Genomic DNA, 40,534 nt, shown 5'->3' on the forward strand with positions numbered 1-40,534 from the left:
GTTTTTAGCTCTACTGTAAGCAAGAAAATAAACCCCGAAAATCGGGGTTTTGGCGGCTATCACTTAGATATTATATTTATTATTTGGCCTGTCTTAATATCTACATTTGCTGAGATGGTTTGTTTTACGATCCCACCATAGGCATTACTACCTTTAAAAGTCGTTTCTATTACTGCATGAGGATTTTTATCTAATATCAAGCGATAGGTTGTTTCTACGTGCTTATATGTGGATTCATCATGCATATTTTCTTTAATAATTTTTTCGAGTGGGCGATATGAGCCATCCCATCCGCTAAATTTAGACATAAATTCATCAAAGTTAATGCGATTTGTAAGTGATTTGGGATCTTGAGTATAGTCGGCATAACACCATCCAAGTACATCTCCCAGTTTAAGATCACCTGATTTCGTATACGATATCTGGCTTAAGCAACTGTAGAAATCATCTGTTTCGGTTTCAGGGATATCTTTGTATGACACATAGTTTTCAACAATTTCTTTTCTTTCGTATTGAGGTTCGTTTCTATACTCTTTGAGTGTTTTTGAGGCATATTTGAATTTTTTGTCACTATGTTTTTCTTTTCTTTCTTCCTGGGGTTCCTGATTGGTTTTTTCTGTTGACTTTAATGTGGTTGAATTATGAGTTGGGTAGAGTTGAGAACCTATAGTGATTGATGCAAAAAACGCGAGTAAGTAGATAAATGAAGATTTTTTTCTATTCGGCATTAAAACTAGACTTGGCTTTATAAGTCCAACAACAAAGGCAATGAATGTAATCACCGCTACGGTTGCAAATATGTTTTCCATGAGACCCTCTTTGGCACAAATGAGATTAATTCATATTATAGAACCTACTGTAATTCGATTGCACCATCAAGGTAAAATAAAGCCCCGATTACCAAGGCTAATCATGGCGTTTATATGTCCCCGCCACAATGCTGTAGCAAAAACCCGCAAAATTTATTTTTTTACCCATTATGTTGGCTTGATTTTTGGCGCAAAAGTGGTACTGGTTATATAACCAGTGCCGCCAATCTGTCGCCATTCTGCCGCCACTTTTCAATTTTCATCTCATCGCAGAAAGCAAAAAAGCCACCTTGCGGTGGCCTTTTCTTTTCCCTAACTCACTGTTTTATAGTAAGTTTTCATTTGGTGCCCAGGGCGGGACTTGAACCCGCACAGCCTTAAGGCCGAGGGATTTTAAATCCCTTGTGTCTACCGATTTCACCACCTGGGCTGATTTTGGAGGCGCGTCCCGGAGTCGAACCGAGGTTGACGGATTTGCAATCCGCTGCATGGCCACTCTGCCAACGCGCCTTTCTATATTCAATGAATAATTATTCAACGAATAATTCAGCTACTAAACCTTTATTCGCTAAGTTACTATCCAACTTCTGAACAGTAACTTGGAGCGGGAAACGAGACTCGAACTCGCGACCCCAACCTTGGCAAGGTTGTGCTCTACCAACTGAGCTATTCCCGCACCGCTTTGAACTGGCTGATTTACTTATTTGTTTTCGTAAATCTCATGTGCCGTTCGATGCGTTGCATTCTACTTACTTCACGTATCGAGTCAACACAATTATTGTTACGCTGTGTTTGTTCGATGGTTTTTACGTCATTTCGATCAAGCTTCACGCAAGTCAGACCAAGCCGCGTTGACATATTGAAACATTGACCAAAATGTCATCACTGTAGCAACATAAAGTAATATGAATCCACCCAATTCGAATTCAAAATTAGGGCGCCATAATAAAGCAACTAACGCCGCCATCTGTGCTGTCGTTTTTACCTTACCCATCCAGGAAACGGCAACACTACTGCGTTTGCCTAATTCAGCCATCCATTCTCTGAGAGAAGAGATGATAATTTCACGCGCTATCATGGTTGCTGCGGGGAGGGTTATCCACCATGTATGATAGTGTTCGGAAACTAAGACTAGTGCGGCAGCAACCATGATTTTGTCCGCGACAGGATCAAGAAATGCGCCAAAGCGAGTTGTCTGTTTCCAAAGGCGGGCGAGGAAACCGTCAAACCAGTCTGTCGCCGCAGCGACAACAAAAATTATGGCACAAACCATCGGCGCCCATGTGAATGGCAAATAGAATGCCAGGACAAAAAATGGGATCAGGACGATACGAAATAGAGTGAGCCATGTTGGTATATTTAATTGCATAGTGCTTCTTAACTATCTGGCTATAGTGGAATTTATAAGTATGGTGCATCAATGTACTTAGTGTTTCAATGCATTATAAATTTTTTCTGCTAATGCATAGGAAATAGTCGGTACTTTTGCGATCTCTTCGACACTTGCATTACGTAAAGGCTGCAAACCTCCCATGTATTTCAGTAACATTTGTCGGCGTTTTGGCCCAACGCCTTCAATAGATTCCAGCGTACTGGTGTTTCTAACTTTAGATCTACGTTGACGGTGCCCGGTTATTGCATGATTATGTGATTCGTCACGAATATGCTGAATCACATGCAGGGCAGGAGAGTCCGGCGGTAATGCGATACCTTTATCCTCCGTCGCGAAAAATAGTGTTTCAAGCCCGGCTTTGCGATCACTGCCTTTGGCAATGCCTATTAATTGAGGTCGCGTTTTATCCCATTCAACATCAAGAGACTGAAAGACATCTATTGCTTGAGCTAATTGCCCTTTACCGCCATCGATGAAAATAATGTCGGGAATTTTTGACTCATCTAATGCTTTCCCGTATCGACGGCGTAGTACTTGATTCATGGCAGCGTAATCATCACCGGGAGTAATACCACTGATATTATAGCGCCGGTATTCAGAACGTAGTGGGCCATTGCTATCAAAGACGACACAGGATGCAACAGTTTGTTCCCCCATAGTGTGACTAATGTCAAAACATTCCATTCTCTGAATTTTTGCTAACTTAACTAATTTGGTGAGAGCGTCTAATCTTTGATGAATAGTTGATTGTTGTGATAAGCGGGTCGCTAGGGCGATTGTTGCATTTGTGCGGGCAAGTTTCAGATAACGGGCTTTATCTCCGCGGGGTCGGGTTTGAATATGAATTTTTCGCCCAGATATTTCAGATAAAGAATCAGACAAAATGTCTTTTTCTGGCAGAGTAAAATCCAGCAAAATTTCTGAGGGCAAAGTCCGATTTTGGCTGCCCTGTAAATAAAATTGACCAAGGAATGTTTGTACAATCTCATCAAGCTTTGTCCCAGTCGGGACTTTAGGATAGTAACTTCGGCTACCCAGTACTTTGCCCTGACGTATAAACAGCACATGCAGGCAAGCTATGCCCGCTTCAAAGGCAATACTGATAACATCAAGGTCATCGTCTGTTCCTGAAACAAATTGTCTTTCAGTAACTTGACGAACGGCCTGGATTTGATCTCGGTATCTTGCTGCATCTTCAAATTTCAGTTTCTGGCTGGCTTGTTCCATTCGGTCAATTAATCTGGTTAAAACTTGCTGATCTTTGCCTGAAAGGAACAGACGAATATAATCAACTTGCTGCTGATATTCTTCTTCACTTACCAGCCCTTTAACGCAAGGCCCAAGGCAGCGGCCAATTTGATATTGCAGGCATGGCCGCGAGCGATTGCGGTAGACGCTATCTTCACATTGTCGGATAGGAAAAAGTTTTTGCAGTAAAATTAATGATTCTCGTACCGCATGAGCGTTTGGAAATGGGCCGAAATATTCACCTTTGAAATGTTTAGCTCCCCGATGCATTGCCAGTCGTGGGTGTTTATCTGCGCTGAGAAAAATGTAAGGGTAGGATTTGTCATCTCGCAGTAAAACGTTATATCGGGGTTGATAGAGCTTAATGTAATTATGCTCCAGCAGCAGTGCTTCGGTTTCGGTATGCGTAACCGTAACATCTATTTGAACAATATTTTTAACCAGAGATTCGGTTTTACGACTGGCGATCTGTGCGCGAAAGTAGCTGGCAAGCCGTTTTTTTAAATCCTTGGCTTTACCGACATAAATAACCGTGCCTGAGGTGTCATACATACGATAAACGCCAGGCTGACTGGTTACTGTTTTTAAAAATGTTTTTGAATCAAATTGTTCCGTCACTATTTAATAGACTCTCTGTGTCGAATAGCCCATAACGTATTGCCATATGTGTTAATTCTACATCACCACTGATATTTAGTTTACTAAACATTCGGTAGCGATAGCTATTAACGGTTTTTGGGCTGAGATTAAGTTGTTCAGAGATATTGCTCACCTTTTGTCCTTTCGTGATCATCAGCATAATCTGTAATTCACGATCAGATAGACAACTTAATGGATTGTCTTGCTGTGGGCTAATTTGGCTAAGGGCCATCTGTTGAGCGATATCGGGAGCGATATAGCGCTGGCCGGCATTAACTGCACGAATTGCATTAACCATGTCTTGAGAGGTAGAGGCTTTACTGAGATATCCTCTGGCGCCAGCCTGCATCACCTTCATTGGTAAAGGATTTTCAGTATAGACAGTCAACATGATGACACGGACATCGGGACAATAACGTAGGATTCTTTTTGTCGCCTCCAGGCCACCAATGCCTGGCATGTTCATATCCATTAACACGATATTTACTTTATTAGCTCGGCACCATTTTATCGCATCTTCACCACAATTAACTTCTCCTACTACGGTTATTCCTTTTACGTCATCAAGAATACGTTTTACACCAACTCTGATCAGCTCATGATCATCGACTAACAAAATATTTATCAAAAAAGTGTCTCCAACTGGCTCTATGCTCATACATGAGCTTCATTGATATACCTGTTATCTTTCAAATTGCCTCTTTGTTGGCTGCACTCACTCACCCCGGTCACATCGTTACCTATGCTCCCGGGGATTCGCTCCCTTGCCGTCGCGATGCATCTTGAAATCCATAGGGTATATTGCTTGTGTATTGAATTTGTTTCAGAAGAGTTAACTTCAATTGTCTGTTTTTTAACTTTTAGTAAAGATTATATAAAACAATAAAATAGATAAATTATCCTAAAAGTTCATCAAGAATGCGAATATTATACTTATCTCCTCCAAAGACAAAAGAGAATTATTTTATATGATAACAAGTGTCATTTATTTGAAATCAGAATGTCCTATATATTCTGATTATGATAAAATTAATAACTAAATAAATATTTATAAAACAAATGGGTTTAACAATAATTTAACGTTTTTTGGCGTAGATCTATTTGGAAAATGTATAAAAATAGGGGGTGAATTATGTGGTATAATTATTATTTTCATAACGCAATTAATACGTAAACAGGTAACGACTATGAATAAAATCGATTTAATTCCTTCATCTGATACTGAAACCTTAGCAACAGAGGTGACATGTTTGAAAGTTCTGTTGGCTTCTATTCTTAAAACTATGGGGCAAGCTCATGCAGGGAAAGTTGTACTGAATTTGGAACATGTTATTGCAGAAATGGGCAATGAAAAACAGGCTAAGATATTTGAAAATACCGTTCAGCAAATAAAAGCATTATATCGGCAGTGAGGTAGGGTCTCAGGGGTTAATGTTATTGCCCCTGTACATATCCCACTTTTGCTACGTATTTAACGATCATAACTATATGAAACTAAAGGTGTAAGGTAAATAAATTAAAAACGATATTAATTATCTGGTTATAGAGAAAGGTGTGGGAAGAGGAAAATAGCTCATAGTAATTAACAGGATATAGCGTATACTAAATGTAGTAGTCTGGTTTGGTATGTAAATATAGGAGCGTGCGTATGTACAAAACTATTTTAGTACCGGTAGATATTTCAGAAGATGAACTAACGAGTAAAGCGGTTAAGCATGCACTGTCTTTAGCAAAAGAAACAGGTGCGAAGCTCCATATTCTTCATGTACTGCCAATTTCATCCGCGATTGTTAACGCATATTCGTTGGGATATGATGAAATTAAGGATAAAGCGACAATTAAAGCCGAAGATGATTTGAAAACGCTGCTTGATACCATCGATTTTCCTGCTAACAGGTTATCCTATTCCATTGCATTTGGGTCGCCAAGAGATGAAATAACAGCAGCAGCGACAGAAATTAATGCTGATCTTATCGTTATTGGCTCTAGAAGGCCCAATATTACAACGCACTTATTAGGATCTAATGCATCAGGTGTTGTCAAATATTCGACAACATCTGTTTTGGTTATCAGGTAAGGTGATTAAAACGTAATGAGAGAGATTGATTAGCCATCTTCGGATGGCTTGCTATATATGTCTTAGCTAACGCTGTGTTGCTATATTTTTATTAAATTTTCTCTGATTTCATTTTCATTGAGATTGCATAAGGTTTCGTAGAATTGTTGAGGATGCAATAATTGTGGAAAAATTTACTGATAAACTGATTCGTTTGGACCATTTTTTATGGCGGGTGGTGCGTTTTTACCTTATTGCTGCAACCTTTTTCTTTATTGGAATAATTCCGGGTGTCCTGGGGTTTTACCTGATAGAGGGGCATACATTTTGTGAATCTTTGCTTAACGCTTTATCTATGCTGGGATCGCAGGGTTTAGATCCCGTCCCTGTTAGTTTACCCGGTAAATATTTTATTGCCATATATGGGGTATTTTTGGAAAGTGTGTTCTTTATTACTTTGGGGCTTGTTGTAACACCTTTCATTCATCGAATATTACATAAGTGGCATCTTGATTCTGAGTGATTGAAAATAGAGCTATACGGTAATTTATTTGATTTAGTTAAACAACTCACAACAAATAATGTAATAGTTTATACCCTATGGATTTCAAGTTGCATCGCGACGGCAAGGGAATGAATCCCCGGGAGCATAGATAACTATGTGACCGGGGTGAGTGAGTGCAGCCGACAAAGAGGCAGCTTGAAAGATGACGGGTATACATCTTTTCCATGCCGTTCCTGACATATCAAGGTTTTCAATTAGTTATAGTTACCATTATGACTTGCTCAACTCTTTTGCCAAGAAATCTATTGCAAGATCAGAAGAGGAATTGGCAAAAGTGGCTGAGAAAATAGACTTGCCAAAAGAGCGAGTCTCTTTCTCCGTAGCCTTTGGATCACCGAGGGATAAAGTATTATCGACAGCAGATGAAATTAAAGCAGATTTAATTGTTATTGGTTCCCGGCGGCCTAATATTTCCACCCATTTATTAGGTTCAAACGCTTCAGGGATTATCGGATATGCAAATATTTCAGTTTTAGTAGTCAGATGAATGACCTATACCCTATGGATTTCAAGATGCATTGAGACGGCAAGGGAGTGAATCCTCGCCGTTTTTTACGGCGGGGAGCAGTCACAACAGAATATTGAACTTATTTTGGTGATAATTGATTTTAAGCTATCCATTTTTTACCAAAAAGTTGATCTGCACAGGATAGATGTTGCATAAAATCCCGGATTAAAGTGAATATCAGGCAAAGATGCCACAAGAATCAGCAACTTATACGGCTATAGTAAAAATAAGCATGATTTTAATTTATTGGCTATAGTTAATTTCAGCAAGGTGACTCGTTTTGATAACTGGATGAGGACAAAACATGTTAAGAAAATTGGCGGCTGAATTACTTGGAACTTTTGTTCTGGTTTTTGGGGGATGTGGTAGTGTTGTATTCGCTGCGGCATTTCCTGAATTAGGGATTGGCTTTGTCGGTGTATCTTTGGCATTTGGTTTAACAGTATTGACGATGATATATGCTGTTGGGCATATTTCTGGCGGGCATTTTAATCCCGCTGTAACAATTGGTCTTTGGGCTGGTGGTCGTTTCAAGGCAGTGGAGGTTATTCCTTATATTATTTCTCAAGTTATAGGTGGTATTCTTGCTGCCGCGGTATTATATGTTATTGCCAGTGGGCAGGCGGGTTTTGATGCGACCACGAGTGGTTTTGCAGCAAATGGTTTTGGTGAACATTCACCAGGTGGATTCTCGCTTCAATCGGCTATTGTGGCTGAAATTGTTTTAACGGCTATTTTCTTAATTGTTATTATTGGTGCGACAGATAGACGAGCACCTCCGGGCTTTGCGCCATTAGCAATAGGTTTGGCGCTGGTTTTAATTAATTTGATTAGCATTCCTATTACTAACACGTCAGTCAATCCGGCACGAAGCACGGCTGTTGCGATATTCCAGAATACCTGGGCTTTAGAGCAGTTATGGTTTTTCTGGGTGATGCCAATTATTGGTGGGATTGTTGGAGGGGGAATTTACAGGTTATTGTTTGCTGAAAAACAATGATTTTTACTGGTGAGTTACCTTGCTTAAGGCCACGCTGTAGTGTGGTCTTTTTACTTTTCAATGAAAGAACTTTTTGTCACTATTATTTTTTCATTTGTTTTAATAAAGGTAGGAAATATTATCATGAAGATTTATTGCAATGTATTGGGTGGTTTATTACCGTCAATTATACAAAAATAATTAACCCTATAAGTTATAAAATAAATTTCATTATTCCTTTCCTGAACTAGACTATAATTATCGCCAATTGAGAGAGGCTATCTGTACGACTATTTAATATATTGATTACTGAATGATATTATTGAATTTAAGAGGAGTATATGAGCCAAAGAAATGATTTTAAAGCCTTTTCTATTAGTGAGAATGCTAATATAGTGAGTCAAGAAAAATATGAAGAAAGCCAGAATTTAAAGATGGGATTTCCACCTGAGAATGTTTCTACTCATATATTAAATAAGGTATTACGCCAATCCTCAACAATATCATCTGTTGTGGCTAATTTTATTGCGACACAATCTGGTGAAGATGTACTGGATGATGGTGATATAGCTAAACTGACCGAGCTATTTAATAGCGCTTTAGATAAAGCTTTAGAGCAAAAAGCTTCAAATATTTCCGGCACCCCTGTTGGCTCTCCTATTCCGTGGCCGTTACCCCATCCACCTTCCGGTTATTTTACTTGTAATGGTTCCGTTTTTAGTAGATCACAGTATCCTAAATTAGCAGAAGCTTATCCTGACGGTAGATTACCTGATCTAAGAGGCGAGTTTATTCGTGGTTGGGATGATGGTCGTGGTGTTGATAGTGGCCGTGGAATCTTAACTCATCAAGGGGATGCGATTAGGAATATTACTGGTAGTGTAAGTGGACGAACTGTATCCACCTCATCCCGTATGTTTAGTTATGCTGGTGGTGCTTTTTATACTTCTGTAACTAACCCCGGAAGTCATTTTAATGCTGGTGCTACATATAATTCTGTAGCCCAGGATCGATTTAGTCTACTAGAAATTGATGCTTCTCGCATTGTACCTACTGCGAATGAAAATCGCCCCCGCAATATCGCATTTAACTATATCGTAAAAGCAGAATAATATCGTAAAGGTAGAATAATAATGACACAAGAAAATATTTTAGATACTGAAACCGCTGTATTAGGTGAAGACGGATTAGCAACTCAAGCTGGCTGGATAAAAGTTTATCATGCTAATCCCTATTCGAGAGAATTCTCTGGCTCTGATTTCGAATATGTTGCGGAAGGCGTCGGTTTGTCAGCGCATTCTTATTTAGATGCGCCAGATTTGCCAGGTTCTGATGATATGGCTGTGCGTCGCAGTGAGGATGGGAGTTATTGGGAAATTGTCCCTGACCACCGTGGAAAAATAGCTTACAACACGCAAGTGGGTGCGCAGGAAGAAGTGGCTGCGCTGGGTGAATTACCGGAAACATTAACATTCGAACAACCGTCCACCGATTTTGATCAATGGGATGGTGAAAAATGGGTAACGGACTTTGAAGCTCAAAAAATCAGTCAAGTTGAACAGGCAGAACAACAGCGTGCTATTTTTCGTCGGCAAGCAGATGAAGCCATCACGGTATTGCAGTATGCGGTTGAAACTGAAATGGCATCAGAAGCGGAAAAAACTTTATTGCTAGATTGGAAAAAGTATTTGGTATTACTGCGTCGGGTTGATGTTTCATCGGCACCAGATATTAATTGGCCTGAAAAGCCGAAAGAATAATACCATTAAAGTTTTATAATTCTTAAATATTAACGAAGCACTGGTTTTTAATCAGTGCTTTGATTGGAAAAAATTCGTATAAAAGTCCATATAAAAATGAACTCTGATTCGTAAAGTTGATTTGGTTATCGACTTTAAATTTATTTTTGCTAAAAGCGGAGGGCGGTCAGTAAGGATATTTTTATTGTTTTTCGGAATTAGACTATACCCTATGGATTTCAAGATGCATTGCGACGGCAAGGGAGCGAATCCCCGGGAGCATAGATAACTATGTGACCGGGGTGAGTGAGTGCAGCCAACAAAGAGGCAACTTGAAAGATAACGGGTATATAACTGATGTAAATTATGGGGAATTATTTCTAATAATTCGACTTATTGACTGTAAATGAACATTATTTAATTTGGGGAAGGTATATGAGTAAAAATGATTTTAAAGCTTTTGCTATTGATAGTAACGCTAATGTGCCCAGTCAGCAAGACTATGAAACAGATCTGAATTTGTCGCGTGGGTTTCCAGACAGGCAGTATATTGATAATTACATATTAAATAAGATATTTCGTCAAACATCAACAATAACATCGGTTATAGCTGATTTTATTGCGACACAAATCGGTGAGGATGTTTTAGATGATGGTAATGTCACTAAACTCACTGCACAGTTAAATAAAGCTTTAGAACAGAAAGCGATAACAGGAATTCCCAATGCTTCATTAACACAAAAAGGTATTGTGCAACTTACCGATGTGATGGGTGATAGTGATACATTGGCAGTGACGCAACAGTTGATTAAGGAAATAGTTAATTCATTACTTGGAAATATTAATACTAGAGTACCTGATAGCCGGAAAATAAACGGTAAGGCGTTGACTGGGGATATCAATCTGACTGCGGGGGATGTGGGTGCAGTATCAACTAATAATGCAATGCTTTCAATGGGTTTTGCTCGTTTGAATGGATTGGAAAATTTATACGATGGTTGTGCCGGATATGGGCCCAACGCGCCATTCGTCACTAAATATGGATTGCCACTTGGTGGGTATGGCGTTCAGTTAAGATTTAGTAATGTAAATGGCTTATCAAGTGAAGGCGTGTATGGTGTATGGAGCCATAGGCTGGTTTTCGAGCATGAAGGCAATACATATCGTACCGATAGCATAAATAGCGATAGCAACAGACAAGCTACCCGTAAGTTTTGGGACGATAAGAACGCTAAACCAGACACCAACGGATACCTCAAGAAAGCCTCTCCGATAATAGAAATCTACCCTGATGGCACATTCTTGACTAATGACGAATCCGAAGGTGCAGAAGTGATAAAACAGGGAACCGGCATATATCGTATATCAAATATCCTGGGCTATAACGCTGATGGTGGTTGGGGGGTGCATGGAGGTATTTCCGTTCCCCGCGACAACAATAATCTCGAACTGATTTTTGTTGATGATCACGTTCAACCTGACGGCTCTATTATTATTGAGACTTTCCATCGCCAACACGCACATTTACCGGAGAGATTTCAAAATTGGCGGCTCAAATCTATTGATGACAATGGCAACAAGATATTCTATCAAGATGGGGAACCCTGTGATATTCCCGATTCTTGCTGTTTAGATATTAGGGTCCAAATGCCAGAAGATTCACTCTGGAACTTGAATCGAAAGAAGTTACAGAAAGAAATGGAGAGTAGCAGCGCTTTTGGTCATAAATTGTAGTAAGACGGGGCCGTATATCGGCCCTGTATCTTATTTGGTTTTTTTGGCGCTTCAATATTAGGATGTTGACGTTGAGCGTCATTCTCTATTTTTTCATATTAATGGTGAGTGATATAACCGCTCGTTTTTAAAGCATATAGTCCATATGTTGATTTCATAATACCCAATTAATCATTCCGCTATAATAGGATAACCACCATCTTGTGATATCTCAACCTGTCTATTGAATAGTCTTTCTTTTTAAAAGAGATGCTAAGAAGAAATGCAAAGAAACAATGTTTGTCTTATAGGTCGATTATGAGGCAACATAAAAGGTTAAAATCAGAATGATATTTTTATATAAGTAGGGGTTATCATTGAAACGTAAAGTTATTTTTTGGGCAATTCACATTGGGTGTTTCAGTTTAATTGCTCCTTTGCCTTCTTTTGCCGCACCGGCTGCCTTTGAACAAGCTAAAGTTGAATTACGTAAACGCATTTATCATGATCAATTTAAGTCAGAGACCGGGACACTTTATTGTGGTTGTCATTGGCAATGGACAGGTAAGAGCGGTGGACGCACAATCCTTTCTTCGTGTGGTTATCAAGTCAGGTCACAACAGAATCGTGCTGAACGAATTGAATGGGAACATATTGTTACTGCCTGGGTTTTTGGTCATCAGCGGCAATGTTGGCGAAATGGAGGGAGGAAGAATTGTGTCTCTTCCGATCCTGTTTTCAGGGCAATGGAATCTGATATGCATAATTTGGTCCCATCAATTGGTGAGGTTAATGGAGATCGTAGTAATTTCAGTTATGGAATGTTACCGAAAAGTATGCCGAATAATTATGGTCGTTGTACCAGTAAAGTCGATTTTAAATCTCGAACGTTCGAACCGAGAGATGAGGTAAAAGGGCAGGTCGCTCGGATTAATTTTTATATGCACGATCGTTACAATCTTTCCATGTCCCGCCAACAACAGCAATTATTTATCGCTTGGGATCGTCAATATCCACCGAGTAAATGGGAGCAGGAGAGAGATAATCGAATTGCCGGTATTATGGGGCATCACAATCCTTTTGTTACCGGTGAACAGAAATGGCAATTATGGCATAAAAACTCCGCCGCTGGCATTCCAAAAAGCGAGCAGAGAAAAGGGCAGAGAAATAGTCAAACAGATACCCAGAGACAACGGGTGTTATCTGATGCATCCTCTACAGGATTAATTAAAGGGAATAACAAGAGCAAAATCTATCATTTTTCTCATTGTTCAGGTTATAAGATGATTCAGGAGAAGAACGCGGTCTATTTTAAAACAGAAACTGAAGCAAAAAATGCGGGTTTTCGATTGGCTGGAAACTGTAAGGGGACTTAACAAAACAGATAATTAACTATTTGCTCTGTTGTCATCAATAATAATATTGTTGCCATCCGTTGAAGAAGAGTGCTTGCAGATAGTGACTTCTTTGCCGGATGGTAACGGAATGTATCAATACCATAGTAGCTAAATCAATAATGGCTACTATGATGTTAAGTCATTAGTGGTGTTAAGTCATTAATGAATACTTATCATTGTAAATATTAAGTCATATTATTCAATGAATTAAATTTCTCGCAAAACTAAATAAAGGATACTGTCGATTATTTTTAATCAAGAGTTCTTGGCTTGTTTGCCATAACTTAGGAATTGTCATTATACTGTCATAATGATTCGTTAGTTTTCATTAGATAGAAATAATGGTGAGTAACATTAATGATTGATATTCCGATAATATGCGAACCTGTGGGAAGCTCAGAGTCATTAAATAACGTAGTTATTGTATCGGTGATATGACACCGGATGGGTGAAAACAACGATAAGGTGATACTGCTATGAGTAGACAGAAAGCAGTGATTAAATCACGTCGAGAGGCAAAACGGATGATGAAAAGGGATTTGCGTCATCATCAATGTTATCAGGATGATAATGTAACCTCTCTGGTGCGACTCGGTGGCGTAGAAGCCATTGGTATGGCACGTGATAACCGGGATACTTCGGAAATTTTGCCACGGACTGAAACGCAACGGCGTTATATGCGCGCAATAAACTATAAGAAACTGATTATTGCCAGTGGGGAGGCGGGCTGCGGTAAAACGTTTATCAGTGCGGCAATGGCCGCGGATGCATTGATTAATAAGGAAATTGATAGGATCATCGTCACCCGTCCTGTATTACAGGCAGATGAGGATCTCGGTTTTTTGCCCGGAGATATGGCTGAAAAATTTGCTCCTTATTTCCGGCCGGTTTATGACGTTTTATTAAAACGCATGGGTGCCTCATTTTTGCAATATTGCTTACGGCCTGAAATTGGCAAAGTAGAAATTGCGCCTTTTGCCTATATGCGAGGCAGAACATTTGAAAATGCATTTGTAATTCTGGATGAAGCTCAGAATGTAACGGTTAATCAGATGAAAATGTTTCTGACTCGGCTTGGAGAAAATGTTACTGTGATTGTCAATGGTGATATAAGTCAATGTGATTTGCCGGTTGGCGTCGTATCAGGATTGCGTGATGCACTGGAAAGATTTTCAGATGATGAAATCGTCAGTGTTATCCATTTTAATCAAGAGGATTGTGTTCGTTCTCAACTGTGCCAGAAAACGTTGTTGGCTTATTGTAAATAACCGATGGAAATATGCCGTGGGGGCTTTTGCAAGAGCGCCTCACGGCGTGATCCTTAGCATATTCTCTGATTATTCGGTAGATTTTAGAGCTCTTATCCTCATTGTTTTATTCTGGATAAACTTATTTGTGATTAATTATTATATTGAAAGCGTATTTAATATAATGATATTTTATTATCTTTTTAAATCGATTTTATTTTTATATTGATTTTGAAAATTATAGATTAGGTAAAGTCTTGTCGAATAAATATCAATAGTGGTTCATTTATTTTCCAGACTACTCTAATAGCTGACGGCCAATGATTTTTACTGGAAACTCTGATAGAACTACTTTATTTTCCAGTAATCAATAGAATCTCTATTTAAATCAATTCTGCCATCAGGATATTCAACTCTTGAGGGTTCTTTACCTGGTGGGATAATAATTTTAGGCATCTTGGTTTCATCTAATTTAGGTTTATCGCCAAATGCCCAGTAAATAAAATAGAAAAACAATAATGACAACGTTATTTTTAATATTTTCATACGGACAATTCCTTCTTATCACAGTAATGTTGTAAGGCCAGTGTTCCTTGTTCTTCTTGCTGGCTCACGGTCAGTGATTTTACTAACTGCTTATCCATATCCAGAAAATAGAGATTTCGGTAGTAAATATTGTCAGGGATAAGCATCTTGTAATTATCCATTTTCGCCTTAAATTGACGTTGACTGTCCTGATAGGCCGTAATCTTATCCGGTTCGCATAACTCTCTGAGGCGCTGGTCAATATACCCCGCATATTTATACGCGCTATGGTTAGAAAACCCAAATCCTCCTTTCAAATCAGCACTTCTGTTTTCAACAAACAGTTTGTCTTTTTCTTGTTGGCTGAGCTGATTAAACAACGCATTTTGCTGTTCACCGGCCAGAGAAAAATCCTTTTCTGTTTCCTGGTTCAATTCAGGAATTAAATAGAGCTTTGTAGTATTGCTCAATATTTCTTCGGCAATACCCGTTATAAGAGAGACATTCCGGGCGGAAATCAGCCATTCCGGGCAACTGTTGGCTTGAAAAAAATGAACCACTTTACCATGATGCAGATAAATTTCTTTACTGGCTGTCGCCTGCTTAATTGCCTGAATAATCGGTGAGGGTGATAATAATTTCATGATTTCCCAGTCATACCCCGCCAGCGTCCAGTAATTGAAAAACCTATTATCCATATCCTGCTCAAATGGCACGGTAGGAATTACATCATCTTCATTAACATGACGATAGTGGATAATGGAAGATAATTCCTCTACCGCACTACGAGTTAGTGTTCGCGGCATCCCGTAACTATAGAGACAAGGGTTATACTCTTTCAATTGTGCGCTGTGTAGTAATGCTAACGCTCCTCCCAGACTATGACCACAAATAAATAACTTTCTTTTTTCAACTAATTTAAAGATATCACTGAATACTTCTTTCTTTTTATCTCTGGGGACTGTTAACTCTCTAACCAAATTAAATGCTTCCCAGAACCCTTTATGCACTTTGCCGTGATGAATAAACCCACTGCACAGAGCTTTGTCATCATCGCAGCTTAAAGCCAATGGCTGGAAGGTGGCATCAGTCAGGTAATTTTCCAGGCTAGCCGTTCCTCGCCAACTAACAATCACATCGTTCTTACTGGCAGCATAAAACAGTTTGGTATCACCCTGCTTGTTGTTCCCCGCTTGTGAATCAATAAACTCCACCCGGGCATAACGTTCACTAAATGGCACATCGTAAACTACAGGGGTCGCCGATGCCTTTTCTATCTGATAAGGCAACTTCGAAACATCGACCATTTGCCGGTTAAAAAAGTGAAGTACAGAGCCTTCAATATCAACATCCCCGCCAGCATAGGCCAGCACGCTCATCAAACACTGGTTATAGGCATTCACAATGGAATACTCTTTTTGATGATGTAGTTGCAAAACCCAAGCTCGGAATGGACATACTTCCAGCACATACCGTCGATTTACCGGATGAACTTTATAGCCTTCTGGCTCCGGGTCCGGGAAATGATAGGGAGGAGGAATGTCTTTAGGATCTTTCCAATCATCTAGCGCCGGCAACCCATCACTGATCTGTCCGATAGTCACATAGCGATATTGATGGCCTTCCGCTTCTGCTTTTGGCTTCACCACTGAAAATTCTTCTCCCCGTTTTTCCCGTAACGGACGTTGTTCCATTTCATCGGCCAGCGGTTGGGCGCCGATATACAGGGTTACCGGATGGGGCGGCATATCTTCTTCCCTTAATAATCCATTACCATCGGTAACCCCTTTACGTCCTAGCCGAGGATTTCCACGGATTTTCAAACGATAAGGCATATTGACCAAGGGTTTCCCTTGTTCATCTACCAACTGAAATTCCAGCCAGTTTTTCAGCATGTTTTTACAGTCAAGACAATCGAGTGGGCTTAATTTGCTCATTGATACTCTTTCCTTACAATTAACGTTACAGATAGGCACGCAGCCCAAACATCATGTGTTGAAAGTCTCACAAGATTTTCCAGATCAGCTATCAATCACCTTCATCAGCATAAATATCCCGCCAGGAATAGCCGTGATTGATTGCGTCACCAAAGAAACAAGATAGTAAAAATCCTATTACCACAGATAAGAAACACCGCTTATGCCGTGAGTAATAGTGAGTTGAACGACAGGAAGACAGAGATGTATTCCCATCGATTAATCCTTTTGAATAAAGGGAACAGGAGTTGTAATTTCCTTCATACTGTCCATATGATGGAACTCAAGTTATGATTATTAAATCATCAGTAAATAGCAAGAGAAAATTTTCATTTTTTAAATCTATGAAAAAATAGATTTGTAAGAAAGTGTTACAAACTCAATAGGGATTGAGTTATCGTCAATCGCATTTCTTCGATTTTAAAAATCTCGTTTTAAGTAATCTTGCTGATAATATCAGTATCGCTGATTCCCTCATCCTCTGATTTTAGCAAGCGAGGGGATCAAGCGAGTATAAATATACCCGTCATCTTTCAAGCTGCCTCTTTGTTGGCTGCACTCACTCACCCCGGTCACATAGTTTGCTATGCTCCCGGGGATTCACTCCTTTGCCGTCGCGATACATCTTGAAATCCATAGGGTATATACAAGGTTCTTAATCGTCGCTATCCATCACTTCATGACGCAGGACATGATAACCTTCCTCATCAAAGCCGTGCCTCCAGTAGGGAATAGCATATAGCTGGTGACGTTCATAGCCTTTTTCTCGGCGAATATAGCGACGAAGTTCTTTTACCAGCTTATCTTCACCGGCAAGCCAGAAAGTGACATCTTCTGTTGGTAATGACCAGGATTTGAATTCAGATACGATTGTGTCAGTTATTTCAACATCACCGGTGATCCAGTGAACCGCTATTCCAGTCGGTTTTTTTAATTCCTGAATATCTTGTTCACTTTCGATACGAATAATAATTTGTCCAGTCGCATCTGGTTTTACTGTTTCCAGTAACGCGGCAATAGCTGGTAGGGAACTTGAGTCACCGGCCATATAATAATTGCTGACTTTTGGCAGTAATGGATCTGGGCCACCGGGGTTAGTGATACCGATCCAGTCACCAATTTGGGCTCTATAAGCAAATTCTACTGCCGGGCCGCCATTGTGGTGTAGTGCAAATTCAATATCGATCTCTTTTTGTTCGGTACGGATAGCCCGAACCGAGTAAGTGCGCGTTATTGGGCGCAGTTCACTCGGCGGCCATATTGGGCCTTCTGGAGATAAAGTCGGTAATACCGGTTTGGTCTGCCCCGGAAGCGGTAAGAATATCTTTAGGTGCCCACCTTCACATTCAGTGGGATAACTATCCAGACACTCGCTGGTGAAAGTAATGCTGCGCATATTCGGTGTCACATCGAAAATATTTTTTACCTGAACAAGTCTCGGTGGTGCAGGCCGGTAAATGTTTTTTTCTTCAATTGTTCTATTGGTCACGTAAAATTCCTCTGGAAAATTTACCGAAGGTTATTATCTGATAAAGCCGAAGTTAGTGTAACAGTAATTAACGCAAATGCTAATTATTATCATTCAACAAATTGCGTTGCCGTCAATAATGGGATTTATCTGCCTTTTTCAATCCACTGAAAATTGAATTTCTACTTCTGTACCACCATGTTTACGGTTTTTTATCTGTAATTGTCCACCCAGGATAGAAACTCTGTCTTGCATAATAGCCATGCCAAATTTGTTCTTATTAACGGAGTTCAGATTGATACCTTGGCCGTTATCACTGACAACTGTAATAATTTTGTCATCAATCGGATAAATACGGACACTGATCCAATTGGCATCGGCATGCTTATAACAGTTATTCAAACATTCCCTAATGATTTGTATCAAATGTTTGCTGTAACTGTCAGGAATGTGCTGATGTGTCAGGCGGTAATTGAATTCAATATTGAAGCCTAGACGGTGGTTAAATTCATTAATCAAGTCCTGTAAAGATTCTTGTAGATTACATTGAGGTTGTTCGTTCCTGAACGTTGCCAGTAATTCTCTTAGCTGGCGATAGGCAATATTCAACTCATCTTTAATCATATTCAGTGAGGTTAAACTTTGCTTGGGTAAATTATCACTGCCGATATATAGGCAATTAACTTGAATCTTAAGGAAAGAGAGGGATTGAGCAATGGAATCGTGCAGTTCACGGGAAATAGCGGATCTCTCTGCGGCCAACATACTCTGGTGTTGGCATTGGATCTGATTTTCCCGTAATAGTTTATTTGTCATTAAAGTCACCACATCCTGGACCAAGCTTTTTTCATCGGGAGTAAGATCACTATTTCTGTGTGTTTTTATCCAGAGTATTCCATAGTTATCAATATTGTCATCTAGATTCCATCTCGTAATAAGCGGCATATCGAAATAGGGACATTGGTGGGGATTACGGAAGGAATATTCTTGTTGTGATGGATAAAAGATGATTTTGGCTTCACAGAAAGGGATCAGGCGATTGAGGTGAGAAAAAATCTCCTGAAGCTTTTCAGGTAGCAGTTTACAATTTTGGAGTTTGAAATGGCTTTGACAGAGGAAATCCAAATAGCCATTTTTTTGTTTCAGTGCGTTAATTTCTGCTTTGTATCTTGCATGTTGCCATTCTTTAACAGGAGCAGAGTTATGTACCACTTTTATCAGAAAGTAGACATTTGTAATACTTAACATTATCAATAACGGTAAAATTAAATCTGGAATCGACGGTTTATCAATCAACAACAGTATAAAAAGTAAAAATAAATTTATAATAGAGTTGATTACAAACAGTTTTTGATTTTTGAAGATGGTGTTATTTGAACTTGTTTTCATCAGGTTAAGATTCCGTTCTGCAATACTGATGAAAACTTTAGCTCAATTTATTAAATAGTGTTAACAATTACTTCAATTTCATACCTGCTGCTGTCATTAGAAGGCGAAATAGCGTGGAAACAGCAAAAAGAGCCATCACACTGCATAACCAGATCGTTGCCATCCAGCCTATCCGTTTCCATACAGAAGGGCGTGGGATGTTTTGATTAGTGATAGCTTGATTAGTGGTAGCCTTGTTCATGGTTAACTTTCCCCCGAAAAACGTAGTAGCTCCAATAGGTGTAAACCAGGATCACTGGGATGATAAGTAGGGCGCCGACCAGCATAAAACCTAAACTTTGCTGCGGTGCTGCCGCAGCTTCGTAGCTGATGGTCGGTGGGATCAAGTTAGGCCAGATACTGATACCTAACCCACTGTAGCCAAGGAAAACTAACAATAGTGCTACCAGAAACGGTGTGTAATGAGCTTTACGTTTGATGGAATGCAGTAGTTTCCAGCCAGACCAGACCACCAACAGTGGCACGGGAAGGAAGAACAACAGGTTAGGTAAGCTGAACCAACGTTCAGTTATTGCCGGATGAATGAATGGTGTCCATAAACTGATAATGGCGATAACTGTCAGCATCAGAAAAGTGAGCGGACGGGCGACTCGGTACATCTCTTGTTGTAGGTGACCTTCGGTTTTCATAATTAGCCAGCTACAGCCTAATAATGCGTAAGCAATTATCAGGCCAAAACCACAAAATAGGGGGAAGGGTGAGAACCAATCAAAATAGCCGCCGGTGTAAGTTCGGTTTTCCACTGGGAACCCTTGAATAAAGGCACCCACCACCACGCCCTGAGCAAACGTCGCCATCACAGAGCCGCCGATAAAAGCTTTGTCCCAGATATGACGATGCTCAGGTGCGCATTTGAAACGAAATTCAAAGGCGACACCGCGGAAGATCAGACCAAATAACATTAATGTCAGGGGGATCGTTAATGCATCAAGGATAACGGCATAAGCCAAAGGAAAAGCACCGAACAAACCTGCGCCGCCAAGCACTAACCAGGTTTCGTTACCATCCCATACCGGCGCAACACTGTTCATCATTAAATCACGCTCCTCATCGCTTTTAACCGTGGGATAGAGCAGCCCAATCCCAAGATCAAAACCATCCATGACAATGTACATCATGATGCTGAATACAATGATAATGAACCAGATTAACGGCAGATCAATACCCATTTTTTAGCTCCTTTTTGGGACCTTTGCGGATAAGTTTCATCATATAGGCGTAACCCACACCAAATACCGAGCTGTAAACCGCGATAAAAAGCAACAAACTGATGCTCATATGTATTTCACCATGTGCAGATACTGCATCTTTGGTGCGTAACAGGCCATAAACTACCCACGGTTGACGGCCTATTTCGGTGGTAAACCAACCGGCAAGAATGGCGATCAGGCCGGAAGGCGCCATCAAGAATATAAAGCGCAGGAAGCTTTTTGACTGATAAAGTCGTCTCTTATAGCGCAGCCAAAGCCCCCAAAAGCCGGCAACTATCATCAATACACCGAGGCCGACCATCACTCTAAATGACCAGAAAACCATAAGCGCATTGGGTCTGTCTTCCGGTGGAAATTCCTTAAGCGCTGGAACCTGCTTATCTATACTGTGAGTTAAGATTAGACTGGCGAGATAAGGAATTTCGACGGCATAACGCGTCTCTTCCCGCTCCATATCCGGGATACCAAACAGGATCAGCGGCGTTGCTTCACCGGGAAGATTTTCCCAGTGGCCTTCCATTGCCGCGACTTTAGCGGGTTGATGTTTGAGGGTGTTGAGACCGTGAGCATCACCAATCAATGCCTGCAAAGGCGCAATAATCAAGATTATCCACATCGACATGGATAGCATTTTTTTCATTGCTGCCGAGTCATTGCCTTTTAATAAATGCCATGCCGCTGAAGCTGCAACAAAGAATGCTGAGGCGAGGAAGGCCGCAGTAGACATATGAGCCAGGCGATAGGGAAAGGAGGGATTAAATATCACTGCCAGCCAGTCGACGGGGACGACCTGATTATTGACAATTTCGTGACCTTGCGGGGTTTGCATCCAGCTATTGGAAGCCAGTATCCAAAAAGTGGATATCAGAGTACCTAGCGCAACCATAAAGGTGGCGAAGAAATGTAATTTTTCACCTACACGATTCCAGCCAAATAACATAACGCCGAGAAAGCCCGCTTCAAGAAAGAACGCGGTCAGTACTTCGTAAGTCAGTAATGGACCCGTGATCGAACCGGCAAAATCAGAGAAAAAACTCCAGTTAGTGCCGAACTGGTAAGCCATAACCAGACCGGAAACCACGCCCATACCGAAGTTAACAGCAAAAATTTTCGACCAGAAATGATATAGCACTTTGTAATCAGTATTACGCGTTTTCAGCCATAACCCTTCCAGTACGGCTAAAAAACTTGCCAGCCCGATGGTAATCGCCGGAAAGATAATGTGAAAGGAGACGGTAAACGCGAACTGAATTCTGGCCAGTTCCAGGGCACTTAAACCAAACATAGTGACCTCTTATTTTTAGTTTGAATAAAGGCAGGAAATGTATGCGGACAAGTAAAGCATGAAAAAAACGACTATAATAGTGACAGTTTTCTGTATATTGACTATAACAGTTTGCGGGGAGATCTGAATTGATGAAACGTTATGAACAATTTGCCAGGCAAATTCTCCAACATATTGAAGACGGTACCTGGCTGGTGGGAGATAGATTACCTTCACTGAGGGAATCAGTGAAGTTATCGGGTTTGAGTTTGATGACCGTTGTTCAATCGTATCAATTATTAGAGAGTCAGGGATGGATCATTTCCCGCCCTCAATCGGGTTATTACGTCGCCAAACGTTTGCAGCCCTTTGCCGCAGCAAAAGGAGGAAAGCGATTACATTTAAGTGAAAGCGTAGAAATAAGCGCTTCTATTTTTGATGTATTACAGGCGTGCAAAGATCCTGCGATTATTCCGTTTGGTTCAGCATTTCCAGACCCATCCTTATTGATTCAACCTAAACTTTCCAAAGCGTTAGCGGCCGCTGCCAGACGAATAGCGCCGCATAGCGCTTTAGCCAATTTACCGCCGGGTAATGATAAGTTACGCCGTAACATATCGCGCCGTTATGCAATGCATGGTATTCATGTCTCTCCTGATGAAATTGTCATTACCGCTGGTGCGATGGAATCACTGAGTTTCAGTTTACAGTCGGTGACTGAGCCGGGGGATTGGGTGGTGATTGAATCACCGGCTTTTTACGGTGCTTTACAGGCCATTGAACGTTTACGTCTGAAAGCGGTAGCAATCAAAACTGATCCACAAAACGGTATTGATTTGGATGCGCTGGAGGAGGTAATTCAGAAATACCCAATAAAAGCCTGTTGGTTAATGACTCACTTTCAGAACCCGCTTGGGGGAACGATGTCTGCTGAAAGTAAATTACGGCTGGTGAATATCCTGAACAGTAATCAGGTGGTACTGATTGAAGATGATGTTTATGGTGAACTCTATTTCGATCAGCAACGGCCTGTACCGGCGAAAGGGTTAGACAGTGAAAACAACTTTATGCATTGCTCCTCGTTTTCTAAATGTCTGGCACCGGGATTCCGTGTGGGTTGGGTTGCAGCAGGAAAACATGCCAAGAGAATCCAACAGCTACAAATGATGAGTACCGTTTCTGCCAGCATGCCGACGCAATTGGCAATTGCGGATTATCTTGCTGAGGGGGGATATGACAACCACTTACGTCGCCTTCGTCGCATATTGGAGCAACGTCAGCAACTGATGTTACGAGCAATTGGTGACTATATGCCTGCTTCAGTCAAAGTGAATTGCCCTAAAGGTGGTTATTTCCTCTGGCTGGAATTTGAGCCATTGTTCAATGCACAGCGGCTTTATCAACTGGCATTGGCCGAAGGGATCAGTATTGCACCGGGCAGTATGTTTTGTACCAGTGAACAGTTTAACCATGCCTTTCGTCTGAATGCCTCTTTTGATTGGAATCAGGAAATGGAACGTGCTATGCAAACTTTAGGCAATATTTGCCATACATTATTGGCTGAAATAGGCTGATATCAGGTTGATATGGCTGGTGAGTCTTGGGATAGTTGGTTTAATGGTCTTGGCGTTACAGCCGATTTTATGACAGAACGCGAACAGCCGTCAGTACAAGAGCGTGGGGAATTCTGATGCTGAAATACCATGCTTGATACTAGGCCAACGAAAAGTAATGACAGTAGCTTATTGCCTGTTCAATGAAACTTATGGTGTCCACGACGTTTTTGCAGACACCATTTTGGGGTTATTTCACCACATTATTCTATACAAAGCGCTCTTACATTACTTCCTTGCTTTCTCCGAGTGGTCATACTATCAATCCAATCTTCTAATGATACCTTCTGTGCTTTCTCGAATGCTGGCTTTACATTTACCCATGATTCGTACCTTAGGTTATATTCTGCTTGTGGCAGGAAGTAATGAGATTTGAATTCGATAAGACCTTTATCATCTTCGTAAGCGACGATTGAAAACTCAGACCAATATAAGAAGAATGACACGCCACCTCTTGGTGATGTAGCAAGAACACTTTGAACGAAATTGGATTGAGTTTGTCTCCTGCCTGCATAGGATAATGCAGCGATAGCCAGTTGTCTCAGTGGGGTTTTCATCTGTTCTCTTTCCTGACTAGATAATCCTAAGAAGTTTTCCAGGAAAGAATTGATTAAAACATCTGCATTATGGCTTTTTTGAATAACATTTTGTACGCTGGTTGACAGTAAAGAAAGGAATGGAACGCCAGATAATTCTGAGGTAAATGAGAAGAAATTCTTTTTATTACCTTGGCCTTGAGGATCTAAAGGATTATAGCCTGAGACCGCACGGCACATATTAATAACAGTTTGCAAGCCTTCGGTAATGCTTAGTGGATTTCTAGATGATGTGGAAGAATCTTTTTCAAGCTGTGTATAATCCCCTGTAGCTGCGCCATTAGCCGGGCTTTGTACATCGGAATAATCTCCGGCATCAGGATAATCCATAGTAATATTGCCTGAACGCTCCCAATCTTTAAGGAATCTTGTTCCTCCTTTTTCAATATGTTCTATCCATTCTTGGGCTTTTTTGACTGCATAATCAGGATTATTTAAGATATTTTCCATGATTTTTATCCTTAATAGATTTATTAAGTTAGGTATTGAATGTTAGGGTACTGTTGAAAGTAAGGAACAATGTTGAACCCTATTTTTAACAGTGAGATAAATCGATAATCGTGTACTTAATATTACTGTTTTTTTAGCTTGGTAATTTTTATTTTAAATTTTTTTAATAAATGTTAAATGTATTTTTGTGCGAACTAAGTATATCCATAAGTGAATATTTTTCACTATCAAATATTAATGGTATGTAATTTAACTTATTCCTCACAGATAAATGGTTGTTTATGTGATATTTCCATATTAGCATTACAATACGGTTTTTAAAATTTATCGATGTAAAATTCACATTTTAAGATAATTCATTTTTATATATTCTGATCGTATGTTATATTCTTTTGTATTATATTTTTATTGAATTTAATAATTTTATTAAATAACTATGATTAGAATAATCTTAGCACATATTGGTAATAATATTGTTGATATAAATCAATTAATCTACTTACAGAGAGTTTTCAGTTTATGCTTTCATTTTGGTTGTCATACAATCAATTAAATATTCTGTGGTTATCTTATCCTCTTTCTCGAATACAGATTTTACTATTTCCCACGTTTTCTGGCTGAGATTATATTCTGCCTGGCAAAGATTATAATGAGAGGTGAATTTAATAGTACCCTTGTTATCTACTTTCTGTATTATCAATATAGAAGAATAGAGTAAGAGTGACACCCCATTTGGGGTTTTAGTCAGAGCATATTGTACCAGGTTGGATTTTTTTTCCTTTTGATCGGCATATGATAAAGCGGTATGAATCAACTTTTTCAAATAAATCTTAATGGTAATTTTATCCTGAGGAGATAACCCTTGAAAGGCTTCAACAAAAGAATCGATTAAGACATCTGTGTCATGACTTTGTTGAGTAATCGTATTTGTATCTGCCCATAGTAAAGAGAGAAAGGGAACCTTTTCTATTTCTTCTGTGAATGCTATGAATTTCTGCGCATTGCCATTACCTTCTGGTTCCTGCGGGTCATAACCTGAGGCCCCTCGACATAAGTTAATGATAGTTTGCAGCCCCTCAGTGACACTGACTGGGTATTTATTTGATGTGGCCGATTTCTTGGCGAATAGTGTGTATTTATTTGTCGCTGCTACACTGGCTGGACTTTGTATATCAGAAGGATTCTCAATTTCTAAGAAATGAGTAAAAATATTATCTGAATGTGGCTGCGTTTTAGAATATTTTTCTCCTCTGTGTTTAACGTATTCTATCCACTCTTGAACATCTTTAATTTTATGATCAGAATTTGTTAATATATCTTTCATGGTTGTTTTCCTTTATGGATTTATTAGATAAGTAATTGATTTTCATTCTTTACTCAAAATGAGCTCCAGATTCAGAAACTATAATTTATTTCATATCAATAACATAGGTCTTTATTTAGGTGATAAGCATATGTTCCTGAAAAACGAGAATATCTTAATCAATAGGTAAAAATATATATCTAATCTTTTAATAATAGTGTAAAAATGTAGTATGTAAAGTCCATTACAATAAAATTTGTGCTTTAGGTTGTTTTTATTGAATAATCTTACATTATATTATCTGGCTATTTATTTTTTATTTTCTAATAATGAGTTTTATTATTAATTATTTGTCGATTTATTTTGTTTCATATTTATTGTAAATTAATAATTACAAGTGAAAATTACGATCAATTATATTAACTTCTTGGTTAAAACATTTTTTTGCATGGTTAATTTTATTTATTCTTGGAAAGTAAATGTTGTTATAAATATTTTCGAGATGAAATGGATGGAAAAGAGTCATTTTCATATGTTGGACAGAAATGATTTTAATATATGTCTGGTTTTAGGGAGTTTGATTTTTATTGCTATAAATTATAAAAATAATTGGTAATTTAAGTTGTAAGAATGTTCCATTATTGTTTATCTAAGCTAGACTATGATTGAAGTGAATTGTGGGGAATGATTTTTACGGTGGTTAAATTAAATTAAATTAATATTATTTTATTTTGGAGGGTGTATGAGTTCTAAAAATGATTTTAAAGCTTTTTCTATTGGTAATGATGCTAATATAGTGAGTCAAGAAGAATATGAACAAATCCCAGATTTAAAGACTGGGTTTCCACCAGATAATATTACGGTTCATTTGCTCAATAAGGTATTACGTCAGTCGTCAACAATAGCATCTGTTGTGGCTAATTTTATCGCAACATATTCCGGCAATGATGTTTTGGACGATGGGGATATAGTTAAACTCACCGCCCAATTAAATGAAGCGTTAGAACAAAAAATTGCCATCGAAGTACCAAATGCCTCATTAACACAAAAAGGTGTTACTCAGCTCACAGATAAAACCGGCAACAGCAATACCCTTGCGGTAACACAGAAGCTAGTTTCTGATGTAAATGATAATGCTAATAACCGATTGGCAAAAGATCAAAATGGTGCAGACATTCCTGATAAAAAAGCATTTGTGGAAAATCTCGGTTTAGAAGTGATTAGTACAAAGCCGGTTGTTGTTGGGAATAATACCGCTTCTACAATCGATAATTTTGATAATATTCCTCAGAATTCGACATATTTTGGATATCCAGTAGGGTTAAATGGTCCAGGTGTACATGGTCCCGGAATTAGATTTTCAGGAGGGTATGGGACCTTTAAGGGTTATGAGCTGATGATTCACTCCTCATATGTGAAGAAGAGCGAATTATACTATAGAACGCATAATGGTGACGGTAACATCAATAAATGGAATCCGTGGTATAAAGTCTGGTCAACAAGCAACGCCAAGCCGGATACGAATGGCAACCTTAAAGTCTCCAGTCCAGTGGTAGATATTCACCCAGACGGAACTTACCAGTTAACTTGCGAAGTTAAAGGGGTGACGGTCGAGCGAATAGAGACCGGGAAATATCGTATCAGCGGCTGCAATGGTTTTGCTAAAGATGGGGCGTGGGGAATTCACGGTGGTACTATTGTCCCGGCAGACAGTAATGGATTAAATCTGATTTGGGTTTGTGAATCGGTAGATTCGTCCAATGGCGATATAACCATCGAATGTTATCATCGTCAAAATAGAGATGCGCCGATATTTGCGCAAAATAGGCGTGTTAAGAGTATTAATAGTGACGGAGAAGTCGTTTATTACAATGATGGTGAGCTATGCGACATCCCCGATGGACGAGTAATTAATGTTCGAGTACAACTGCCGGAGAAATCACAAGAATAATACAATCGGGAATAAACGGATTTTTGTGATTCGTTGCTGAATCATGTGCAAATTGCAATTTATAATCAGACTTATTGGTGATTTAGACGACAAAAAAATCCGCGTAACTACGCGGATTTTAAGAGTTTTAATCAGTCTCTGAGATGTCATTTGATATTACGAGGTATTAATTGAGTCCCGATCTGACATTTCGATTTGACAAAGAGGAGAATGACCGACTTTGATTAAAAATGTTGAATCTGAAATTAAAGAATAACAGGTGACTCTCATGTGTCCTTATTTGAACCATGATTTTAATCGCGCAGCAGCTTTTACTAAAACATCTAAAAAAACGCATAACTACCTATTAGTCATTAAATTTATTGATATCTGGTTATTTTTACTTAATTATTGTTTGCTCTCCATTTCCAACGCCATCATTTATTACAACTCGGCGACCCTGTCACGTTTGCTGGATAGGTTTGAAGCTGAAGGGAATGCTCTCTCTTATATCTTAACTTTCGCTCAGATCTTTTCCTGATCTACAGGCGCAGAACCACGGAATGCCCGGCGCCATTCGCTTGGGCTGACGCTGAATCTCGCCTTAAAACTCTGGCGGAAAGAAATTGGTGACTGAAACCCGGCCATGTCTGACACGCTTTCAATACTGCTGTCCGTGGTTTCCAGCAGTTCCTGGCTTCTTTGAAGGCGCTCCGCATTCAGCCATTCTCCCAGCGTCGTTCCGGTTGCCTTGAAAAAATGACGCGTCAGCGTTCGCCTGCTCATACTGACGAATCCGGCCAGTGAGTCGAGATCGTGCGGCTTATCTAGGTTTCGACGCAGATATTCAATCAGCTCGTTCATTTTGCTGTCCCGCGTAGATACCGGAACCGGGCGTTCAATGAACTGGGCCTGTCCACCTTCCCGGTAAGGTGGAACAACCATTCTTCTTGCAACCCGGTTGGCAATTGCAGAGCCGTAATGGTCACGAATGATGTTCAGACAGCAGTCAATACCGGCCGCTGTACCGGCAGAGGTAATAAGACGTTCATCGCTGGTATACAGCGAGTTGCTGTCCAGATGAACGGCTGGAAATCGTTCGGTGAAGTCCTTTTCATACTCCCAGTGTGTTGCAGCACGGTGCTGATTAAGCAAGCCTGAGTAGGCAAGTACGTAAGTACCTAAACAAAGGCCCACCACCTCTGCGCCACGCTGCCATGCGCTTATCAGCTTATCCAGCAGTGCCTGAGAGGGTTTTTCATCAGGATTATTCCAGTAGGGCACAATAACAATGTCTGCAACGTCAAGCTGCTCAAGTCCGTGCTCCACGTTGATGGACAGCCCAATATCAGAGAGCACTACGCCGGGATTTTCCGCACAGATTTCCACACGGAATAAGTCCGGCTGCGGCATTGACTGCCCGAAAAGAATACAGGGCACTGAAAAGTGAAACGGGCTGAATCCGGCCGTGGCGATCACGGCGACCGTCAGTACAGACATAACGTTAACCTTACCGTAAATGATAACCACCGGATCACCGGCGGCTAATGCGCTGATTTCGATTGACCAAAGGATAACAGGTGACCTGCCGGAATGGCATTCTGTCCCTCAGTCAGGCGGAATGGCTTATCAGAAAGCCATTATCTTACCGTCTGCAGGGATAAGGACCTTATCTTCAATGCCGTGTTCAAGGGTGAACTCCCGTAACTCCGCGCGGGTAAGAAGGCAATGGTTAATCGATTCCATGTGAGAAGCCACGATGGTCGCAGTCGGCAACATCTTAAGCGTGCGCAGCGTGTCCTCTTTACCCATGATAATCGGACCGTAAAGGTCGTTGACAGCATAGCCGGTGTTTAGCACCACAATCTCCGGCTTGAAGCGCTGCAGGCTTCTTGCATAAGGCTTAACCCAGACGGTATCACCCGCGATATAAAGCGTTTTTTCATCATGATGTGTGAAGACCAGCCCACATGCATCCCCCAGTAGATCCCCCCATTCGGCATCTGCGTACAATTCGTTACTGCCGTGCTGACCGTCAGTTTTATAAATAGTCAGGCCATCAACGAAATGATTTTCATCTTTCAGAACGCGGATGTTGAGAAAGCCCTGAGAACGGATCAGCGCCGCGTCGCTCTCATCCTGCGTGTAGATAAGCATGTCTTTGGGAACAGCCTGCTGAGCCGCTTCATCCCAGTGATCGGTATGGGTGTGTGTCAGAATAACGGCATCAACAGCCAGTAAATCTTCTACCGCCACAGGCAGGGCAACCATGGGATTACGCAGATGCGGGCGTGCATTTCCGGCAAAGCCATCCCAGGCTTCCTTTTCTGCCAGCATCGGATCGATAAGAAATTTTTTACCGGCATATTCCAGCACGAGAGTGGCATTGCGGATTTGCGTTAATTTCATTGATTGCTCCAGTAATTCATCAGATTTTGAGGCTCATCCACCGTGTTTGCTGTTGTCCGACAGGGTGGCTGCGAGTGGGCTTACTATAAGATGACGAAGGGATAAGCCGTGACATGCTATCAGGTCATTAGTCGATGAAATCAGGTCAATCGCAATGGCAATGGCTTAGGTTTTTACTGGCATTACATCAATTGCATGATAACGACAGCTTGATAGATGAGTTACGGCCATTTGCACCACTGATAGATGAACAGCGTAAGATGGCTCTGATTGGCGCTGGTTTTACTTACTCGCGCCATCAGCAAAAAGTGGCTACCCTCAGTGGTGGAGAACGTTCAAGATTGTTGTTTATAGGATTGAGTCTGGCGAAGTATGAATTGATCATACTGGATGAACCGACTAACCACCTGGATATTGAAGGTAAAGAAGCACTGTGTGAGCAAATTGCGACATTTAGTGGTGCATTACTTGTTGTTAGCCATGATCGCTGGTTGATCGAAAATAGCTGTCAGCGTTTTTGGTTTATCAATAACAACCAATTGGAAGAGTATTACGATGTTGAGGCTATCTATCAGCAAATTGAACAGATGGGTCAGCAGCAAAGTAACCATAAGGAGCACGGCTGTTATACCTCCCACATTGTTAACGACAGGTTACAACCATCCTTATTGCCGGAAGAGCAATTACTGGAGTGCCTGTTTCATCTTGAAGAAAAACTGGAGGTCGATAGGAAGCGAAAAATCGCTCACCAGAAACCGCACCTTCAGCAGCAGTGGATAAAGGAGATAGAAAAAATACAGGCTCAGTTGAACCTGTAATTTATTGCCCGTGCTAAGCGCATTTGGCCCTGAGAATGGTCATAATATCTCGGTGATGCCTGACCTTTCTGTAAGGCTCGCATCACTTTAATGCCTTTCAAGCCAACCTCATTATTTTCAGCGGCCTGAAAAGTCTATGTACCTACATAGACTTTTTTTGAACTAAGAATTCTGAATAAAGTTTTACACATTAAACAAGAAATTCATTACATCGCCATCTTTAACGATATAGTCTTTACCTTCTGAACGCATCTTACCGGCCTCTTTTGCCCCTTGCTCACCTTTGTAAGTGATGAAATCTTCAAAAGAGATGGTTTGTGCGCGGATAAAACCTTTTTCAAAATCAGTATGGATCTTACCGGCTGCTTGTGGTGCGGTTGCGCCAACTGGGATGGTCCATGCTCGAACCTCTTTCACGCCGGCAGTGAAGTAAGTTTGCAGATTCAGTAACTGATAGCCAGCGCGGATAACGCGATTTAAACCGGGTTCTTCTAGGCCAAGTTCAGCCATAAACTCTGCGCGTTCATCATCTTCCAGCTCGGCGATATCCGCTTCTACCGCGGCACAAACCGGTACGACCACTGACCCCTCTTTTTCTGCGATCGCACGAACCGCATCCAGATGAGGGTTGTTTTCGAAACCCTCTTCGTTGACATTAGCGATGTACATAGTGGGTTTTAGCGTCAGGAAACTCAAATAGCGGATAGCCGCTTTCTCTTCGGTACTGAGATCCAACGCCCGCAACATACCCGCTTGTTCCAGATGAGGCAGACATTTTTCCAGTGCCGCTAATTCTGCTTTGGCATCTTTATCGCCACCTTTGGCCCTTTTCTGGACACGATGAATGGCTCGTTCACAGGTGTCCAGATCGGAAAGGGCCAGTTCGGTATTGATGATCTCAATATCAGCAGCAGGATCAACTTGACCGGAAACGTGAATGATATTGTCATTGACAAAGCAGCGCACAACATGGCCGATAGCTTCTGTTTCACGAATGTTAGTCAAAAACTGGTTGCCCAAGCCTTCACCTTTTGATGCGCCTTTCACCAGACCAGCAATATCGACGAATTCCATTGTGGTTGGTAAGATTCGCTGAGGTTTCACAATTTCAGCCAGTTGTTCAAGCCGTGGATCTGGCATAGGGACTACACCCGTATTAGGTTCAATGGTGCAGAACGGGAAGTTTGCTGCTTCGATACCTGCTTTAGTCAGCGCATTGAATAAGGTTGATTTTCCGACGTTAGGCAGGCCAACGATACCGCATTTGAATCCCATGATTTTCACCTTAATTTACTTATAAATCAAAAGGCTGTATCAGCCTTTTCGATGAGTCAAAAAAATTGGCGCCATTATACACGGAATAACGGGCTATCACGATCTTACAGACAAGATTTATCGATTCCATGTCATCAAACGCTGGCTTTGAAGCTATGTAAGCGGTTAATCGCTTTATCCATATCTTGTTTCATCAGGATATCAGTACAACGCTGAGCTTCATCAATTGCATCATCAATCAGCTTTTGTTCACTGGCTGGTGGTTTGCCTAGCACAAAACCAACAACTTTATTTTTATCGCCGGGATGGCCGATACCAATACGTAAGCGATAAAAGTTAGGGTTATTGCCAAATTTGTTCTGAATATCTTTCAAGCCATTATGACCGCCATGACTACCACCCAGCTTCATTTTTGCCACCCCTGGCGGTAAATCGAGTTCATCATGAGCCACCAGAATTTCATCCGGTTGAATACGGTAGAAGGAGGCGAGGGCAGCGACAGATTTACCACTGAGATTCATAAATGTCGTTGGCACTAACAGACGAATATCATGACCGCACATATTAATCCGGGCAGTGTAACCAAAAAATTTACTCTCTTCTTTTAGTGATTGATTATGGCTCCGAGCGAGTAGATCAACATACCAGGCTCCGGCATTGTGTCTGGTTTGGGCATATTCAGCACCGGGATTAGCCAGACCGACGATTAGTTTTATGTTACTCACTATTTTTCTTCACTTTTGACAGTAAAACAAAAAGGAGGATAGTTTACCTGTCGGCGGCGACAAGTACAAAGTTCAGTTTGAAAGCCTGGAAATATTGTTACGAAAATTTTCGAGAGGAAATTGGAAGGAGAAAAGTCATTTACAGATATTAAGCACAAATAGTTTTGATATCTGTCTGGTTTGAAAATATTAAATTTTTTATTATTGCCAGTGGTACAAAAATAGTTAACTACCTAAGTCATAAGAAAGTTTTATTATTGTTTTTTCTAGATAGACTATAATTTAAATAAATTATGTAGAACGATTTTTACGATAATCCAACATGTTGATTATGAAATGATGTTTTTTTATTTTAGGAGGATATATGAGTCAAAAAAATGATTTTAAAGCTTTTTCTATTAGTAATAATGCTAATGTGGTGAGTCAAGAAGGATATGAAGAAAGCCGGAGTTTAAAGACGGGGTTTCCACCAGAAAATATTACTACTCATTTACTCAACAAGGTATTACGTCAGTCGTCGACAATAACATCTGTCGTGGCTGATTTTATCGCAACATATTCCGGCAATGATATTCTGGATGATGGGGATATAGCTAAACTTATTGTTCAATTAAATAGAGCGTTAGAACAAAAAATCGCAATAGAAGTACCAAATGCTTCATTAACACAAAAAGGTGTTACTCAGCTCACAGATAAAATAGGTAATAGCAATACCCTCGCGGTAACGCAGAAGCTTGTTTCTGATGTAAATGATAATGCTAATAACCGATTGGCAAAAAATCAAAATGGCGCAGATATTCCTGATAAAAACGCGTTTGTAAAAAACCTCGGCTTATCGGAAACATTGGAATTGGCGAAAAATGCGGTATCGGCCAGTGGTGGAAATTATCCACAGTATTTTAGGTTTAAACAGGTTGAAACACTGCCTACTGAACGTAATGCGACTATGTTAGTTTCTTTGCAGGGAGCTAAACCGACAAGTGAGATAGTTGGGTTTACGCTTTACAATTGGTATGACAATTATATTAAAACCGGTATTGTGCGTGGAGGTAGCGTCGATACCTACGGATATACGATAGATATTAATGGCAGACGAGTTTTCTCTGTTTCTCCTGTGGGTCAGATTGAAGCTGCGTCGGCGAATATAAGGGGGAATGCCGGAGTTTTTAATATAACTCATGACACGGGTAAACATGCATATTGTCAGTTTATTGAAGGGGCAAAAAGAACGGCTTACGTTGGATTTCCAAGTGACGGGTCACCGAATTTTGATATTTGCAACGAAAAAAAATCTAGCAAATTAACAATTGGTGGAGAGTTGGCGGCGTATATTAATAACAATCTGGTTTTCTCTGTTTCTCCGGCGGGTCGGATTGATGCCGGGTCGGCAAATTTAAAGGGGGCTGGGGGTGTTTTTAACGTAACATACGATGCAGGTGGACATGCATATTTGCAGTTTTATGAAGGGGTAACAAGAACCGCCTACGTTGGATTTCCAGGTGATGGGTCATCGGATTTTGATATTTGCAATGAAAAAAAATATGGCAGGCTGACAGTTGGCGATAAGTTGAAATATAACGGTAATCCTATTGCAGTTTTTAATGATAACTGTATCGCCGATACTAACGGCAATCTCAAAGTATCCAGCCCCGTAGTGAATATTCATCCAGACGGAACTTATGATCTAACTCGTGAAGCGGAAGGTATGATTGTTGAGCGGATAGAGACAGGGAAATATCGCATTAGCGGTTGCAACGGTTTCGCTAAAGATGGGGCATGGGGAATTCACGGTGGTACTATCGTCCCAGCAGATAGCAACGGGTTAAATCTGATTTGGGTTTGTGAATCAGTAGATCCATCTAATGGCAATATAACCATCGAATGTTATCATCGTCAAAATAAAGATGCGCCGATATTTGCTCAAAATAGGCGCGTCAAGAGCGTTAATGGTGATGGAGAAGTCATTTATTATAATGATGGTGAACTATGCGATATCCCCGATGGACGAGTGATTAATGTTCGAGTTCAACTGCCGGAAAAATCATAATAACCATAATCACTGAGTGCGAACTCAGTGATTACAAATAAGCAGAAAATTGTATAAATACTTAATACTGGATTAGGAAAGCGTTTACGACGACTTTTATTTTGCTAAGTGATTACTTATGGTTATCGACTGATAATTTATTTTCATTATACAAAGTCATAGAAAGTAATTTATTGTGCTTAGTAGTGACAACTGAATATAACGGCAATGACTTTATGGTATTTCTGATGAACATTAATCGTACTTTTCGTAATAAAAGTGTGCTAATCGTCTTTTTTTTATTTTCAGCGATTATGCTACTAAAAAGTTATCCTGCTTTATCTGAACCAGTAAAGTCTTTGATTGGTATTGAAAATTGCCAGGAATACCCAAAAGCAGTTATAGAGCATAATATTGATAGCAAAAAACAGATAACCGAGCAGGCTGGCAATAAATTACACGAAAACGTTACTTATAAAGAGAAAAAGCGATCAGAGTCGAGGAGATGTGGTAATTTTTTATCAAAGAGAAGCATAGTAGGAAAAAACGATAGCGGTGAAAAACCAAAAATACCTCAGTTATATGAAAATGATCCTAAAGATGATAATCAAAATACTCCTCCTTTAATCCTCTCTCGTGGCCCTGAATTCCTTGGGTTATTAAATAAAGATCCGAAAAAATTAGCTCAGGATTATATTGTCAACAAGTTAAATAGTCAGATAACAAATAATACTCAAAAGTGGTTATCACAGTTTGGTACAGCTAAAATTAATTTAAATGTTGATCATCATGGGCACCTGGATGAAAGTTCCGTAGACTTACTCGTGCCTTTCTATGATGATAAAGATCACTGGCTTGTTTATAGTCAATATGGATATCGTCATAAAGATAGCCGTGACACTGTGAATTTAGGTGTTGGAACCCGTTTATTCATAAATGACTGGATGTATGGGGCGAATACTTTTTACGATAATGATTTAACCGGCAATAATAGCCGATTCAGCCTGGGTGGTGAACTATGGACTAACTACCTAAAAATGTCTGCTAACGCATATTTTCGCTTGAGTAATTGGCATAATTCCCGTGATTTAACCAATTATTATGAGCGCCCTGCCAATGGTTATGACCTTATTGCCGACATGTATTTACCTTCGATGCCCTCACTCGGCGCTAAAATAAAATATGAACAATATTTTGGTGATAATGTTGCATTATTTGGAACTAACAATAGACAAAAAGATCCCTATGCGGCAACTATTGGCGTAAATTATACGCCAATTCCACTGATAACAGCAGGAGTTGACTATAAATTAGGGAAAGAGGGTAAAAGTGATGGTATATTTTCATTCAATGTGAATTACCGATTTGGTGTTCCGTTATCAGAACAACTGTCACCAGAGAATGTTTCTTCACTACGAAGCTTGGCAGGGAGTCGTTACGACTTAGTTGAAAGAAATAATAATATTATTTTGAATTATTTGAAAAAACAGCAACATTTTAGGTTACTGGTTCCTGTATTAGAAATTAGTGGTTATGGTGGTGAAGCTAAACCAATACAAATTCAATCTGATACTCCATTCAAAAATATGATTTGGGATATGCCTGAGTTATTCCAGAAGAATGGCGGGATTCTAAATATAGAAAGTACTAATGGTTATACCATTCAGTTACCGGAATATCAGCCTGATGGAAAAAATGACTATACTATAACAGGTACAAGTAAAGATGATCAGCTAAGGGTGCAAATACAAGCTCATGTATTACAACGTAATATTTCTTTGAGTGTTAATACAACCGATCCTTTAATTGCTGATGGAAATGCGAAATATGTCTATACAGCTACTCTGCTTGGCGCTGACAAAAAAACGCCGATAGAAAATGCAAAATTGATTTGGGATACGGATAAAAAAGATCCTGGATTGAAATTAAAGCCTGATTCAGAGGCAACAGATAAAAATGGACAACAGACTGCAACATTAACAAGTACAACGCCATTATCCGATATACAAGTCAGCGTCAGTATTAATGGTGAACGTGTTACTACGGATAAAAAAGTCAGTTTTACTGAGACCAGTAGCAGCTATCGCGTCACCCGTGTGACGGTGGACAAAGACAGCGGACTCTACAACAACGGCAGTGACAGTTATACCTTCACGGCGACGGTGGTGGATGCTTATGGTAAGCCGGTAGCGGATAAACCGATTGAGATTGACTGGCAGACAGAGCCAACGGAGGCCGGGTTAAAACTGACGAAACAGAGCAGCCCGGTGAGTAACGCGCAGGGGCAGGTCACGGCGACCTTAACCAGCACGGCGGCGGTGAAGAATGTGCAGGTGTCAGCGAAGGCGGCGGCGAATCCGTCATGGATCAAGGCCGATAGCCCGGTAAGCTTTGAGGAACTGAGCCTCAGTTATCAAGTCACCCGCGTAACGGTGGATGTGGATAAAGACAAGAAGCGCTACAACAACGGCGCCGACAGTTATACCTTCACGGCGACAGTGGTGGATGCGCATGGCAGGCCGGTAGCGGATAAACCGATCGACATTGAGTGGCAGACAGAGCCAACGGAGGCCGGGTTAAAACTGACGAAACAGAGCAGCCCGGTGAGTAACGCGCAGGGGCAGGTTACCGCGACCTTAACCAGCACGGCGGCGGTGACTGGTGTGAGGGTATCGGCGAAGATGGCGGCGAACCAATCGTGGGTCGATGCTGATAGCCCGGTGAGCTTTGAGGAGCTGAGCCACAGTTATCGGGTAACCGGCGTGACGGTGGAAGTGGATCAAGACAAGAAGCGCTACAACAACGGCACTGACAGTTATACCTTCACGGCGACGGTGAAGGATGGGCACGGCAATCTGGTGGTGGGTCAACCTATCGACATTGACTGGCAGACAGATCCAAAGGCTGACGGGTTAACCCTGACGAAACAGAGCAATCCGGTGAGTAACGCGCAGGGGCAGGTCACGGCGACCTTAACCAGCACGGCGGCGGTGAAGAATGTGCAGGTGTCAGCGAAGGCGGCGGCGAATCCGTCATGGATCAAGGCCGATAGCCCGGTGAGCTTTGAGGAGCTGAGCCACAGTTATCGGGTAACCGGCGTGACGGTGGAAGTGGATAAAGACAAAAAGCGCTACAACAACGGCGCCGACAGTTATACCTTCACGGCGACGGTGAAGGATGGGCACGGCAATCTGGTGGTGGGTCAACCGATCGACATTGAGTGGCAGACAGAGCCAAAGGCTGACGGGTTAACCCTGACGAAACAGAGCAATCCGGTGAGTAACGCGCAGGGACAGGTGACTGCGACGTTAACCAGCACGGCGGCGGTGAAGGATGTGCAGGTATCGGCAAAGGCGGCGGCGAATCCGTCATGGGTCAAGGCCGATAGCCCGGTAAGCTTTGAGGAGCTGAGCCTCAGTTATCAAGTAACCGGCGTGATGGTGGAAGTGGATAAAGACAAGAAGCGCTACAACAACGGCACTGACAGTTATACCTTCACGGCGACGGTGAAGGATGGGCACGGCAATCTGGTGGTGGGTCAACCGATCGACATTGACTGGCAGACAGATCCAAAGGCTGACGGGTTAACCCTGACGAAACAGAGCAATCCGGTGAGTAACGCGCAGGGACAGGTGACTGCGACGTTAACCAGCACGGCGGCGGTGAAGGATGTGCAGGTATCGGCAAAGGCGGCGGCGAATCCGTCATGGGTCAAGGCCGATAGCCCGGTAAGCTTTGAGGAGCTGAGCCTCAGTTATCAAGTCACCCGCGTAACGGTGGATGTGGATAAAGACAAGAAGCGCTACAACAACGGTGCCGACAGTTATACCTTCACGGCGACGGTGAAGGATGGGCACGGCAATCTGGTGGTGGGTCAACCGATCGACATTGAGTGGCAGACAGAGCCAACGGAGGCCGGGTTAAAACTGACGAAACAGAGCAATTCGGTGAGTAACGCACAGGGACAGGTCACCGCGACGTTAACCAGCACGGCGGCGGTGACGGATGTGCAGGTGTCGGCGAAAACGGCCAGCCAGCAAACGGCAGTGAAGGCAGCGAGCAAAGTCAGCTTTGTGGAGCTGAGCACCAGCTATTATGTTGCCAGCGTGGCGGTGGATGTGGATAAAGACGAGAAGCGCTACAACAACGGCACCGATACTTATACCTTCACGGCGACGGTGAAGGATGGGCATGGCAATCTGGTGGTGGATCAACCGGTCGAGATTGACTGGCAGACAGACCCCGCGGTGGCCGGGCTAAAACTGACGAAACAAAGCAATTCGGTGAGTAACGCACAGGGACAGGTCACCGCGACGTTAACCAGCACGGCGGCGGTGACGGATGTGCAGGTGTCGGCGAAAACGGCCAGCCAGCAAACGGCAGTGAAGGCAGCGAGCAAAGTCAGCTTTGTGGAGCTGAGCACCAGCTATTATGTTGCCAGCGTGGCGGTGGATGTGGATAAAGACGAGAAGCGCTACAACAACGGCACCGATACTTATACCTTCACGGCGACGGTGAAGGATGGGCATGGCAATCTGGTGGTGGATCAACCGGTCGAGATTGACTGGCAGACAGACCCCGCGGTGGCCGGGCTAAAACTGACGAAACAAAGCAATTCGGTGAGTAACGCGCAGGGGCAGGTCACGGCGACCTTAACCAGCACGGCGGCAGTGGCGGATGTGCAGGTGTCGGCGAAAACGGCCAGCCAGCAAACGGCAGTGAAGGCAGCGAGCAAAGTCAGCTTTGTGGAGCTGAGCACCAGCTATTATGTTGCCAGCGTGGCGGTGGATGTGGATAAAGACAAGAAGCGCTACAACAACGGCACTGACAGTTATACCTTCACGGCGACGGTGAAGGATGGTCATGGCAATCTGGTGGTGGATAAACCGATCGAGATTGACTGGCAGACAGACCCCGCGGTGGCCGGGCTAAAACTGACGAAACAAAGCAATTCGGTGAGTAACGCGCAGGGACAGGTGACGGCGACGTTAACCAGCACGGCGGCGGTGACGGATGTGCAGGTGTCGGCGAAGACGGCCAGTCAGCAAACGGCAGTGAAGGCGGCGAGTAAAGTCAGCTTTGCGGAGCTGAGTGACAGCTATTATGTCGCCAGCGTGGCGGTGGATGTGGATAAAGATAAAGACGAGAAGCGCTACAACAACGGCACCGATACTTATACCTTCACGGCGACGGTGAAGGATGG

At 41.4% G+C, this 40,534-nt stretch carries 32 protein-coding genes, 3 tRNA genes and 2 pseudogenes (1 of these 37 running past the window's edge); 17 read left to right on the forward strand and 20 right to left on the reverse strand.

The genetic code is table 11. The features are described 5' to 3' along the window. Positions 1-8, forward strand: the 3' end of a protein-coding gene (locus AACQ83_RS07270) for an ogr/Delta-like zinc finger family protein (RefSeq protein WP_112876972.1). The gene continues 244 nt to the left of window position 1, outside the view; only the last 8 of its 252 coding nucleotides appear in the window; its start codon lies off the left edge, out of view; its stop codon occupies positions 6-8. A gap of 51 nt (positions 9-59) precedes the next feature. On the opposite strand, the gene AACQ83_RS07275 is transcribed toward AACQ83_RS07270, so the two are convergent. From AACQ83_RS07275 to uvrY, 7 genes are all read right to left on the reverse strand, one after another. Further along, positions 60-809, reverse strand: a complete 750-nt coding sequence (locus AACQ83_RS07275) for a hypothetical protein (protein WP_112876973.1) — start codon at positions 807-809, stop codon at positions 60-62. A 343-nt stretch (positions 810-1,152) separates the two neighbouring features. After that, a tRNA-Leu gene (locus AACQ83_RS07280) sits at positions 1,153-1,239 on the reverse strand. Positions 1,240-1,245: 6 nt separating this feature from the next. Next, positions 1,246-1,319 (reverse strand) — tRNA-Cys (locus AACQ83_RS07285). 90 nt (positions 1,320-1,409) lie between these two features. After that, positions 1,410-1,485, reverse strand: a tRNA-Gly gene (locus AACQ83_RS07290). 144 nt (positions 1,486-1,629) lie between these two features. Then, a complete protein-coding gene (gene pgsA, locus AACQ83_RS07295) occupies positions 1,630-2,178 on the reverse strand; it encodes a CDP-diacylglycerol--glycerol-3-phosphate 3-phosphatidyltransferase (protein WP_112876974.1) in 549 nt (182 codons plus the stop codon). Positions 2,179-2,235: 57 nt separating this feature from the next. Continuing rightward, entirely contained in the window at positions 2,236-4,068 is a 1,833-nt protein-coding gene (gene uvrC / locus AACQ83_RS07300) for an excinuclease ABC subunit UvrC (RefSeq protein ID WP_112876975.1), read from the reverse strand. After that, positions 4,052-4,717 (reverse strand): UvrY/SirA/GacA family response regulator transcription factor, encoded by a 666-nt coding sequence (uvrY, locus tag AACQ83_RS07305; protein WP_112877012.1) that lies wholly within the window; start codon positions 4,715-4,717, stop codon positions 4,052-4,054. The genes uvrC and uvrY overlap by 17 nt, the downstream gene beginning before the upstream one ends. A gap of 559 nt (positions 4,718-5,276) precedes the next feature. On the opposite strand from uvrY, the gene AACQ83_RS07310 reads away from it, so the two are divergent. The 10 genes from AACQ83_RS07310 to phoH all read left to right on the forward strand — a co-directional run bounded on the left by AACQ83_RS07310 (position 5,277) and on the right by phoH (position 14,314). Beyond that, complete coding sequence (locus AACQ83_RS07310; RefSeq protein WP_112876976.1) at positions 5,277-5,501, forward strand: DUF2594 family protein; 225 nt, start codon at positions 5,277-5,279, stop codon at positions 5,499-5,501. Positions 5,502-5,737: 236 nt separating this feature from the next. Next, on the forward strand, positions 5,738-6,166 hold the full coding sequence (locus tag AACQ83_RS07315) for a universal stress protein (RefSeq protein WP_112876977.1): 429 nt from the start codon (positions 5,738-5,740) through the stop codon (positions 6,164-6,166). Between the two features lie 163 nt (positions 6,167-6,329). After that, positions 6,330-6,668, forward strand: coding sequence for a hypothetical protein (locus AACQ83_RS07320; protein ID WP_112876978.1), 339 nt, complete (start codon positions 6,330-6,332; stop codon positions 6,666-6,668). A gap of 184 nt (positions 6,669-6,852) precedes the next feature. Next, positions 6,853-7,197 carry a universal stress protein gene (locus AACQ83_RS07325; RefSeq protein ID WP_240000723.1) on the forward strand — a complete coding sequence of 115 codons (345 nt, stop codon included), beginning with the start codon at positions 6,853-6,855 and terminating at the stop codon, positions 7,195-7,197. A 325-nt stretch (positions 7,198-7,522) separates the two neighbouring features. Further along, a complete protein-coding gene (aqpZ, locus tag AACQ83_RS07330; RefSeq protein ID WP_112876979.1) occupies positions 7,523-8,218 on the forward strand; it encodes an aquaporin Z in 696 nt (231 codons plus the stop codon). 320 nt (positions 8,219-8,538) lie between these two features. After that, positions 8,539-9,309 carry a phage tail protein gene (locus AACQ83_RS07335; RefSeq protein WP_112876980.1) on the forward strand — a complete coding sequence of 257 codons (771 nt, stop codon included), beginning with the start codon at positions 8,539-8,541 and terminating at the stop codon, positions 9,307-9,309. A 21-nt stretch (positions 9,310-9,330) separates the two neighbouring features. Next, a complete protein-coding gene (locus AACQ83_RS07340; RefSeq protein ID WP_112876981.1) occupies positions 9,331-9,957 on the forward strand; it encodes a tail fiber assembly protein in 627 nt (208 codons plus the stop codon). A 414-nt stretch (positions 9,958-10,371) separates the two neighbouring features. Then, the gene (locus AACQ83_RS07345) at positions 10,372-11,670 is read left to right on the forward strand and encodes a phage tail fiber protein (RefSeq protein WP_112876982.1); all 1,299 of its coding nucleotides are present in this window, start codon (positions 10,372-10,374) and stop codon (positions 11,668-11,670) included. 371 nt (positions 11,671-12,041) lie between these two features. After that, entirely contained in the window at positions 12,042-13,025 is a 984-nt protein-coding gene (locus AACQ83_RS07350) for an endonuclease (protein WP_370446048.1), read from the forward strand. A 497-nt stretch (positions 13,026-13,522) separates the two neighbouring features. Continuing rightward, the gene (gene phoH / locus AACQ83_RS07355) at positions 13,523-14,314 is read left to right on the forward strand and encodes a phosphate starvation-inducible protein PhoH (protein ID WP_112876984.1); all 792 of its coding nucleotides are present in this window, start codon (positions 13,523-13,525) and stop codon (positions 14,312-14,314) included. A 327-nt stretch (positions 14,315-14,641) separates the two neighbouring features. Here the strand turns inward: phoH and AACQ83_RS07360 are convergent, their stop codons facing one another. From AACQ83_RS07360 to AACQ83_RS07390, 7 genes are all read right to left on the reverse strand, one after another. Then, positions 14,642-14,839, reverse strand: a complete 198-nt coding sequence (locus tag AACQ83_RS07360) for a hypothetical protein (RefSeq protein WP_112876985.1) — start codon at positions 14,837-14,839, stop codon at positions 14,642-14,644. Further along, a complete protein-coding gene (locus tag AACQ83_RS07365; protein ID WP_112876986.1) occupies positions 14,836-16,755 on the reverse strand; it encodes a lipase family protein in 1,920 nt (639 codons plus the stop codon). The genes AACQ83_RS07360 and AACQ83_RS07365 overlap by 4 nt, the downstream gene beginning before the upstream one ends. Positions 16,756-17,449: 694 nt before the next feature. Beyond that, the gene (locus AACQ83_RS07370; protein ID WP_112876988.1) at positions 17,450-18,283 is read right to left on the reverse strand and encodes a siderophore-interacting protein; all 834 of its coding nucleotides are present in this window, start codon (positions 18,281-18,283) and stop codon (positions 17,450-17,452) included. A gap of 138 nt (positions 18,284-18,421) precedes the next feature. Then, positions 18,422-19,510 (reverse strand): histidine kinase, encoded by a 1,089-nt coding sequence (locus AACQ83_RS07375; protein WP_240000724.1) that lies wholly within the window; start codon positions 19,508-19,510, stop codon positions 18,422-18,424. Positions 19,511-19,718: 208 nt separating this feature from the next. Beyond that, positions 19,719-19,892: a DUF2474 domain-containing protein gene (locus AACQ83_RS07380; RefSeq protein ID WP_112876990.1), complete on the reverse strand. Its 174-nt coding sequence runs from the start codon at positions 19,890-19,892 to the stop codon at positions 19,719-19,721. Beyond that, a complete protein-coding gene (gene cydB, locus AACQ83_RS07385) occupies positions 19,873-20,880 on the reverse strand; it encodes a cytochrome d ubiquinol oxidase subunit II (RefSeq protein WP_112876991.1) in 1,008 nt (335 codons plus the stop codon). The genes AACQ83_RS07380 and cydB overlap by 20 nt, the downstream gene beginning before the upstream one ends. Continuing rightward, complete coding sequence (locus AACQ83_RS07390; protein ID WP_112876992.1) at positions 20,870-22,207, reverse strand: cytochrome ubiquinol oxidase subunit I; 1,338 nt, start codon at positions 22,205-22,207, stop codon at positions 20,870-20,872. Before AACQ83_RS07390 ends, cydB begins: the two co-directional genes overlap by 11 nt. A gap of 131 nt (positions 22,208-22,338) precedes the next feature. Here AACQ83_RS07390 and AACQ83_RS07395 point away from each other — a divergent pair, with 131 nt between their 5' ends. Then, positions 22,339-23,760 carry an aminotransferase-like domain-containing protein gene (locus tag AACQ83_RS07395; protein ID WP_112876993.1) on the forward strand — a complete coding sequence of 474 codons (1,422 nt, stop codon included), beginning with the start codon at positions 22,339-22,341 and terminating at the stop codon, positions 23,758-23,760. Positions 23,761-23,775: 15 nt separating this feature from the next. Beyond that, a pseudogene (locus AACQ83_RS07400) lies at positions 23,776-23,877 on the forward strand (AbrB/MazE/SpoVT family DNA-binding domain-containing protein); the annotation flags it as partial. Between the two features lie 125 nt (positions 23,878-24,002). Here the strand turns inward: AACQ83_RS07400 and AACQ83_RS07405 are convergent. Next, entirely contained in the window at positions 24,003-24,845 is an 843-nt protein-coding gene (locus tag AACQ83_RS07405) for a hypothetical protein (RefSeq protein ID WP_112876995.1), read from the reverse strand. 517 nt (positions 24,846-25,362) lie between these two features. Continuing rightward, positions 25,363-26,169 (reverse strand): hypothetical protein, encoded by an 807-nt coding sequence (locus AACQ83_RS07410; protein WP_112876996.1) that lies wholly within the window; start codon positions 26,167-26,169, stop codon positions 25,363-25,365. A gap of 721 nt (positions 26,170-26,890) precedes the next feature. Between AACQ83_RS07410 and AACQ83_RS07415 the strand changes: the two genes are divergently transcribed. Further along, a complete protein-coding gene (locus tag AACQ83_RS07415) occupies positions 26,891-28,099 on the forward strand; it encodes a phage tail protein (RefSeq protein WP_112876997.1) in 1,209 nt (402 codons plus the stop codon). A gap of 504 nt (positions 28,100-28,603) precedes the next feature. On the opposite strand, the gene AACQ83_RS07420 is transcribed toward AACQ83_RS07415, so the two are convergent. After that, the gene (locus tag AACQ83_RS07420; protein ID WP_112876999.1) at positions 28,604-29,578 is read right to left on the reverse strand and encodes a GlxA family transcriptional regulator; all 975 of its coding nucleotides are present in this window, start codon (positions 29,576-29,578) and stop codon (positions 28,604-28,606) included. A 129-nt stretch (positions 29,579-29,707) separates the two neighbouring features. Next, positions 29,708-30,487 (reverse strand): MBL fold metallo-hydrolase, encoded by a 780-nt coding sequence (locus tag AACQ83_RS07425; RefSeq protein WP_112877000.1) that lies wholly within the window; start codon positions 30,485-30,487, stop codon positions 29,708-29,710. A gap of 182 nt (positions 30,488-30,669) precedes the next feature. Between AACQ83_RS07425 and AACQ83_RS07430 the strand changes: the two are divergent. Continuing rightward, a pseudogene (locus AACQ83_RS07430) lies at positions 30,670-31,305 on the forward strand (ATP-binding cassette domain-containing protein); the annotation flags it as partial. Positions 31,306-31,488: 183 nt separating this feature from the next. Here AACQ83_RS07430 and ychF read toward each other — a convergent pair. Both ychF and pth read right to left on the reverse strand, forming a co-directional pair. Then, on the reverse strand, positions 31,489-32,580 hold the full coding sequence (gene ychF, locus AACQ83_RS07435; RefSeq protein WP_112877001.1) for a redox-regulated ATPase YchF: 1,092 nt from the start codon (positions 32,578-32,580) through the stop codon (positions 31,489-31,491). A 134-nt stretch (positions 32,581-32,714) separates the two neighbouring features. Then, entirely contained in the window at positions 32,715-33,305 is a 591-nt protein-coding gene (gene pth / locus AACQ83_RS07440; RefSeq protein WP_112877002.1) for an aminoacyl-tRNA hydrolase, read from the reverse strand. 364 nt (positions 33,306-33,669) lie between these two features. Between pth and AACQ83_RS07445 the strand changes: the two genes are divergently transcribed. After that, entirely contained in the window at positions 33,670-35,352 is a 1,683-nt protein-coding gene (locus AACQ83_RS07445; RefSeq protein ID WP_112877003.1) for a phage tail protein, read from the forward strand. 227 nt (positions 35,353-35,579) lie between these two features. Further along, on the forward strand, positions 35,580-40,534 hold a 4,955-nt coding region (locus tag AACQ83_RS07450), incomplete at its 3' end, for an inverse autotransporter beta domain-containing protein (RefSeq protein WP_158539348.1).

It is taken from the genome of Photorhabdus sp. S10-54, from assembly GCF_963878145.1.
Taxonomy (GTDB): domain Bacteria; phylum Pseudomonadota; class Gammaproteobacteria; order Enterobacterales; family Enterobacteriaceae; genus Photorhabdus; species Photorhabdus kayaii.

Coding starts and splice junctions, on each gene's coding strand:
- AACQ83_RS07275 (WP_112876973.1), bottom strand. CDS start 809: ATGGAAAACATATTTGCAACCGTAGCGGTGATTACATTCATTGCCTTT.
- pgsA (WP_112876974.1), bottom strand. CDS start 2,178: ATGCAATTAAATATACCAACATGGCTCACTCTATTTCGTATCGTCCTG.
- AACQ83_RS07310 (WP_112876976.1), top strand. CDS start 5,277: ATGAATAAAATCGATTTAATTCCTTCATCTGATACTGAAACCTTAGCA.
- AACQ83_RS07315 (WP_112876977.1), top strand. CDS start 5,738: ATGTACAAAACTATTTTAGTACCGGTAGATATTTCAGAAGATGAACTA.
- AACQ83_RS07325 (WP_240000723.1), top strand. CDS start 6,853: ATGACGGGTATACATCTTTTCCATGCCGTTCCTGACATATCAAGGTTT.
- aqpZ (WP_112876979.1), top strand. CDS start 7,523: ATGTTAAGAAAATTGGCGGCTGAATTACTTGGAACTTTTGTTCTGGTT.
- AACQ83_RS07335 (WP_112876980.1), top strand. CDS start 8,539: ATGAGCCAAAGAAATGATTTTAAAGCCTTTTCTATTAGTGAGAATGCT.
- AACQ83_RS07340 (WP_112876981.1), top strand. CDS start 9,331: ATGACACAAGAAAATATTTTAGATACTGAAACCGCTGTATTAGGTGAA.
- AACQ83_RS07345 (WP_112876982.1), top strand. CDS start 10,372: ATGAGTAAAAATGATTTTAAAGCTTTTGCTATTGATAGTAACGCTAAT.
- phoH (WP_112876984.1), top strand. CDS start 13,523: ATGAGTAGACAGAAAGCAGTGATTAAATCACGTCGAGAGGCAAAACGG.
- AACQ83_RS07360 (WP_112876985.1), bottom strand. CDS start 14,839: ATGAAAATATTAAAAATAACGTTGTCATTATTGTTTTTCTATTTTATT.
- AACQ83_RS07365 (WP_112876986.1), bottom strand. CDS start 16,755: ATGAGCAAATTAAGCCCACTCGATTGTCTTGACTGTAAAAACATGCTG.
- AACQ83_RS07375 (WP_240000724.1), bottom strand. CDS start 19,510: ATGTTAAGTATTACAAATGTCTACTTTCTGATAAAAGTGGTACATAAC.
- AACQ83_RS07380 (WP_112876990.1), bottom strand. CDS start 19,892: ATGAACAAGGCTACCACTAATCAAGCTATCACTAATCAAAACATCCCA.
- cydB (WP_112876991.1), bottom strand. CDS start 20,880: ATGGGTATTGATCTGCCGTTAATCTGGTTCATTATCATTGTATTCAGC.
- AACQ83_RS07390 (WP_112876992.1), bottom strand. CDS start 22,207: ATGTTTGGTTTAAGTGCCCTGGAACTGGCCAGAATTCAGTTCGCGTTT.
- AACQ83_RS07395 (WP_112876993.1), top strand. CDS start 22,339: ATGAAACGTTATGAACAATTTGCCAGGCAAATTCTCCAACATATTGAA.
- AACQ83_RS07405 (WP_112876995.1), bottom strand. CDS start 24,845: ATGGAAAATATCTTAAATAATCCTGATTATGCAGTCAAAAAAGCCCAA.
- AACQ83_RS07410 (WP_112876996.1), bottom strand. CDS start 26,169: ATGAAAGATATATTAACAAATTCTGATCATAAAATTAAAGATGTTCAA.
- AACQ83_RS07415 (WP_112876997.1), top strand. CDS start 26,891: ATGAGTTCTAAAAATGATTTTAAAGCTTTTTCTATTGGTAATGATGCT.
- AACQ83_RS07420 (WP_112876999.1), bottom strand. CDS start 29,578: ATGTCTGTACTGACGGTCGCCGTGATCGCCACGGCCGGATTCAGCCCG.
- AACQ83_RS07425 (WP_112877000.1), bottom strand. CDS start 30,487: ATGAAATTAACGCAAATCCGCAATGCCACTCTCGTGCTGGAATATGCC.
- ychF (WP_112877001.1), bottom strand. CDS start 32,580: ATGGGATTCAAATGCGGTATCGTTGGCCTGCCTAACGTCGGAAAATCA.
- AACQ83_RS07445 (WP_112877003.1), top strand. CDS start 33,670: ATGAGTCAAAAAAATGATTTTAAAGCTTTTTCTATTAGTAATAATGCT.